Consider the following 57671-nt stretch of genomic DNA (forward strand, 5'->3'; position numbering starts at 1 on the left):
ACCGTGGAGGGTCATTGGAAACTGGGGACTTGAGTGCAGAAGAGGAAGGCGGATTCACGTGTAGCGGTGAATGTGTAGACGTGGGAGGAACACCAGTGGCGAAGGCGGCTTTCTGGTGGAGTCTACGCTCAGGCGCGAAAGCGTGGGGAGCAAACAGGATTAGATACCCTGAGTTTACGCCGTAAACGATGAGTGCTAAGTGTTAGGGGGTTTCCGCCCCTTAGTGCTGCAGCTAACGCATTAAGCACTCCGCCTGGGGAGTACGGCCGCAAGGCTGAAACTCAAAGGAATTGACGGGGGCCCGCACAAGCGGTGGAGCATGTGGTTTAATTCGAAGCAACGCGAAGAACCTTACCAGGTCTTGACATCCTCTGACACTCCTAGAGATAGGACGTTCCCCTTCGGGGGACAGAGTGACAGGTGGTGCATGGTTGTCGTCAGCTCGTGTCGTGAGATGTTGGGTTAAGTCCCGCAACGAGCGCAACCCTTGATCTTAGTTGCCAGCATTCAGTTGGGCACTCTAAGGTGACTGCCGGTGACAAACCGGAGGGAAGGTGGGGATGACGTCAAATCATCATGCCCCTTATGACCTGGGCTACACACGTGCTACAATGGATGGTACAAAGGGCTGCGAGACCGCAAGGTTTAGCCAATCCCATAAAACCATTCTCAGTTCGGATTGCAGGCTGCAACTCGCCTGCATGAAGCCGGAATCGCTAGTAATCGCGGATCAGCATGCCGCGGTGAATACGTTCCCGGGCCTATGTACACACACGCCCGTCTCACACCCACGAGAGTTTGTAACACCCGAAGTCGGTGGGGTAACCTTTATGGAGCCAGCCGCCTAAAGTGGGACAGATGATTGGGGTGAAGTCGTAACAAGGATAGCCGTATCGGAAGGTGCGGCTGGATCACCTCCTTTCTAAGGATAATGCAGTCCTCTCGGACTGATAATAAGGTTGACGTTTCTTGTTTGTTTAGTTTTGAGGGAGCAATCTTTTCTGTGAGGATCATGACCGTTAGGTGATGATTCGAAACAATTCTCTCAAAGCTTTTTTAATCGTTCCTTGAAAACTAGATAATCGTAAGAAGAAGCAAAGTAAACATCGAGTAATCGCCATTTTAGTTTTTCTCTCTGTTACCGAATAAGCGATAAACCTTTTAGGTTAAGTTAGAAAGGGCGCACGGTGAATGCCTTGGCACTAGGAGCCGATGAAGGACGGGACTAACACCGATATGCTTCGGGGAGCTGTAAGTAAGCTTTGATCCGGAGATTTCCGAATGGGGAAACCCACTTTCGTAATGGAACAAGTATCTTTACCTGAATACATAGGGTATAGAAGGCATACCCGGGGAACTGAAACATCTAAGTACCCGGAGGAAAAGAAAGCAAACGCGATTCCCTGAGTAGCGGCGAGCGAAACGGGACATAGCCCAAACCAAGAGGCTTGCCTCTTGGGGTTGTAGGACACTCAACATGGAGTTACAAAGGAACGGGGTAAATGAAGCGACCTGGAAAGGTCAGCCAGAGAAGGTAAAAGCCCTGTAGTTGAAACTTCGTTCCCTCCTGAGTGGATCCTGAGTACGGCCGGACACGTGAAATCCGGTCGGAAGCAGGGAGGACCATCTCCCAAGGCTAAATACTACCTAGTGACCGATAGTGAACCAGTACCGTGAGGGAAAGGTGAAAAGCACCCGGAAGGGAAGTGAAATAGTTCCTGAAACCGTGTGCCTACAAGTAGTCAGAGCCCGTTTATGGGTGATGGCGTGCCTTTTGTAGAATGAACCGGCGAGTTACGATCCCATGCAAGGTTAAGTTGAAGAGACGGAGCCGCAGCGAAAGCGAGTCTGAATAGGGCGTTTGAGTATGTGGTCGTAGACCCGAAACCAGGTGATCTACCCATGTCCAGGGTGAAGTCCAGGTAACACTGGATGGAGGCCCGAACCCACGCACGTTGAAAAGTGCGGGGATGAGGTGTGGGTAGCGGAGAAATTCCAATCGAACTTGGAGATAGCTGGTTCTCTCCGAAATAGCTTTAGGGCTAGCCTCACGTTGTTAGAGTCTTGGAGGTAGAGCACTGTTTGGACTAGGGGCCCTCATCGGGTTACCGAATTCAGACAAACTCCGAATGCCAAAGACTTATCCGTGGGAGTCAGACTGCGAGTGATAAGATCCGTAGTCGAAAGGGAAACAGCCCAGACCACCAGCTAAGGTCCCAAAGTATACGTTAAGTGGAAAAGGATGTGGAGTTGCTTAGACAACCAGGATGTTGGCTTAGAAGCAGCCACCATTTAAAGAGTGCGTAATAGCTCACTGGTCGAGTGACTCTGCGCCGAAAATGTACGGGGCTAAACGTATCACCGAAGCTGTGGATTGACACCGTTGGTGTCAGTGGTAGGAGAGCGTTCTAAGGGCGTTGAAGCTAGACCGTAAGGACTGGTGGAGCGCTTAGAAGTGAGAATGCCGGTATGAGTAGCGAAAGATGAGTGAGAATCTCATCCACCGTATGCCTAAGGTTTCCTGAGGAAGGCTCGTCCGCTCAGGGTTAGTCGGGACCTAAGCCGAGGCCGAAAGGCGTAGGCGATGGACAACAGGTTGATATTCCTGTACCACCTATGAATCGTTTGAGTGATGGGGGGACGCAGGAGGATAGGGTAAGCGCGCTGTTGGATATGCGCGTCTAAGCAGTTAGGCTGGTGAATAGGAAAATCCGTTCACCGTAAAGGCTGAGCTGTGACAGCGAGGGAAATTTAGTACCGAAGTTCCTGATTCCACACTGCCAAGAAAAGCCTCTAGCGAGATTCAAGGTGCCCGTACCGCAAACCGACACAGGTAGGCGAGGAGAGAATCCTAAGGTGAGCGAGAGAACTCTCGTTAAGGAACTCGGCAAAATGACCCCGTAACTTCGGGAGAAGGGGTGCTCTTTAGGGTTCATAGCCCTGAAGAGCCGCAGTGAATAGGCCCAGGCGACTGTTTAGCAAAAACACAGGTCTCTGCGAAGCCGCAAGGCGAAGTATAGGGGCTGACGCCTGCCCGGTGCTGGAAGGTTAAGAGGAGGGGTTAGCGCAAGCGAAGCTCTGAATCGAAGCCCCAGTAAACGGCGGCCGTAACTATAACGGTCCTAAGGTAGCGAAATTCCTTGTCGGGTAAGTTCCGACCCGCACGAAAGGCGTAACGATCTGGGCACTGTCTCAACGAGAGACTCGGTGAAATTATAGTACCTGTGAAGATGCAGGTTACCCGCGACAGGACGGAAAGACCCCGTGGAGCTTTACTGTAGCCTGATATTGAATTTTGGTACAGCTTGTACAGGATAGGTAGGAGCCTGAGAAGCCGGAGCGCTAGCTTCGGTGGAGGCGTCGGTGGGATACTACCCTGGCTGTATTGAAATTCTAACCCGCACCCCTGATCGGGGTGGGAGACAGTGTCAGGTGGGCAGTTTGACTGGGGCGGTCGCCTCCTAAAGAGTAACGGAGGCGCCCAAAGGTTCCCTCAGAATGGTTGGAAATCATTCGTAGAGTGTAAAGGCACAAGGGAGCTTGACTGCGAGACCTACAAGTCGAGCAGGGACGAAAGTCGGGCTTAGTGATCCGGTGGTTCCGCATGGAAGGGCCATCGCTCAACGGATAAAAGCTACCCCGGGGATAACAGGCTTATCTCCCCCAAGAGTCCACATCGACGGGGAGGTTTGGCACCTCGATGTCGGCTCATCGCATCCTGGGGCTGTAGTCGGTCCCAAGGGTTGGGCTGTTCGCCCATTAAAGCGGTACGCGAGCTGGGTTCAGAACGTCGTGAGACAGTTCGGTCCCTATCCGTCGTGGGCGCAGGAAATTTGAGAGGAGCTGTCCTTAGTACGAGAGGACCGGGATGGACGCACCGCTGGTGTACCAGTTGTCTTGCCAAAGGCATCGCTGGGTAGCTATGTGCGGACGGGATAAGTGCTGAAAGCATCTAAGCATGAAGCCCCCCTCAAGATGAGATTTCCCATAGCGTCAAGCTAGTAAGATCCCTGAAAGATGATCAGGTTGATAGGTCAGAGGTGGAAGCATGGCGACATGTGGAGCTGACTGATACTAATCGATCGAGGACTTAACCATTTCAAATTGGTTGAACTCGTTTTTACAAAAACTTCTTCTGCATTATCTAGTTTTGAGGGAATGAAACCTCAAATAAATAGTCTGGTAACTATGGCGAGAAGGTCACACCCGTTCCCATACCGAACACGGAAGTTAAGCTTCTCAGCGCCGATGGTAGTTGGGGCATGCGCCCCTGTGAGAGTAGGACGTTGCCAGGCACAAAAAAGAGATAACCTTTGTAGGTTGTCTCTTTTTTGTGCCAATAAATAAGAGCGGAAAGTAAAAGTGTAAAAGTGGAAAGTAAATTGATAGAACCGGACAGTAAAATAAGAAAAGCGGAAAGTAAATGATCAAAAGTGGAAAGTAAACCAATTAAAGCAGGGAGAAAAATTGAGAGAAAACACTAAAAAGGGTCTCCAGCATAGCTTTTAGCTTTGTTCCATCCGAATTACTCCTAAATATTCAATCGCCCTGCCGATTTTTTCAATCTGTTTATCAAGGTAAAAACAGTCCCTTTGTCCCATCAGTAAAGGAAAATAGCCCTATAAAAAAAATGGTATGATAAGGAAGTGAAAAATTAACATCAACTGGAAATTCTAATTTCCGGAAAAAGATAATGCTTATGACACGATTTTGGCATAGGAAAGACTCTTAATCTGCTTCATTAAACCTATATACATTGTGAAAATGATACATTATTACTTTATCAAAAAAATGAATGAAAATTAGCAGTCTGCTGGGGAGAGATTTTACGTGATTTTAACGTTGTTTGACCGTAAAAAGGCGTTTACCTTTGTTCTGCCTGAACGGGTAACCGGCCGTTATGTACTGACTACGGAGAGCCGAAATGGCAGTAAACGAGAGATGATGGCAATAGAGGCAGAAGAGGGACAATGGTTTATCAAGTCCAATAAGTATGCTTTCTTAAGCAATGCTGACGGGCAAAAGGTCAGCAAGCAGCCGGTTGAAGAATTTAGAACCTACACGATTAACAGGGAAGATGAAGCGCCATCACTTTTATATGCGGAACCGTTTCAATTTGATCAAAATATTTACACAAAGCACTACGTTACCACGGATTCCTTAAAAATCGGCAGATCGAAGGACAGTCAGATTTGTTTCGCCAATAAATTAGTGTCCAATTCACATTGCGTAATTGAATACGACAAGAATGGATCGGCAGTAATCCGTGACCTGCAAAGTTCAAATGGCACCTATGTGAATGGGGAAAGAGTAACGGAGCACACGCTTAAAATTGGCGATTGTATTTACATAATGGGTTTAAAAATCATTTATAATGGGAAGCTGCTTTCGTTAAATAATCCGCATCGGCTAGTACTCCTTGATCGGAATGCGTTTCAGCCATTTACCGATGAACCGCCCATTGTAGCGGATGAGGAGGAGCTTGATGAATTTCAGGTAGAGGAGACGACTTCTGACCTTTTTTTCCGTTCGCCTCGTTTTAAAAGAGAAATCACAACGCCAGAGATTAAGATTGATCCCCCGCCATCACCAGTGAACCAAGAAGAAACTCCATTAATGCTGCTATTAGGACCCTCGCTTACGATGGGAATGGCCTCCTTGTTCATGGGGCTGTTTACCCTGCAAAATGTGATGTCGACGAATGGGAATATCATGATGGCAATGCCGACTTTGGTAATGTCCTTTAGTATGCTGGTAGGGACAATTCTTTGGCCGATTTTAACCAAGAGACATGAGAAAAAGACCCGGATTAAGCAGGAAAAAATCAGGCAGGAAAAATATCATGCCTACTTAGAGGAAATGGCAGAGGTTATTGAAGATGAACGGAAACGGCAAAGTGAGATTTTACATGAGAATCATGTGCCGATTGGACATTGTGTTGCCCGGATTCAGGCGCGGCAGCGAAATCTGTGGGAAAGAACCCTTGGCCAGGATGACTTTTTGAAGCTCCGTTTAGGTCTTGGAAATCTACCGCTCAATGCAGATATAAAATTCCCGGAAAAACGTTTTAGTGTGGAAGATGACGGATTGCAAGAGGAACTGTATAAACTTGCGGATTCACCAAAGGTTTTAACAGATGTCCCGGTCACTTTCTCACTTATGGAAGAAAAGGTCAGCGGGATTATTGGCAGCAGGGAGAAGGTAAAGGCAATAGTCGAGGGGCTGATTTTTCAACTAACCGCCTTGCACAGCTATGATGAATTAAAACTGGTGTTTGTTTACGACCAGCAAGAGCAGGACAGGTGGAACTTTGTTAGATGGCTTCCGCATGTTTGGGACGATACGAAAACTATCCGCTACATGGCCACTGATGCAAATGAATTAAAAGAGCTGTCGGCCGTGATTGAAAGGGAAATTTCCCATCGGCAGAAGTTAGCAGATGATGAACTAGCCAATGTAACGCAGCATTATGTTATTTTTTCAATGGATAAGAAATTAGCGGCAAAAGCGGAAATGTTCACGATGATTTTACAAGCGAAAAAGAATATTGGCTTTAGCTTGATTACTCTATACGATGAATTGAAAAACCTGCCGAAGGAATGTTCAGCAGTCATTGAACTGGACGGCTCCTCAGCAAAGATCTTTGACAAGGACGATATAACTGGTCAGTTTACGGCATTTCGCCCGGATATTTATTTGCAAGAAGACCCGGAGAATCTGGCAATTCAGCTTGGCAACATCAATCTGGCTTCATTAAATAAGGCTTATACCCTTCCGGAGATGCTCACGTTTTTAGAAATGTTTGGAGTTAGTAAAATTGAACACTTGAATGTGCTGACAAAATGGAAGGAAAATGATCCGGTGAAGACATTGGAGACGCCCATCGGGGTTGATCAGTCTGGTGAGTTGTTCAAGCTCGACCTTCACGAAAAATTCCATGGCCCCCATGGTCTGATTGCCGGAATGACCGGCTCTGGGAAAAGTGAATTTATCATGACGTTTATATTGTCTCTTGCGGTGAATTATCACCCGGATGAAGTGGCGTTTATTTTAATCGATTATAAGGGCGGGGGCATGGCGAACGCGTTTGTGGACCTGCCGCATCTTGCCGGAACGATTACCAACCTCGACGGAGCAGCCGTTAAACGATCGCTAATTTCGATTCAAAGTGAGTTGAAGCGGCGCCAGGCGATTTTTAGCGAAACAAGCAAACGGGTGGATGAAAGCAATATCGATATTTATAAATACCAGAAGCTGTATCGTGAAGGCCGGGTGACCGAGCCGCTGCAGCATTTGTTTATCATTTCGGATGAGTTCGCGGAGTTAAAGACACAGCAGCCGGAATTCATGGATCAGCTTGTCAGTGCGGCGCGTATTGGACGAAGCCTGGGGATTCACTTGATCCTTGCGACGCAAAAGCCCTCAGGGGTTGTTGATGATCAAATTTGGAGTAACAGTAAATTTAGAATCAGCCTGAAGGTGCAGGAGAAGGCGGACAGTATGGAGGTAATCAAACGGCCGGATGCTGCCGAACTGTCGACAACAGGGCGATTCTACCTGCAGGTCGGGTTTAATGAAGTGTTCATGCTTGGTCAGTCTGCCTGGGGCGGTGCCCCGTATTATCCTGCGGAAAAATTGGAGAAACACCAGGATGACAGCATCGTCGTGATTGATCATCTTGGCCGTGTCCTAAAAAGCGCACGAATCGACAAACGGAATACACAAGTGAATAAACCGCCAAAGCAATTGGATGAAATAACGGACTATCTGGCCCAATTAGCTTCACAAGAACAGATAAAGGTGAAGCAGCTGTGGCTTGAGCCGATTCCAAGCAAAATCTTTTTAGAAAAATTGCAGCAAAAATATCGCATCACAACGGAGCAGAGCTTTGCGTTAAATCCAGTAATCGGAGAGTATGACGATCCGGCTAATCAAAGCCAGCACATCCTTAGACTGCCGCTCACAACCGAAGGCAACACTGTCATTTATGGTGTCGCCGGCAGCGGAAAAACGACGTTCTTGGCAACATTGATTTATTCACTCATGGAGGAGCATACACCGGATGAGGTCAATCTATACTTAATGGACTTTAGCAGTGAAACATTAAGCTGGTTCCGAGAAGCACCACATGTGGGTGATGTGGTTCTTTCCCATGAAAGCGAGAAGGTCACGAACCTTTTTAGAATGTTAACGAATGAGATTGTGCGCAGAAAGAAATTATTGGCCAACTATGGCGGCGATTTCAGCACGTACAACCGTTCGGCAGAGCAGGGGCTGCCTTCGATTGTTGTCGCAATTCACAATTATGCGGCCTTTTCAGAGATGTATGAGGACTATGAAGAAGCGATTTCCTTCTTAACTCGGGAAGGTCTTAAATACGGCATTTACTTCGTCGTTACTGCAGCGAATACCGGAGCCATCCGCTACCGTTTGCTGCAAAACTTTAAGCAGCTGTTTGTTTTGCAATTAAACGATACGACGGAATATTCAGGTGTGTTGGGAAGTGTTGATGGAGTGTATCCATCGAAATACAAAGGCCGGGGTATTTTTAAAGCGGGCAGTGTGTACGAATTCCAGACCGCCCTTATTACGGATGGAACAACGGATATGTACCGTTTTATGACGGAATATTGTGCAGAACAAAGCAAGAAGTGGAATAAAGCAAGGGCAAGAAGAATCCCGGTTCTTCCGGAAAAGGTCAACCTGGATTATTTTGCAGCCGGTGAACTGAAAACCAATCATCCGGGGGAAATACCGGTAGCCATCGAGAAAAGTACGCTTGCTGTTTTCTATTTTGACTTTAGCGATTCCTTTGTCAATCTTGTTCTGACAAGCAATAGCGATCAGGAATGTACTGGATTTATCCAGGGAGCTGCTGAGATGCTGGCGGCAAACGGGGGCAGTGAAGTGATCGCCGTTGATCCGCAAAACAATTTCATTAAAGATACGAACCGGGGCTATCGCTACGTGACCGGTGCCCAGCCAATTGAAGAAACGATTGTTTATTTGTTCAATACACTTGTTTACCGCAATAATACAACGAAAGACGCAGTGGCGGAAGGCATGACGCCGCCAGTGTTTGAACCAATATTTTGTGTGATTGATTCGTTCAGCGATTTGAACAATAGCTTATCAGCAGATGGAAAGGATAAGCTTGCAGTGTTTTTAGATAAGGGAGCGTCGCTGGCTGTCCATCTGATTATTGGCGATCAGGCCGACCGAATCAACGCGATTTCATACGAAAGCTGGTTTAAAAATCACGTATCGCAAAGTGACGGCATTTGGGTCGGCAGTGGGATTACTGATCAATATGTATTGAAAACGAATAAGACGACTAGCGAAATGTATCAGGACATTCCAACCGGCTTTGGCTATTGTCTGAAGAAAGGAAAGCCTGTATTGGTGAAGCTGTTGTCATCTGCCGCTGTGAGTGAGGAGGAATTGGTCTATGGATAAGGTGTTAGTAGAGGTATTTATCCCTGCTGCCAATCAGACATTTGACATCTTCCTTCCGCTTAAAAGCAAACTTCATGAGGTCGTTCTGTTAGTAGCCAATACTTTGACGGAGCTGTCACAAGGATATTATACCGGCACAGAACAAACGGTTCTTTGCGACCGGCACACCGGGGAGATCTTCAATATCAATAATACGGTTGAAGAGCTCGGTTTAAAAAATGGATCGAAGCTGATGCTGCTATAAATCTCTTATTTTTAAAAAGTAACCGGTAAGGAAGGGACCTAATGAAAATCACAAAAAGGATTATGCTGATATTCTTCCTAATGCTTGTACTGATAGGGGGCACGGGTTGTATGGATTCAGAAAGCAAAATGGTCCATTATTTAGAAGATAAATATGGTGAAAAATTTGTCGTGGAACATAAAAAAGAAGGAAGCGTCCTATTCCCGGAGATGTATGGGAAAGATAAGATTTATGCCTATCCGGAAGGGAAGCCGGAATTAATCTTTGAAGCGGGAGAAAGTTCGTCAAAGGAAAAACAATACTACGATGATTATATCCCTGCCATTTGGGGCGATGAATTGACGAAAAGTTTACAAGGCAGCCTTAAAGAGAGCCTTCCCAGACGAGCATTTATAAAATCTATGTTAACGTTGCAGGAAGTAAATATAATCTGGAAATGAAGGATTTGCCTATTTTAAAGTATATCAATGAAGAAAACAAAGATATTAGGATTGTCTTAAAAGTCGCAATAAAGACCGCGGGTAATCCCAATACTTCTGATTATAGCGACGGACTGTACAAGGCTTTTGATCAATTAAAAGGTCTGAATACGACTTTTTATTCCTTCTCTGTGGGATTCGTAGACCAATCAGAGAAGATTGATGAATATATCAGAACCTCTAATGTGAATAACTTACCATGGTCGAATATAGAGGGAAAGGTATATGGACACCTGCAGGTCAATCAAGATATTACTGATATAAATAGTCCCGCTGATTTAATGAAATATTATACACCGGCTGAGGAGTGATAATATGACATTATCTAATTTAACAGAAGAAGAAAAATATTTACTCCTGCAGTTTTCGTATGTAGATTTGCCGGAGGATTATAAGGTTGACCCTAATCAGCCGGCGAATTTTAAAAAGTTAGTAAATGAAATGATGCTAACCTCTTCTGATTATGAGGAAAATGAGAGTTTTAAAAAGTTATATGAATATGTAAACGGCCCAAAAGGCGAGAATTTAGCCAATATCCAAATAACCAAATATGAAAACAACAATCCGACTTGGGAAGAAATCAAGCATGGGAAATTAAATTCCGGCTTTGTCGGCTTTGCCTTGAAGGATGAAGAAGGCAATGCCACTGCCTTATTTAGGGGCAGTGAAAGTATGGGGGATCCGCTGCATCTCATAACCGACTGGAAATCAAATGTCGAAGCAGGGATCGGACAGGAGATCAAACAGCAGAAAGAAGCAGCAGCTTTTTATGAAAAATATATTTCCGGTGCCGAGGGTAACATCTATGTCATGGGCCACTCAAAAGGTGGAAATTTAGCCAATTATGTGTTAGTTCATTATTTCAATCAAGATAAAAACCTGAAATCTTATGTTGTCAATGGCGCTCCCATCAACTGGTGGGTTCTTTCGAAGGAACAGCAGGAGGTCTTGAAAGGTGAGCGGAATACGTTTATCGTTCACCAAGATGATGCCGTCTCACAGCTGGGCCATGTTCCGTATGTCGACAAAACCATTAAAACAAAGAATAAGATGGGTGCCTTGGCATTAATTTCCGCAGTGATTGCCTATGGTGCTCTTTCACTTGATGCCCATAGCTTAGATGCTGTCGAGTTTGATGAAAATGGTAATTTTATTGGGGCATCTGACGGAGCCTCAACAGGACGGATGGTGGGGAACTTTATATTCTCTGGGATTATGTTTCCCTTATCCTTCGATGCTCTTGTCGATAAGGCGATGGCCTCCATCAAACAGGCCGTGTTTCAAATGGTCGTTTCGACCGTGGTAAAAGCAGTGGAACTAAAGCAACAACTTGACCAGAAACTCATGCAAATCAAGTTCGAATGCATTCGTTATATTTTAACTGTTATGAAGGTTTCACAGAAAGTAAAGCAGGAATTACACCAGTTTTTTGACCAATTTATTGAAAAAGCGAAATCGTTCGCTGCCCATTTATGGGGGAAACTTACCGGAGGATTGGGCTTTGCAGTAGAGCCCATCCTAAAAGTGGATCTGTCCAGACTCGCTTACTATTCTACAAGATTGCAAGGGGTAAAGCGGAAAACGCAGCATGTGAACAGTTTGATTGATAGTTTATATCGTGAGGCTGACCTGTTGGATTTGGGGCATGTGTTAAAAGCGGATATGCTGACGAATTTTCATTTTAGAATCAATGAAAATATCAATTATCTTAATAGGACCATGGAAATATTGGAAAAAGGCGAGGCCGTTTTACTGAGAAAAGCTGAGGCCATTCGCTAGCATGCAGGAGGGACACTGATGGATGCGCATGTGAAAAATAAGATTCATACCATTATCGCCGAGCTCAATGCACTTGCCCGGGAGCTGGATGACATCTCCCAGGGAATAAATCGTGAATTCAAAGGGATTGGCGCTGTGAAATGTGCTTCCAGCCTGCAAAGCACGGCGGGCAAGTACCGGTCTGTCATTAATGAATTGAGGAAAATTTGAAAGGAGGTGATAAGGATGGCTAGATCAATTATGGTAGATCCTGCAAAGCTTGAAAAAGCGGCAACAAGCATTGATCAACAGGCAGCTGATTATGAGAGACTCTATAAATCTTTGTTTACAGAGGTTGAGGCGATGGGTGCTGCATGGCAAGGGGCCGATAATCTTGCCTACGTAAACCAAATTAAAGGCTTCACGGATGATTTCATGAAGATGAAGACAAAGATGGATGAGTTTTCTCATTTCCTAAAAACATCGGCAAAAACATATCGCGACACGCAAAATGAGGTTATTAGCGGTGCAAAGCGATTATCGAACTAATTTATCCTTTTCTGCAACGGTGTTGGGAAATGAATAGTGAAAACAGGGGGTGTATACAATGACGATCGAAGGAGTTAAAATTTCGCTTGGTGAAGTCAGTAAAACGGCCAGCCAAATCAGAAATTTAAACAATAACTTGTATGTGAGATTACAAGATATTAAAAAAGAAATGAATGCACTGTCGCAAACATGGAATAGTGATGCGTCCAACACAATTCGTGCGAATTTCAATACGTTTTCTGCCAGATTTGATACCTATCGTGATGTAGTGGAAAGCTACTCCAAATTTTTGGATGTGACGGTCACTAATTACGATGCAACAGAAGCAGCGATTAACAATAATGCAAGTCAATTTAAGTAATCGCTAAACCCTCGGAAGGGCAGCCGCAGATTCGCGAACTGTCCTTCCAAGACATTGTAATCCAACAGAAGGGATCGGACAGCCTTGATCAAACAAATTGATTTAAATTTGGAGAATTGCCGTGAATATTTATTTTTTAAGGTGAACAGCGATGTAGAAGTGGCAAGGAATGAAATTGGCTTGCTGGAAAATAGTCAAGTCTTCGGTTTGTTGTCTATGGTTGTCATCGAAAAAGAGAAAGATATTTTTTTTAGATATGATTTATCTTCATGGGAAAATATTAAGCCATTGTTTTTTAAAGGATTTTCAAAGGAACGATTATACAAATTTCTTATACATATAGCCGAAACCATGATTCATTCAAAAAAAATCGGTTTGCAGCTTAACAATATCATTTCTGATAAAAGACATATCTATATTGATCCATTATCAGGAAGACCGTTATTTTTCTACTTGCCGATTAAAGATAATCGCTATGAGACCTGCACGGTAAAGGAGTTTTTATTGAGTTTGCTGTGGATGGCACCGTATGACGAGGATGATGATTTACACTTCTTTATGGCCATTCATAATTATCTTGTTCGTGCGGAAGAAATTGATCTGCAGGATTTTAAGGGAAAATTAGAGATGTTTGCCCATATCAATGAATCGGTGGGGTTGATCCCGCAGCAAAATAACGTACCTAAACAGGTACTTGAAAAAGCTGCTTCTAAAAAGCCGGCTAAAAAAAGTCTGAGTTTTTACAGCCCTGGGAATGCTGAAGTTCTTCTTGAAGATCAAAATGAGGTCATGTCAACCAATCATAAAAGTGTGAAGATGGATAAACAAACAGGCCAGAAGCTTGAAATTGAGGAAGAAATTCAGTACAAGAGGGTGACAAGAACAGAGTTCGGGGAAAATGATGCATCATTTGAAGCGGCTGCCACGATTGCGGGAACACAAATTAATATTGTTCCAGGCAATAATGGAAAGGGGATTGCCGTCGAAATTGATTATCAGGATGAAGGAACAACGGTTTTAGGTGTGGCCGATTTAGGAACCACCACCTTGGGGCCTTCCAATCCGATGCCTTTCTTACTTGCCCTCGCCAATAATGAGAAAATCGTGATTTCCAAAGAGATATTTAAACTTGGCCGCGATGCAAAAAATGTCGATTATACATCCTCCAATAAAGCGGTTGGCCGTGTTCATGCCCAGATTCTAACGGAGGACGGCGAATACTTTTTAAAGGATAACCGCTCGACAAACGGAAGCTTTGTGAACGATATTAAGCTTGCCAAGAATGAAAAGGTCAAAATCAGACACGACGACAGAATCACACTGGCGAACGAAGAATTTGTATTCAAGATGTTTTAAAAATTAGCTGTATTAAAAGCTTTAGTGATTGGAGTGGAAAGCGAAGCGCATGGAGCTCCAATCAACCAGTAATACTTCGTAAGAAAGGCGGTGAGTGCATGTCTTTTCAAGTTGCTTACCATACTGACGCAGGAATTAAAAAGAAAACCAATCAAGATGCTTTGCTGCTTAAAACAGCCAAGACACCAAAGGGCCGTATCGGCCTGTTCATCGTATGTGACGGAATGGGCGGGCTTACGCAAGGAGAATTGGCAAGTGCAACCGTGATTAGAGGGATGTCTGACTGGTTTGAAACGGAACTGCCAAAAATCATTCTTTACGGCCATGAGCAGATCGAGACAGAAATCAGACAGCAATTAGCAGCCTATGTAAAGGGGCTTAATCGAAAAATCTTGGAGTATGGGGAAACGGCAAGCCTGAAGCTGGGGACAACCATCACCGCTTTATTGATTGTGAATACCAAGTATTTTCTTTTGCATGTGGGCGATAGCAGAGCCTACCAGATTCACGAGGATCTTCTTCAACTAACGAAAGATCAAACGCTGGTGGCCAGGGAGCTTGAACGCGGCAATATTACTGAGGAACAGGCAAAAGTCGACCCGCGCCGCAATGTCCTGCTGCAATGTGTCGGTGCATCCCCGGGCTTGGACCCTGTCATAACCGACGGTGAGGTGAAAGACGGGGATTTGTTCATGCTGTGCACGGATGGCTTTTACCATGAAATCAGTGAGGACGAAATATTTACCCGCTTAAATCCGGACCATCTATCCGGTGAGGAGCAGATGAAGGAGACGGTCACAGGCCTTGTTGAGCTGGTGAAGAAACGCAAGGAAACCGATAATATCACTGTTTTAATAACGAAAGTAACAGCAGGTGATGCGCCTTGATTAAAATCGGCACGATTATTGATGAACGCTATGAAATTTTGAAAGAAATCGGCCGCGGCGGAATGAGTATTGTCTACCTCGCCATGGATAACAGGCTCAAGAAATCGCTTGTCGTCAAGGATATCCGCAAGCGGGCAAACAAGGACGACGATTTGCTTGTCAACAGTCTTGTCGTTGAGGCGAATATGCTCAAAAGATTAGACCATGGCGCCTTACCTCGGATTTATGATGTCATTGACCGCCAAGGCGAGATTTATGTAGTAATGGATTATATTGAAGGTGAATCGCTGAAGGAGAAGCTGAAGCGTGAAAATACAGCTTCCGCGCTTGAGGTGATTGATTGGGCGAGGCAGTTAAGTGATGTGCTTGGCTACTTACATACACGAAAGCCAAATCCGATTATTTATCGCGATATGAAGCCAGATAATATCATGCTGACTCCCGAGGGGAAAATTAAGCTGATTGACTTCGGAATCGCCAGGGAGTTTAAAACAGAGAATTCTACCGATACCACAAATCTGGGGACAAAAGGGTATGCAGCCCCAGAACAGATATCCGGCAAGCAAACAGATGCGAGAACAGATATTTATAGTTTAGGTGTGACCCTTTACCATTTGGTGACGGGAAAAACCTTGAATGACCCGCCATATGAATTAAGGCCGATTCGCACCTGGAATTCGGCGCTGCCAGAAGGTCTTGAGCATATCATTGCAAAATGTACCGCGGCTGAACCGGATGATCGATATCAAAGCTGTGAAGAGCTGAGCTACGATCTTCTGAATATCAACAAATTAACACAGGGATATAAACGAAAGCTCTGGAAAAAATTAGCGGTATTCTTGATCCCGGCCGTACTGTTCCTTGGATTTGCAACGACTTCTGTCATGGGCTATAAAGGAATGAAAAATGAACAGCTTCAAGATTATATGAGTTTAATCAACGAGGCTAACGGCTATATCCAAAATGGCCAGGATCGGGATGCCATTAAACTTTTAGAACAGGCGATTAAGCTCGATAAAGGCAGGGCAATGGCCTTTAATAACTTACTAGATTTGTATATTCAAAGCGGCGAAGCGGATAAGGGCCTATCGAATATTGAACGATATATCGATGAGGGGTATGGCAATATTGATAAAAATAGTGAGGTTCTGTTTAAAGTTGGGATGACCTATTTTGATGTGGAAAAGGACTATTTCCGGGCGCAAGAATTTTTTAATAAGGTTGATCAAAAAGTTAAACCTGAAGTGGAGTACTACAAGTCATTAGCGCTGACGATGGGAAGTTTAAACATCGACTATAAAAAGTTTGCTAAAGTACTGGATGAATTTGAAAAATACAATGATAAAACCCGCAATGATGCGAAAAAAATTGATAATTACAATTCTTTAGCGAATATTTACCTGTCGTATAAAGCGCAAATCCCTGATGCCAATACGAAGGCGATTCAATTAATTACCAAGGCAAAAGATGTTCTCATCAAATTGGATGATGACTTTTTAGCCGATAAATATGTGAAGGACTTTGAACTGAAATTAGCACAAGCTTATTACAGTAAGGGAATCAATTCCAAAGATAAAACAGCTGCAATTTATGATTATGAGGAAGCAATCCGCCATTATACCAATCTCCTTGGAGGCAGCGAAGAAATCAAGCAAGAAGAGTACATGCTGAAAATCGGGACAATCTATGAGGAAATGGACAAGCGCGGGCAGGCTGCCGAACAATTCGAGCTGACCATCAAGCAGTTTCCCTCCAGTCTCAATGCTTATTCAAAACTAGGAAACTTACTGCTTGATATGGAGCAAGCGAAGGAAGAGTCACTTCGAAATTATGCAGCAGCGTTAAGGGTGTACGAGAAGGCATCACAATTAAAAGGTGCGGCTAAGGATGAGAGTTTTATCAAACTGACAAGAAGGTACATTAATTTGAATTTGGTAGGGCAGGGGGGATAATGTGGAATATCAAACAATCTTTTATGGCGGCTTAGCCGGAGCCATCCTCTCGCTAATTTTCTCTATTATTCTGTATATTAAATTAAATATTTCAGAGGTAATAGAAGATTTAACAGGATTTAGTTTCCACAAATGGGCCAAAAAGCTGCAAGGTCATTCCCGCTCTAAACAAGTTCAGCACAATAAGCCCATCACAAGGGAAATCCAGCCGCGCCGCGATGTCGAATTAGAAGTGGCAGTCTCGGGCAGCGTTGCGGCGACAGAGCTTTTGACGGCAGAAGAGGCATCTGCCGCTTCTGTTGACGCTACGGAGCTGCTAGGAGTAGAATCCGGTACCAGCGATTCTACTGAATTATTAGGGGTGGAGCCAACCACCGGCGATTCTACTGAACTATTAGGAGTGGAATCCGGCGCCGGCGAACAAGACGAAACGGAGCTATTAGCGGAACATGCAGCAGCAACAGAGTTATTATCTGCGGAGACTGGCGACGAGACGGTGTTGTTAAATGATGTGTTGGAGGAGACAACTGTGTTAACGGAGCCTGCTTCTGACAGTAAATTTATGAAAGAACTAGACGTGGTCATCGTACAAACGAATGACACCATATAGAAGGAGATAATGAGGATGGGAGAACTAATCAATAAAAGCTATAAACATAATAAATGGCTAGTATGGACTAGCTTTACCATCATCCTGCTTCTCTTTGTCCTGTTGTTTACTCAGCATGTATTATCGCAAAACGAGACGAGCAGATATATCAAGTTTAATGATAAAACTTGGGATATGGATAAAGATCCGAAGCCGGAATGGTATACGAACCAAAAGGACAACGTGACGTTTACAGTTGATCTGAAAGAAGATTATCAAAACTATCTTAGCTCCATTGAAAAGCCTGATGAAGCAGGAAAAGAAGATCCGGCATCAGATCCGGCATCAGATCCGGCCGCCGAACCGGCCCCAGAACCGGCTCCAGAACCGGCACCGGCCGATGTGGAGCAGCCCTTTAGCATAAACGCATCTTACGATGGAAAAGGCGCAAATGCCATAAAGGTGAGCAAAATTCTTGATGCAGCGGCACAGTTTCATGGCGAGTATAAAGTAGAGATTACGTTCCCTTCCAAAGGTGACAGTCAGTTAGACGTGGCCATGGATTTTGCTGAAAATTCATGGGGGTTTACTGCAAAGCCGGCCGCGTTCAGCATTAAAAGAGATACGGTTAACCCTAAGATTACCCTTTCTGGGATCAATAAATCAGTCTACACCGATAAAGACGGCCTTGTCGTCTTGAATCTCGAAGTAGAGGGAAGAGAATTTTTCTCAAGATGCTGTATCCGTCCTCGTTGTTCTCGATGAGGAGGGGGAAGGGGAACAAGCGGAAATTACTTGGGATAAAACAAATAACCGCTTGGGCCGTGTGATTTTCCCTCATTCCGGTAAATATGATGTAACAGCATTCCTCCACGATCAAGCCGGTAATGAAAGTGAGAAGAAAAAGGTTTCCTTTACTATTAATAAAGGCGAGCCAAAAATGTCAGGCTTCGACCATGATGGTTTCTATCATCAAGATGTGACCGTTAAGTTTGAGGATGACGGAGCGATTACCAAGGCAACAGCAAACCTGGTCAGAACACATAATGGGGAGAGCTTTGATCATGTCGTTGATTTTACCCCAAAACGATTTGGTTTCTTTAAACGCTTTGCCAACTTGACACTGACCGAGGAAGGGCATTACGAAGGAACGGCAACCATTACCGATAACCAAGGGGTGGAGTTTACCTATCCAGTGTCCTTTACAATTGATAAAAGCGCACCGGCCATTGCGGTGACAGGTGTCGAACATAATCAGAAATATAAAGAAAAGAAAACAGTTGATATCAGCCTGACGGATGACAGGCAATTAAATGTTGAGACCACTGTCATGACGCTGGCTAAAAAGTCGATTGGCGGCAATACAGAAGCCATCTCCTTGACGCCAAGTTTTGCCGCTGACAACAAAACGGCATCATTTAAGCAAGAGATTGAGGATGGCATCTATGAATTGACGATTGTAACCAGCGATATAGCCGGCAATAAGACCGCTCAAAAGGTCCAATTCACCATCGACAGCCAAAAGCCAGTACTGGAAGTCTCAGCAGGCGGAAAAACGATAAAGGATCAGCTGTACGTTGATAACGGAAGTTTTTCTGTTAAGGCTGCCGATTTAACATTGGATATGAGCAAAACACTGCTTATGTTAAATCAAAAGGCTATGGCACTGAAAACGGATGAATCGCGAACGATTGCCACATTGAAGAATAATGTCACCCTGGAGGACGGAGATTATGAGCTTTCCTTCAATTCGGCTGATGGGTTGGAAAATAGTGATTCCATTGGACCGCTCACCTTTGTGGTTGACTCAAAGGCTCCGGAAGTATCGCTAACAGGGATTGAGCCCGCTGCGTTTGTAAAAAACGGAACAGTAACAATTCAGGTTAAGGAAAAGAATTACCAAACCAACAAGGTTACCTATAAAGTTGAAAAACGAGCTGCGGATGGCCAGTTTACTGACTTCCAAGATGACCGATATCCAAAATGGGAAAATACAGGGGAAACTTCAACAGCCGCACTTCCATTTGGTACTAGTGAGAAGGCAGACAGCAGCTATGACGGGGAATACCGTGTGACGGTAACAGTGAAGGATGCGGCAGGACATGAAGTGGCGAAAACAGTAGACTTTACGATTGATGCTACAGCACCGGTAGTGGATACTAGCCTGAGTGCCGACTTTAATGGCAGCCGTTATGGGCAAAAGGGAACCGTGTCCATTCTTGTCAATGAACTTCAGACAAATTTTGAGATAAACGATGTTAACATTGATGTTAGAAGAAAATCTGGTGGAGACTATATGCCAATCGGCAATGTAACGGGAACATGGACCCAGAGTCCGGCAAGTTCTGTCTATACCATTAATTTTGCCCAGGAAGATGAGCAAAACGAAGGCGATTATCAAATTATCATCGATGCCAAGGATAAGGCGGGAAATATCGCGGAACAAAAGTCTATCCTATTTACGATTGACCATACGCTTCCAGTCGTAAGCATTGACCCCGTTTTCACGGATAAGCGCTATTTTAATAAAAATACGGATTTTCAGTTTAAAATCAGCGACACCAACCTGCAGTTGACGGGCAATGAATTATCCGTCCTGAAGGATGGAGTTCATTTTTCAAAAGCCGGACAGCTGAAATGGCTGGCGGGAACAACCGATACCGGTGTTGGTGCATATACATTCACCGAGGATGGAGATTATTCCGTTACCCTCGCATCTACTGATAAAGCAGGCAATGCGGGCTTACAAGAAAAACGGGAGTTCATCATCGACCAAACTCCTCCGCAATTAACGATAACGGGCGTAGACACAAAAGCGGCTAATCACAATTATTACCCAGAAGTGAAAACTGTTTATGCTGCTGTTGAAGACCGAAATTTTGCGGCAGAGGATATTGAGCTTACGGTAACAAAGGATGGCAAGGCTATTTCGTTTGGCGGTTGGAAGAAGATCTATCAAACAACGAAGGTAACCAAGGTACTTTTAGTAAAATCGCATGTAACGAAAACGTTAGCCGAAGATGGAAACTATACGATTTCACTAGGCTTGACGGATAAAGCCGGGAACCGTTCGATGATTCCGCCATTTGGCTTTACGATTGACCAGACAAAACCAACCATTGATATTCAAGGCGTTGACCAAAATGCATTTTATAATATCGATAAAAAAGTGGATGTAACCATCAAGGATAAAAATCTGAAGCTGAACACGATTAAGGTGACAAGAGATGGCAGCAGCTACAACGCTGGAGGCTTCCGTGTCAGCGGTGAAACAGCAGCGCTAAGTCATACGTTTAGCAACGAAGGAAAGTACGAAATCGTGGTCGAAGCGGTTGACCAGGCGGGCAATAGTTTTAGCCGTTCGGTCGTATTTACGATTGATAAAACGAAGCCAGTGATTACACCTAAGTTCAAGGGTGAGAATCGCGTCATCCAAAACGGGCAGTACATTAACAAAATTTTCACGCCGCAATTTGTGCTCGACCAGTCCGAGGATTCGATTGTCTCTGTTACCCTAAACGGTGGTGCGGACATTAAAAATCAGATCCCGACAGCGGCGACAGAAATGGAGTACCGTTACCATGTTGCTGCCAAGGATAAAGCAGGCAACGAAGCAACATTGGATATCAGCTTTATATTGGATACGACAAGACCTATATTAAATATTAAAGGGGTCGTGGATGGCTTCTTTAATAAAAATATAACACCGGTTGTTACGTTTTCCGATCTGCATCTAGATGATAACAGGACATCTGTTACCCTTAATAACCAGCCTTTTAAAAAGGGACAAAAGCTTGATGATGAAAGGGATTATGTATTAAAAGCGGCCATTTACGATAAGGCGGACAATGTTCATGCAAGAACGGTTGTCTTTACGATTGATAAATCGGCGCCTGTGATTAGTTTTAAAGAGCCAATCACTGATCAATATTTTAATAAGAATCTTATTCCTGATTTGCTGATTAAAGATATGAGCGACTATGATATTATTTCCCTGACTTTAGATGGAGAGCCGTACACGATTGGGACTCCAATCGAAACGGAAGGGAAGCATGTTCTTTACTTTGAAGTCAAGGATAAGGCAGGAAATATTAAACAGTTGAGTGTCGAATTTATTATTGATAAGACGAAGCCAAAGGTCGTGTACGAGGGTGTTAAGAAAAACAAGAAGTACTACGAAGCGGTAACAGTCGGAATCCGTCTGGAACATCCAGAAGATACGATAACATCTATCACAGTGAATGGCGAATCATTTTCTGGTGATGCGATGACAAAAGATGGCGCCCAAGTGATAAAAACGACGCTAAAAGAAATCAAACCGTATGAAATTAAGGTAGTCGCATCAGATAAGGCAGGAAACGAAAGTACCTCGACGATTCCATTCGAAATTGTCGAAAAGAGTGCGCTCGTTAAAGTTTACGAAAACAAACCACTCTTTGCCGGAAGCATCGCAGCAGGAGTGCTTCTCTTAACAGCGGCCGGGGCCTTCATTTTCAGACGCAGGAAAGTTGTAAAAGACGAATAGAGTAAGAAAAAGCAGCTAAAAAGCGATGGATGTCTATTTTGATTAATAGAGTCCATCGCTTTTATTTTTGAACATTTCTTTTAACTGACATTTGCAATATAAATGGATTTGTTTACATCAGCTAATCTAATCCGCATCTTGTCATTGCGTCTTAACCTGTGACCGGATTCAGCATCAATCGTGACATCGCCCATTTCTATTTGGACCTTTGTTTTATTAATAAACAGTAAGGTATTATCCGTGATCGGAACAAAGGTGATGTGATCCGTCGCTTTGAATTCCGGTTCAAGCAAGAACAGCTGATTGAGACAGAATTCTCCTTTAAATGCTTTTAACTTCTTAATCTGTGGATTTGTCCATTCCCCTGTCGACTCATCCTTAATTTCAATAATCAGCTGACCGCTAAACCCGAACCTGCTTTTCTTGCGTTTTGCTATAATTGAGATGATCACTGCTAGTAGAAAGACTCCTGCCAAAGCGATGGCAAGATACAGCCATGGGAAAGGCTGCCATTCTTCCGCTGGGTTTTTATCTGCCGCTAATGGTGCAGGATCTGCCGGGTCACCTGCTTTAGCTTCTTGCACGAGCGGGGTATTTTTTATTGGTAAATCATTGTTAAAGACGAGTTTGATTTCTACTTTATCTTCTGGGTATCCCTTGACCTTAAGTATCCAATCACCTTGGGCAGGGGCCATTAATTTTAACACGGAGTAGTTCTTGGATGTGGTCAGTGGAAACTTTTCGGAAGGAATGGCCTGTTCCTGTCCTTCCGGATCAACTAATTTCAATTCCACTGGCTTGCTTGACACAAGCGAGATGTTTGCTTCTAATACGTTTTCGTTCGGAATGGTGATTTTTATATCTTGAAATTCTTCCTTTGCGACAACATCATGGATTGGGACGACTTTTAATTTCAAATGATCGGCAAAGATCTCACTTAAAATTCCCGGAAGATCATTGGCATTGCTTGTCTCAAAAAATTTCCCGGTTGTGCTCGCGGCAATCGTTCGGAGTAAATCCTTGTTCAGCTTGCCATCCGCATTTAACCCAATTACATAAATCGGGTAACCCTTAGATTTGGCATCAGCCACTGCTTTTTCGGCTTGCTCGTCGGCTTCCTTGGCTGTTTTACCCTTGGATTTGTCGGGGTCATTGTTGCCATCTGCAAGCAAGACAATTAATGGAGAATATTCCTTTTCGTGGCTGGCATCTAAAGATTTCACTGCCTCCGTCAGTCCAACAGACATATCGGTATAAGGATCATATCCTAATCCATCAATAAACGCTTTTATCCCTTGTTTATCCTGTTCTGATTGGATTTTGACGATGTCCTTTTTGGCAAGAACATCATTCCCGTAGGCAATGACACCAATTTTATCCCCCTTAACGGATGACATATCCACAAACATTTTCATCGCTTCATTGCTGATTTTATTTGGGTCACTGAAAAGCATAGATTTACTGATATCAACGACCATTACCGCCTCAATTCTCGAAGAAACATATTCAGGCTCTACCGCATGAACATGAACAGTCCCGATGATCCAGAAAAGAAAGGCAGCTCCTGCTAAACTATTAATCCATTTTTTTACCATCTATCTACACCCCCACTGGCACACAGCTTCTAAATGTTACTTTCTATTTATAACGATATTTCGTTCGTTATATAATACTATTTTACCACCTAAAGCAAATATAAACGAACAATATTATCGACATAATTTTTGGTAGAAAAATGAGCATCCCATAAGGAATGCTCGAATTACATGTAAGAGAACATAATCCTGCTTCGATTCCCGTTAAAGGGAAGCTTTAATTTTTTTAAAGAATTTAACCACAGGGCTGGCCGTTTCCGCTTCTACTTCCTTTAGCAGTCGGTTAAGGCCGGTAAGGCTGATGGATTGTAATTCTTTTCGGAGCGTTTTATCTTGCCATATCGACTGTGGATGACAAATGAGATAATTTCTTAATGGCCCCCTGTATCCGAGTTCCATGTCGACGAGCATAGCGTTTTCAATAATAAAGGACAGCAGCGTTTTGTCATTGTGATGTTTGATTACGAAATCTAATACAGCTTGATAATCAACAGTGTCATCCTCCGTTCCAAAAGCGACTAGTAAAAGTGGAAATTGATCTGGGGATAGATTGTTTCGCAGTCCCTTTTGAAGGAACTCCCTAACCTGATATCGTGCTGCTAACGTTAACGGTTTTAGGTCGATGAAACCGGCTTGTGAGGGAGAGGTGAGCAGCTGGTATAGGGCATGGAGGCAGGCATGGGTATCCCGAGCCTTCCCCTCTGGCAGGTAAGGTTCATGTCGAAAAACTTCACCATACAGCATGATGTCCTGAAAAGTCAATTCCTTCAAATCGATCGAACGCAATAAGGCCGCCTTAGAATGTTCAAGCAAACCTGGGATGGAGCGAAGTTCCTGAAGAAGTTCCTCTGCCCGGACGGCTAGTTTCAACCGTTCTTTCATATATAACTCGAGCAGGGCATTATCCTTTAATAGATTCAAAAAAAGCTCAGCCAAAGCCGATTTCTTATGATAATCAGTCTGCAAAAATATCCGTAAGCTTTGCAAAAGTTCTAGTTTATTTTCTTTATATAAGGAGAAATCATTATTGTGTATGATCAGGTACATGGCCGTCAGCTGATCATAGCTTGCCGGTTCTAGCTTTTGCACTTCTGCAAGTCCGGACAACGCCATTTCCGCAAACGCAAAAAAATCATTGGCGTGCCTGGATTCAGAAAAATGGCGAAAGGCATGATTGACAAACGTATGGTGCTCAGCAATTACATCTGCTCCGGAAATTCGGTCCATGGCAAATTCAAAAATGTATTGGTTCTTCAAGAAGCGATTCTCCACGGGCAGCGTTCCCGGTTCATAAAACACCACATGGATGCCATTTTTCGCCTCAGGCTTACTGGTAAACGTAAGTGAACCTAATTTCCGCCGGTACTCATAGGGGAGATAGTGAAAAAGCAGCTCCAGCAACCTTAGGGCGGATTTCGAATACTCTTCAATCGGCACATCCAACGAGATAAACACCTTTTTCTTCCCGCTAATCGAAGCCATGACGGCATATAGCACCTGTTTGAAATGTTCCTCCGAAATCTTTAAGGAGGTCAGAATTTCATTTTGGTTAAAAGAAATATCTCTGACAGCATAATCTACGGCATCCAGTTGTGGGAGGACCTTGCCGCGTCCAGAATTATAGGAAGTTTGAAAGCCGTTCATATGAAACAGCTTCTCCGGCTCCTTCAGCCATTCATCTTTAAGCGAATGTGGAATAATAAAATGGTGGATGAAATATGTACTGCGCTGACCAGTAAAATCAGCCGGGACAAACACAGCCTGGCCGATGACCAGTTCACCGCTTTCCGGCTGAAAGAATGTCACGGCCCTGGGGTACCGGTCTGCATCTTTTTCTCCGCGTTCCGTTAATGTTTTGGGTGGATGATACAGACAGAACGGATGCAATATTTTTTTCACAAAGCCATGATCAAGACCTTTGGAAACGGCAATGGTGTCATATCCGTCAGTGGCATGAAAGATTCCGCCGCGTTCGCGTGTATAAAGCTGCTGCTCGATTTTTTCACTCACTGACTCGTTCTCCCTTCAATATAACCCAGTTTATAAAGCAGCCATATAAACGGCTCATCGACACGGACCGGACTAATAATGCCGTTGACCTGCTGGTCGACAGGGTTACTGCCGAGGGCTGACACAGCAAAATAGGAGGTATTCTTAAAATACACTTCGAGGGCATTCACAAACGGCGTATCGACCTTTACTAAAAACCTCCTTATTTCTTCGTTGATATTTTGATATTCAGCCAAATCGAGACAGCCGCGATGGGAGACATGGCGGAAAATGTTACTATTCGTGCGAACGTATTCCCCGTCATCGTGTTTTAAGGCATGCAGGAGATCGCTTTTTGTTAATACCACTGCAGTAGGGATCTCTGTTTTGCTGTTTTCAAGATGGGCAATAAAATCACCGAACAGGGAAACGACGACCTCACGCGGCTCATCCCCTTGGCTAACGATTTTTCCGGGTTTTTCGCCCAATTGGTGAATCAGTTTTTCGCGAATCATCCGGATTTGCATCGGGTCCACCAGGAACAGAATGGCTGCGGAATTTTTAATATGGGCCGCATGAAGCTTAAGGTAATCCGGGTCTGTCATTCCTTCGCCGGCCACATCGAAAAAGACGAGCGTAAGCGGCGCTTTGTCTTCATTTCTAAAGATAAATTGAAAAATAAACGGCTCCTGCCGATTGGTTTTATCTGTTGATTGTAAGAGAGTTCCATGTTCAAATAAAGGAATTTCATAGCTGCTTCGGAAGCGTCTGCTAATCTCAGTATCGAGCGGAATACATGCAGCATCAAAATTGTTGGCTGTTACGTGCTGCAACGTATGAATCAAGGAGGTCATATATACCGATTTCCCGACAGATGTAGCGCCGACAATGGACAAAATATTACTTGGGTGCCTTCCGGCTGTGACGGGAAGGTCGTTATGACAGAAGGGGCAGAGTCGATTTCGGGTCACTATCGCATATTTATCGGAAACCCCCATTAAAATACCATCCGTGTATAGCTTATTTTCATCAAGAACACGTGAAGGATCGATTACAGCCTCAATATCATAGATCGGTGCCAGCCCAAATTTTCCACGATAGTGATTTAATAATTCATCCTCCTGAAGCGCAAAATCCTCATCATCATCAATGTGGTGGGCTGCACGAAAAACGACATCCCCATGGTGAAATTTTGCAAAACAGTACGGACAGACAATATCATAAAAGCGTAACCGTTCCTTTGCCGGCTGCTTTTTATCAAAGATCCGTTTTAATAATGCGAACATATCACTGCCCCCTATTGCGGTATCAGCTCATACTTTTGTGCTAAATTTTTTCCATTATTAAAAAAGATGGCAAGAAACTCATTTTTTTCAATTTCGATTTCTGGCAATACTGTTTTTCCGGCAGAGAAGCCGCGAACAAATGGATAGACGGTGCCATCCTCAGGGGAACCTGGCAAGCCGCCGCTTTTTTTCACATAGACGAGCAGCTCTTTATCGATCGGTAATTCGGTGTCAATGGTCATCCTTACCTTTTTCCGTATCTGAAAGAGTTTCTGCTTATAGGCGATGGAGAAATAAATCTTTGCTCTTAAGCCGTTGATATACACGAGATTGTTTTCATTTTGCTGAGAGAAAACAATCAGCCCGCCTTCCCGTTTTTGGCAGGGGAAGATCTGACAGGCAGTCCGGCCAATGGTATCTAATTTGCTGACATAACCCAGATTGCCTTTATATTCGTCACGGGTGTACAGCTTTACGTCATTCTCCCGGAGTTCGCTGATCGGCTTTACTTCATCAGCAGAAGTTTGATAAATATAGACAAAGTCAATCTCCTTAGGCCAGTGCCAACTTAAATGGACTTCTGAATCCTGAATGGTCTTTTTTATATTCCTTATTTCAAAATGAGGGGAAGTAATTGGTACCCAATTCACAGGCTATCACTCTCACTCTCTAATAAAATACGCTGGGGGAGAGACCAAGAAATCCTTAAACAGATGTTCTCACCAGATCGACGTGAAATTCAAAGTCATTGCTGCAATAGGCATCGTAGTATTTTTCACCATTCCGGTAGTATATAAGATCTCTGAGCCGGAAACCTCCCATTAGGCTAAGTTTTTCAATACCGCTCGATTTCTTTTCGTGGACACAACCGACCTTCCATTGCCTTGTTTCAAGTTCTTTCTCTAACGCAAACCGGATGAACTTGCTGTAGAAATCACCGAAGAAGTATTTTTCCTCGTAGCGGTGTTCTTGGGTGTAATTAAACACCTTGATCTGAATGGCGGCGTGATCCTGTAAGCGAAGATATAATTGCTTAAACAAATCTTCTTTCGAGAGAATTTCACGGTTTTCATACCCCGTCATCACATTGGCCCGTTCTAACAGTTCATCCTCAAAGCTCCGATGAAACTCCTCTTGCGTCAGCATTTCAAGATGGCATACCTGGAGGAGCCTTTTCATAACGGTCTCCGGGTTTCCGCTATCGAGCAGTGAAGGAAGGCTCCCGAAAAATCGCTGATCCGAAAAAAAGAAAGGTCCCCGTTTTTCCTTTAGCTTTGCTGTAATTTTCCTAATCACGGCGGCATAATATTCGGCAATATTTTGATCTAAATAATCATCAGAATGATCTAGACTTCCGGCGGCCGATTGTTTCAACCATGCTTCAACCTGGCCAATAATCTCTATTTTCATCTGTAACTTGTGGTGATGCTCCTGAAGCACCTTCCTGTATTGCTGTAAAATCTTCTTTTTAACCTTCAGCGTCAGTATTTCGTACTTTGCTCCATAAACGGTCTCGAAGAAGCAGCGCACAAAGCTGTTAAAATTTTTCTTGTCCGAAAAAGGCAGATAGCTTTTTTTATAGGCTAACTGTTGGACGGGCTGCTGATAGTATTGCGTAAGCAGTGCTTCTTTTTCCAGTAAGTCCTGTTTTGCCGCCCGCTCGAGCCGATCAATCTCAAGCAGGACATTTATTTCGCTTCCAGGTTGGCCAGCAGTCCATAAATAGGCGCAAAATATGCCGTATTGTTCATGATGAATAATATTTTCGTAGAGACAGCGTTCAATATGGCTTCTCATGTCCAGTACTTGTAAATGCTCAAGGGTCGGCAATTCAAAGTTGTGATAAAAGAAGGATTGGGCACCGCCTTCAAATAGAAATGCTTCCGCTTCCTGTACTGTCATGTTTTTGATGGTTTGATAGGAAGGGGAGCTGCCCATCAAGGCATTCATATCCTCCAGCTTTTCGGCAGGGGGAAGGAATTGGCGAAAATAGGATTGAAAATGGGTTTGTGACAGTTCAACTAAATCGAGCACTGTTTCCCGCTTTTCCGCCGCCCGCCGCCTCAATGAATTGACCAGCTCAGTAAACACACATTGGGCAGTATGGAGGGCAATGGCTTTATTTGGACGTGTTACTTTCGCCAATCCTGCTGAAGCATAAACCGGCTCCTGTGAATTCCCTTTGATTCCCCGTTTAAAATCCTGGTGATGATAGCTGTCCATTTTTTCATGATAATCGCTGATCATTTTACGATTTTTTAACAGATTGAGATTGCTGATAATTTCCATGTTTTGTTTCATAGCAGTGCTGGAAATCAAGCCATCCTCATTTTTATCACTTAATAAATAAACCAAATCAAAGAGTGGGGAGGGCGGGTGCTTTACTGGCAGCCGAAGGTGATCCTCTGTCAGTTGGAGATCCTTTACAAAGCTGTATTGATCCTGCTGATAGATATCGAGTTCTTTTAAAAAACTAATCCCTAGTGCGGTGGAGTAAGCGAAATGGATGCCATCCTGTTTTTCCTTTAACAAGCCATATAAATCGACCTCCACAATATGAAACGATTCTTGAAGAATGCTTTTTAACAGCAATGTGAATTCTTGGATCAGAATCGTTGCGGGATCTTCAATTGCCGTCACCACACAAAGATTTACTTTTTTAAGAGAAGAATATTCCTTCCCGTACTGAGCCAGTTTCGCTGCAAGCGTTCGAAACGTCTTATTTAATTCAATCAGGAGGCTTTCATCACGAAAAAAGGCTTCGTACATGGCTCTCCGCCTTGTCTTTCGGTCAAACTCCTCTTTTGGCAGCTGGAAGGACAGCACATTATTATTTTTGATGGTGTCGGTTTGATAGGCGTGAAGGTATACCAGACCCGAACTGTTTTGCCATTTTTCATGATTGATGGCGATCATTGTTTGCAAGGCATCCGTCACCCGATCGCCCAAGAATAAAAAGACAATCGGGTGGTTGATACTGCGCTGTTCTTTTTCCGAAAGGCTGATTTTTTCCACTTGGGACGAAAAGGTGCTGGCATATGATTGTAAAAGCTCATTCAAAACCGATTCCCCCTATTGAACCGCTGATTGTCGCCAGTTATGCGCTGATTGTCGCCGATTATGCGCTAATTGTCGCTGGTTATGCGCTGATTGTCGCCGGTTATGCGCTGATTGTCGCCAGTTATGCGCTAATTGTCGCTGGTTATGCGCTGATTGTCGCCAGTTATGCGCTGATTGTCGCCGGTTAACCGCTGATTAGCACCAATTATCCGCTAATTAGCGCCAATCCTCTTATGATTTTAATTGCCGCAGCATCTCCATAACCTTGATCAAAATCTCTTTATAAAAATCGTACACTTCCTCGCCGTTTGCCAGCTCTTTATAGTCATAATCGAGGGCTTCTTTTTCCTTTTGATAGAGAGAGGCCATTTCTTCTAAGGCGAAAATGAGCTGCGCGGCACTTTCTTGCTGGATGAGTTCATTGCTGCGCTGCTCTGATTTCTTGTCGAGCTGCGCCTTCTGCTTTGGAGGAAGCTCCCTATATACTTGATAGATTTCGTAATCAATAAACCGCGTCGTTTTCGTCAGGTTTACGAACGGCTCCCACGCATCTTCCTCCAGCTCCTTATCATAGACATAAAGGGCGCCGCGCTTTTTAATCGTTCTTGTATAAATAGCCTGAATGAACTGATTTATCACCGATTCCTTGTCTTTCCGTAAGGCAATAGCCTGTTCAATTTCCGCCGCTTTTCCGTGAATGAATCGATATTTCCGCACCTCTGCTTTGATCTTTTCAATCAGTTTAGGGGAACGGATGAAGTTTTCCTTTGCCATATCAGCGTTTGTACTGCCAAAAATATTGCTTGAACCGGCAGTAGTCATCCCGCCGGCAAGCAGGTCCTGCAGTTGCCGCAGCACAAGCTTTAAGTTCCCAAGACTCGCTTTCTCTATTCTTTTCGGATCAACATCATGCCGGGAAAAGAGTGCTGCTATATTCACGTCCTTTGTAAAATGGCACTGAAACCGTGCGCTTGTATTGCGTTCGTCATTCTTCATGGTGATACAGCCAAGCTTTCTGCCCTGGTCAAACAGAGCGCGGATCCCGGCATTGTATTGTTTCACACGTTCGTTTTTGTACGTATCCCCCCATGATTTTTCCGGAATCGGTGTAGGGAGGTAGACCCAATTCTCCTTCTCTGTTTGCACGAGATGGCGCCCGACCCCTTCTTTTTCGAATATCGTTTTTTCATAGGCAGCCTCATAGAGGGAAAGTGGCGAGTAGGCAAATAATGGAATACCGTTTTTTGTATTTAACCAGAAGATGCGGTTTTTCAGCTCACTTTCTTTAATCGTAAAGCGTGAATGGCTAAGTGAGTGGCGCTCGAAATTTTTGATCCCGTTGAAAATATTCGGTGCCTTTACAGGAACAGAGACAAAGCCCCATTGCGGGAAGTGCAGCGATCCCGTGCTGTTGGCAAGGTGGAAGACCGGTAAGGCATCGCGGTCAAGGCGAGCGGCAATCTTATCTTCAATAATTTTATCGATGGGCAGATCCTCGCCATATTTTAGCCGTAAAAAGTCCTCCATTGACTTGGTAATCAATTCTCCAAATTGATCGCTTAGAAACTCAGAAACTGTGCCAACGACATCAAGGTCCGTTTCCTTTACCCAATTGGAGGATTTTTCAAGCAGCATTTCTGCCCATTGCTGTACCAATAATTCGCCATCCTTTGACTCAAATAAGTGCTGGATTTCGCGGCCAATATCTGAGACGCTGACAAGATGCCAATAATAAGCGGTATCATGGTCATGACTCATGTCCTCACCATCAACAAGGAGACGGGCATTCTTTTCAAAAATCCCCTTCAACGTTTCAAGAATTTCTTTATAAACCTCATATACTTTGTTGTTCTGTTGAGAAATAAGCTGGTAAACATCTTCATAGAGTTCAATCATTTCTTCGCTGCGGTCCTTTTCCGCCCGCAAATCAAATTCGGCTAGCTTCGCCTCGATATAGGCATTTTTCTTGCGGTCCTTTCCCATAAAGGCGGTGCGTGCTTCCTCCTGCTTGCTTATGGCATGCTCCTGTTCGGAGAGAATGGCTTTTGGCAGGCGCTCTAAGCGGTCGCGAAGTCCTTCTATATAGGCCTGTAATGTTTTTAACAGGCAGAAGCCATCGGTGGAGTAAAGCAAACGTGAGGCAAAAATGGGCCCCTTTTTCGGCAGAAGGAAATAGCGCTCCAGCTGGCGGTTGATTTCCACAATGATTTCCCCTGGCAGCTGTTTCCTGCATTTGCGGTATTGTTCCTTTGCTTTTAGCAAAAAATCACGCTCTAACTCCTCATTAAGATGGATGACGGGTGTCTTAATCACATGATTGTAGGAGTACCGGTCGCTGTTTTCATAACCTGACAGAGGGTCAGGCACACGTTCGTTAAAGCGCTGGTGGATCGAGTCCGGGTCAAGCCGCAGTTTTTCTAAAAATTGCTCTACTTCCGATTGATTTGGCTCTGCATCAAACATCTTGTTCATTTTTGTAAACAGCTTATAGCCGATGTAAGTGGTCATTTCCTCCAGCGGAATTTCTGCCATTGAGGCCCCGATAATGTTGTATTGGTAGTTAGCGGCGTAGGGCTTTGGCATTTGCGCGATATTGGTGCGGATGTTGCTTATATAGTCGTGGATGGCAAATTCTTCGCCGGATTTCTTTTCTTCACTGGCCATAAAGTTGCTGATATTTTCAGCGGTCACATTCATGCAGTAATCATAGGCATTTTCAAGCCATTTCCCTTCAAGGTTTGTCCCGGAGATCAAATGGCAGAGGTTAAACGGCGGCATGGGGGAGTTGACATCTAAGAGGCTGCCGTACTTCATTTTGTAGCGTTCGTTCCGTTCATCACAATTCATCCAGTAGTCAAGTTCTTTTAAGGCAGCAAAGCCATTTTTCTCAATATATTCGACAGTATGTGAACTCAAGCCGCGTTTGGACAAATTCACGTCAGGAGTAAATAAGTATCCAAGGAGGCTGACTTTATCGACACCGGTCGGACCGAATTTCCGCTCCATGATGCCGCGGGTAATGTAGGCGATATCGAGAAAGCAGCCACTCCCTGTTCCGCCGGAAAGGCCGGTTAAGATAAAGACATATAATCGTTTGCCTGTGCCCTCGAGCACGGCTTCAATTTTTCTTTCAATCGTTTGTACGACTTGGTTGATTTTTGTAAACAAGAGCAGCCTGCCGGCCTGGCGGACGCCGGATGCGCCGCTGATTCCGTCTGCAATTAACAGCTCCGGTGACAGCCACTCCTTGATGTATGGCTCAAGCGTGCTGCGATTTTGCAGAAGGCCGCCGATTTCCGGGTTGGAAAGCAGGACAAATTCCTTGTTCGGATCAAGGCCAATGCCCTTGTAATTCTTATTGCGGTCATATTCATTCGTTTCAAACGCCAGAAATTCAATATTATTCGGCTTTTCCTTCTTCTTCTTCGATAAGGGATCCTGCGGCAGCTTAAAGCGCCTGTTCACCTGAAACTTAAGCCTTAACAGAGCATCAATTCCCGTACCTCCAAGGCCGATCACCAGCATCGGATTATCAATCGTATCCACACGGATCTTCTCCGAAATAATCCCCCCGCCAAGCGACACATCCAACTGCTGAATATGCTCTCTCACACTAGCTTTCACACAAAATACCTCCCCGACAAATTAAAGTAAAAAAATACCAATTGGTGCCTGACACCCGATCTAGCTCCGGCGCCCTAGCGGCTAGTGTCCTTCGCTCTCCGCCCTACGATAAGTCAACATCGAATCGCCTCCGGCTCTTCGTGTTTCCTTTATCTCAGTTGGAGAGCTCCAGGCCATACGCCGCTGACCAGGGCGCCTACACTTTTCTAGCTTTTAAATATACTCAACGTAGATAGATTTATTTGTTTTTTTCGGGATGATGCGCAGGCGGTCGTTCTTTTTTATGATTAGGCCTTTTTTGGCGTCGATGGCACGGCTGCTTTTTTCGATGATGCAGTTGGAGTGGTTGATAAGGAGCAGCGAATCTCCGGCTGCTGGTTTGAACACAATGCCCGCGGTTTCTGTGAATTCCGGGGAAAGGGCGAGCAGTTGATGGAGATGGAACTTTCTCTTAAAGAGCTTTAATTTCTTGAATTGCGGGCTTAAACGTTCCCCTGTATCCTCATCCTTTATTTCTACAACCATTTGGCCGCTAAACCCGCGGCGCGCCCGTTTCAACCGTGAGAACAGGATAGAAGCCAGCCCTATAAGCAGGATCATGCCAGCTGCACCGCCAGTTGCATACAGCCATGTTAATGATGATTCTTCCTTGTTTTCCCTTACCTTTTCCTTAACCTTTGCCGAATCAGGCACGGATGCCATCTGTTTAACTGCAATCCTTTGCGGCGCAGTCTCACGGAAAAAGCTTTGATCCTCCGCTTTCACGATGATTTCATAGTCCGTAGAATCTCCAAGCTTGAGCTGGCCGCTAAACCCGCCCCCGCCCCCGCCCCGTTTAGGGCAAATTCTTCTGTTTTTCCCTTTTCGAGATCTTTCAGATACACCGTTGCATTCATGGATTGATAGATTTCTTGATCGGTAACTTTTGAGCCGGAATCCTCAAAAAAGGCGCTAACATTAACGATTTCCCCCGCATTAAAGCTCTGCTTAGAGGGCAAACCCAGTTTTAGCTTTAAGTCATAGTTAAAAACGAGGCTGATATCAATCTGATCCTGCGGCACGCCCTTGACCTTTAGTGTCCATTCACCTTCAGCCGGCTTTACCAGCTTGATCATCGAGTAGGTCCTTGACCGTGAAAGCAGAACCTGATTAGAGGGAATCGCTCGTTCCTTTCCGGAAGGGTCAAATAGCTTGAGCTCTATGGGCTGACTCGATATGAACGAAATGTTTGCCTCGACAACATTTTCATTTGGCACTGTGATGTTTATAGCTTCAAAATCACTATTGCCGACTATTTGCTTCACAGGGACAATTTTCAACTTTAAATGGTTCGCAAAAATTTCACTGAGAATCTGTGGAAGCTGATCGGCATTGCTTGCCTCAAAAAATGTGCCCTTGGTGTTCTCTGCCACATTCCGGAGCACCTCCTTATTCAGCGAGCCATCAGCGTTAAGGCCGATGGTGTAGATCGGATATCCCTTCGCTTTCGCATCCGCAACGGCCTTCTTCAGATCACCCTGGGCTTCGGCAAGCGTTTTTGCCTTTTTCGGATCCAAATCATCGTTCCCATCAGCCAACAGCACAATCAGCGGAACATAATCCTGTTCATTGCTCGCATCGAGTACCTTAACTGCTTCCTTTACGCCTGTGGATAAATCGGTATAAGTGTATGTTCCAATAGAGTCAATAAACTCCTTCAAATCCACTTTGTCCTCTTCAGTGAGGATTTTAACGAGCGCCTTTTCACGCATCACAGCATCGGAGTAGGCAATGGCGCCAATTTTATCACCGTTTAGTGAGGCCATATCAATAAACATCTTCATCGCCTCATGGCTAATGTTATTCGGGTCACTGCTCTTCATGGAATTACTGACATCCAAAACAAGCATTCCTTCTATCCGGGAAGTGGAATGCAACGGAGCTGCAGCGCGTACACTTATATTACTAAAGCCGTAAAGCAAGAACCCAATCGCTATCAAACTACTAAGCCATTTTCTTGACAACTGTGTGCACCTCCACTGACAGTTTCCTTTGGCAAAAGACTTGGCTTACCGTTGCTGATAGTATATTCCCAAGCAGTACTCCCTAGAATGACAAAAATAGCCCTATTAAAGGATGTAAATAAAATTTACTTCACCAGGAGGGTGTCCATGTACGTTATCATCTTTACTAGTATTCTCGTTTTGGCACTAATTACGAAGATCTATAAACTTTTGAAAAATAAACGCTGTGTCGGCGATTACAAGGATTTGGATGACGAATTAGTCATCCTGCTGAGTGAGAGTGATTCGATTGACTAAACAGGCTGGCCGGAAGCTTGAGAAATTACAAACGAAGTATCAATTTCAGAAGCTCAAACTGTGCAAGAAATGCAGCTGTTATTCTGTTTTAAACATCGGGAAGTGTCCCACATGCGGCAAGGGTCTCATTGGAATTGAGCGCCTTTGCAAATCCATTTTACGAAAACGGATCTCGACAGGTACTATTCGAGTGCTACTCGTTGTCTGCCTTGGCATCCTATACGCCCCGACTATTAATGTCATGCATTATACGGTTACTGCGGGAATCATCTATTGGATCGCCGATCTTGGCCTGACCGCCTTCTTCCAAAAAAGTGAGTATTACCATCAAATGAAAAAACTGCTTCGTACTGACTTCCGGTCGATCCAAGCCGGAATTGTGTCCGACAGTAAACTTGCCAAAACAGATTTCCAAGAGGGGAGGCTTGCCGCCGCCTACGAGAAACTCCTGGAAATAAGCAAGTTGGATTATAGCGACAGGGTCAAGATTCGCTGTGTAAAGGTGTTAAACGAAATGGTGTTAAGAAGTGAGATGGAGCTTGAATTGGAAGGGTTTATTCCTTCTTCATATGATAAGAATTTTACGAAATATGCACTGGAGGTGGCGAAAATCAATCGCGCACTGGTGACGAAAAAGTGTATTGCCTACTTTATTCACTACCGTGATGCGATTGTCATTGATTTTGGGATGGACTCATTCTTAACTATTGCAAGCTCGACACTGCGAATGAAGCTCTACATTCTCGAGTTTTCGGCATTTATCGAGGAATTTCTTGACTATTTTCCAAAGGAGAGAATCTTACGATTGTGCCATATCATCCATGCCAATCCAAATGTGAAATGGGGAAGCCTTAAGGAGGCAACGCTGCAATTGGTTACGCAGAAATATCGCTGCGATCCGGATTTCAGCCGTTTTGTCACCAGTAGGGAAAGGGTTCTTGGTCATGTATAAAGAAGTAAATCGATCATGGACGATTTCCCTGCTGCTGTTTGTCATCCTTCTTGGTCTTGTCGTCGGAAAAGTTATCCTCGCCCATGAAAAAACCGCCGCCTATAAGGAGGCGATGATGTTGTTTCAGTCGGGTGATGGAATCGCCGCAGAAAAAAAGCTGTTGGCCGCAAAACGAAATCCAGCTGTTTCAGATCATGATCAAGAAATCGACAGGATACTGGCGGATCTTGCCAACATTCAGGAGAAGGACCAAGAAGTGAATAGAAAAACCACTGGGGATCAGGGAGAAGACATTCTTGATCAACTGGTTGATACCTACAGCAGCTGGCACGCGAACGTAAAAAAAAGGCTAACAGACATTATCAGTACCGCCCTTACCAGATAATGATTAATCAAGGAATGAATAGGCACTTGGCATTAGAGGATCTAAGCGACCGAACCCGCGAAAAAAAGAGAAAGCGGTCGTTTATAGAGGTGCTAAGCGACCAAACCTGCGAAAAAAAAGAGAAAGCGGTCGTTTATAGAGGCTCTAAGCGACCAAACCTTCGGAAAAACAGAGAAAATGGTCGCTAATAAAACTTCTAAGCGACCGAACCCATGAAAAAAAAGAGAAAGCAGTCGTTTATAGAGGTTCTAAGCGACCAAACCTTCGAAAAAAATGAAGAAATTCATCAATAGAAGTTAATGGCGAGTTATACGAATAATACATCAATCCAAACTTATTTCCCAAAACTAGACAACGGTATAAATCGATTAAATACTCCAATGGTCGTTACTTTGCCCATCCCGATATCGGTAAAGTCCGTTTTGTAGATGGAGAAGACAACATAATCGGACTTGGTGGTGCCCGCATCAAAGATTGATTTCCCGGCAACGGAGAGAATCCCCTTCTTTAACAGATTTGACGATTGGTCCATTGTTTTGTGATTAATCCAATCGATATATTCTGCGCGTTCGGGATTGGTAGCTGATAAGACAAAAATAATAAAAATGGACAGAACGATAGATCCTAGACGTTTCATGTTTCAAACTCCTATCATAATGATGGCTAGTACATTCATATGCCAGTCACAGTTTAAAAATCACCAGGATGATTGGAAGAAAAAAAGTAAAAACATTTTGGTGATACTTTCCTTTTAATATGTTAAATTATTTCTATTATTATCACTTGCTAGTTTCACTAAACATAGCTTTACAAATAAATATAAAGGAGACAAAATCTGTGAAGAGAAAATGGAAGTGGGTGCTCTGCTGTTTCCTTTTCCTGCTTTTTTTAAATGGGTTTGGAATCCTGGCAGTTACTTTGTTTAGGTAGGGAGGCAGGGAAGACGCGAATGACAACAAATTTAACAAAACCGATCTCGATAAAGTTACTTTTTGCCATGCTCGTCGTGACTATTGGGGCAGAGATTCTCCTCTATTTTACACGGTATACCTATATGGCAAGTACCCTTTATGATGCCATAATGGTGTCATCCTTTTTTATCGGCTGGAAACTGCACCGACGGCTCCAAAGTCCCGCGGATCAACCGAAAACAAAACGGCAGATTACCCTTCAATTCACGGGTGCCTTTCTGATTTTCTTTCTTGGCAGCACGGTCAATAATCTATTTTCAACCTATGCATTTCAAGACTTTAGCACGAATTATGACCACTATGTTCAAAACTATACGGAAATGCAAATGGCAGTGGAGGAAGATACGGGGGATCCCGCGGCGCAAGATGCCATTTGGACCTTTTTCGAAAAAGTAGATATGATTGGCTATGACCTATATTCGGATACACTTGCAGGATTGGAAGAGGTATGGCGGCTTGCTTACATGATTCTTCTGCTTGTCCTCTTTAAAAAAGTTTTTCCGAGGAGGTGGGAGAGCGGGCGCAGAGATCTTTTCCTCATGAGCGCGCTGTTCCTCACATCAATTCTTTTTGGGATTGATCACACATTGGATTCGGAGCAGTCATGGTCGATTCGAATTGGAGCGATCGTAACCTTTGCTAACATGGGATTGCTATTGGGAGTCATCCTCTTATGGACACGAAACCTTTGGGTGACTGTCCTCGTTCATTCACTTTACGATATCACCGCGACATTCTCATGGTACTATATCGATTATGCCGTTGAACTCTTTGTACTCACTGTCTTGATTGCCCACTTGATCCTTTTAACCCTGGAAAAAATAAATCAAAGACGCTTGAAACAGCAGCTGGAAGCTGTAGAGCTGGTGCAAGCGGCCGAATAATAAAAAGAGGATCCGCAGCTTGCGGATCCTCTTTTAGTATGTATACTTTTTATCATCTACCCAATAGTTTATTGTGCCATCATTTTTCATTACATACTTAATCTTCTCTTGGGCTAATACCTCTAGTAAACTATCCATGGCGAGTTCTTCCTTAATATGCAATTCCATTAATTTTTTGTTTAGCATAAGGGAGTCCTTATTTTTGACTGAGGTGAGATAGGTCAGAATGTCCAGCCGTTGTTCCATGGCATCCCGCAATTCCTTTTTATGAGCTTTCAAACTGGAAGGCGTCTCAAGGGCGTTTAATCTCTTTAACAGTAAGGTATGATTTGCCTTCGCTTTTTCCATGTCAGTAGAACTTTGTTCGATCGAAACGTTAAGTAGTTTCTCACTTTGTCTATAATAATTTTGTTCAATAGATAAATAAGAAGTAAGCCTCTCATGATTAGATGTCAATAACTCAATCGTGAGGAAGAAGGAGATGAACATGAATCCAATGAACCCAATAGTAAGATAGACCCACTTTTTCAGAGAGTGTCCTTCAGCGGGTGGAACGGCTTCAGAATCACTGTGAAATAAGGCGTTTGTCTGCAATTCTTCCAGTTCGCGTTTCACTTTTTGTTGGGCGGCAGTCAGCATTCTATAGCCCTCCGGTTTGTGTAAAATGAATTAAAACTATTACTATCCTACTATAAAAGGCGATAGAAAATCCATTTATTCCCCAATTTTTCTAAAAAAAACAATCACCCCATTCATAACATAAAACATCCTGAAATACTTTTTCACTATAAGACTAATATTCTAGAAAAATGAATTATTTTTGCAAATATATCCATTAGGGAGATGATTTTATCCTAAAGAAACAATTTTCCGATCAAAAGTATGTCAAGATCTGTTCTTTTTCTAGCAAAATTGCAGGAAAGGAAAACTGAATTTAAGACTTTAACGAAAGAAAGTACTCGAAATTTGCAACGGATGTATTGGAAAAAATACCGATGAAAAAGTAGTTTGTGGCACTTAAGCAATGATCTCGATAAATTATGTCGAATATTGCGAAAACTTTTTCTTCGCTTTCCGAATATTTTATTGACCCTCGCTATGAAAAAGGGATAATATTATATTTGTATATTCCAATTTTTCGCACTAATGCATAAATTTGAGTGTACAAGAACATCTTTCTATTATTTTTACTAATAAAAAAGGGGGAAATTAGTAAATGAGCAAAAAGAACCGCAATCAGAAGCGCAAAATTGCTACATACGCATTGGCTTCAGCTCTAGTTATGTCAAACTTTAGTATTGTGTCTCAAGCATCTGCTGCCTATAAACCTGGTGACTTAGATTCAAAGCTTCAGCAATTAAAAGAGTACCAGCAATCGTCTAAACAATCTTTAAAAGCACTAGATTCAAAGTCTAATAGTGCAAAAGCATCCCTTAAGGCGACAGATAAGGTCCGTGTCATTGTTGAAGTAGACGGCCAAACGCCGGTTGAATATGCAACAAAAGAGGGGAAATTGTACAAAGAGTTATCAGAAGATAAGAAATCTTCACTCGCCTCAAAGGTGGAAGGTCAGCAAAAGTCTGTGAAAGATAAAATTCGCTCTAAGGGCGTTAAGATTGAGTACAAGCAGCAATATGCAACCGCTTTCAATGGTTTTAGCGGTGAGGTCGCATTTGGGGATGTGGCTAAGATTGAAGCAATTGCAGGGGTAAAAAAGGTTTATATTGCGAACGAGTATAATCGTCCAGTCATTGAACCAAATATGAAAACAAGCCATAACTTCATCCAATCCCGTGATACATGGTCCGATTCCGGATTCAAGGGTGAAGGCATGGTTGTCTCCGTTATTGATACTGGTGTTGATCCATCACACCGTGATTTCAAATTAACGGACAATGCCTCTGAAGAACTATCGAAAGAAGAAGTTGGAAAGCTTGTTTCAGAAAATGGCTTAAAAGGACAGTTCTATACCGATAAGGTTCCTTACGGCTATAACTATTATGACCAAAACAACACCATCCTTGACTTAGGTCCTGGAGCAAGTATGCACGGAATGCACGTAGCTGGTACAGTTGCTGCAAACGGTGATGAAGCAAATGGCGGAATTAAAGGGGTTGCACCAGAAGCACAAGTACTGGCTATGAAGGTATTCAGTAATGACCCGTTATTCCCATCCACAACATCTGACATATACCTTGCTGCGATTGATGACTCAATCAAACTTGGTGCAGATGTATTAAACATGAGCCTTGGTTCTACCGCATCCTTCTATGATGAAGAAAGTGCTGAGGATCTTGCAATCCAACGAGCAACAGCTAACGGAATCGTTTGTGCGGTGTCTGCAGGAAACTCACAGCATCTTGGTTACGGCTGGGATGACCCGTATTTGAAAAATCCTGATATCGGTGTAGTCGGTGCTCCTGGTCTAAATCCAGACACCATTTCTGTTGCAGCTGCCGGTAACGAAGGGTTCTTATATGAGAATGCTATTTCGGTAGCAGGTAATGAAGGATTTTCAGCTATTGGTTACGGAATGGATGAATGGACGAAGCTTGTAGCTGACAATGGCGGCAAACTTGAGCTTGTCAGCCTCGGAGCTAAACTTGGAGCAGCTGCCGATTATGCAGGGGTAGATGTAAAAGGCAAAGTCGTTGTCGTTCCCCGTGGCTCCTTAACCTTTGTTGATAAAACGAAAAATGCAGCCGCAGCAGGTGCAGCTGGTATTATTGTTTGGAATGCTACAAACGGATTCTTCTACAAGGATCAAGGCGGCTGGGATATTCCATTTATGCATATTTCAAAGGCAGAGGGTGAAGCCCTTAATGCAGCGATTGCCGCCGGCCAAACAACGCTTCAAGTTACACAAAAGAATAAATCCGAGAGTCCTGAAATGGGCCGGATGACAGACTTTACTTCATGGGGAACAACACCATCCCTTGAAATGAAGCCTGAAATTACCGCACCTGGCGGAAATATTTATTCTACTGTAAACAATGATAAGTACGAATTGATGAGTGGTACTTCAATGGCCGCGCCGCATGTGGCCGGGGGTTCTGCACTCGTACAAGAATACTTGCAAACAGATAAGCGTTTTAAAGGTTTATCTGTCTCTGAAAGAACGGAATTGGCAAAAGTATTGTTAATGAATACTGCTAAGGTAATCGACGACCTTGAAGGGCAGCCTTTCTCTCCACGCCGTCAAGGCGCTGGTATGATGCAGACGCATTCCGCTGTTTCTACACCTGTATATGTGGTGAATAAGTCTAATGGTGAAGCAAAGGTGGAATTGAAGGATTTCCAATCGAAACAATTCGAAATGACCTTCACAGCTAAAAACATTTCTGACAAGGATGCAACATATGCGGTTGATACAAGCGTATTAACAGATACTTTCTATCAATGGGAAGAAACAACACCTGATTATAATGCATTGATTGCCGGTGATATGGAAGGTGCAGTGGTTAATGGTCCTAAAACGGTGACCGTTCCAGCTGGAAAATCTTTAGATTTCACTGTTAAAGTGGATTTAACCAATGCAAAAATTCCTGGGTATGATACAGAAGGAAACAAAGTTCTTCGTGATTTAACAAAAGACATCTTCGTTGAAGGCTCAGTAAATCTTAAAGCAGTCGACGAAAAAACGCCTAACTTAACCGTTCCGTATGTCGGTTTCTATGGAAATTGGGACAACCCATCTATCCTTGATGGCTTTAAAGATTTAGGTGAAGACCGTTATTTCGATGCAACGGGTATGTTTGGAGCAAATCAGCCTGTTACAGACATGCTAATCGATGACTGGTTCCAGGCTCCGGTTCCTGAAAAGAATGTTTGGACTATTTCACCAAATGGTGACACATACAATGATGATATCAATGCATTCCCAGCATTCTTACGGAACGCATCTGAGGTTCAATTTAACATCTTGGATAAAGATGAAAAATTACTTCGCCGCGTGAAAACAGAAACATCAGTTAGGAAGAACTTCTACAATAATGGCAGTGGTTCTGTTTATAACTATGAAACAGACAGGGCATGGGATGGCAAAATCGGCGGAAAAACAGTAGCAGACGGATTATACTACTATGAAATTAAATCCGTAATCGATTATGCCGGTGCCAAGTGGCAATCGAAGAAAGTTCCAGTATTAGTCGATACTACAGCTCCAAAAGTAGAGGCGAAATACGATCCGAAAACAGGGGCAGTTAATTGGACTACGACAGAAGATGGTTCGGGAGTTGAACTTTACGGAATTTTCGTAAATGGCAAAATTGTTGATGTAATTGAAGATGGGAAGGCTACTTCTTCTGTCATTAAAAATGCACCAGAAAAAGCAGTTATAGAAGTCCTTGCTATTGACTATGCACAAAATGCTGCGTCCGATACCGCTGCAATCGGTGATGTGGACCTGCCATTAATCTACCTCACTGACGGAACAAAAGATGCAAGTGGCGAATATGTCTCAAATACGCCATATGCCTATGGTGCCTATAATACCCGGACAATTCCAGTTAAAGGGATTGTGACTGATGACACAGGCTTCAAATATGTAAAAGTTGCAGGAAAAGAAGTTCCATTGAAAAAAGATAAAGATGGAAACATAACGTTCTCAACCGAAGTGACATTTGAAAAAGACGGTCTGCAAAGTGTCTTCATTGAAGCTGTTGACCATGCTAATAAATCATTCTCCATTTCTCGTTATGTTTATATTGATACAACAAAAGGTGAAATCAATGTAAATGTACCGGAAAGAGTGGATGCGAACGTTGAGAAAGTTACATTAGATGTAAACCTTAAGGATAACTTGCACCACCTTGACTTCTTTGTCGGTGATAACAATGTCTTCAAAAAATCCACTGACAGCGAAGTAGAAATGCAAAACCCAATCAGTGCAAATGTGAAAGTGGAACTTCCATTAGCACTTGGTGAAAATAAATTCACGTTGAAACTAAAAGACCTTGCGGGCAATGAAACAGTGAAGGAAATTGTCATCAACCGTAAAGATGCAGAGTCTAAGCCGGATCCAAAACCAGTAGTGAAAAACGGCTGGAGCTTTGAAAATGGTGCTTGGTTCTACTATGTGAAGGATGCTAAAGCAACAGGCTGGCTCAATGACGGCGGCAAGTGGTACTTCTTAAATAAAGACGGCAAAATGGCAACGGGCTGGCTAAACACTGGCGGTAAGTGGTACTACCTAAATAAATCCGGCGCAATGGCCACAGGCTGGCTGAAAGACGGCAATACCTGGTACTACCTGAATAAATCCGGTGCAATGGCGACTGGCTGGTTATTTGATGGCGGCAAATGGTATTACCTTGAAAACAGCGGTGCAATGGCAACGGGCTGGAAATATGTAAATGGCAAATGGTATTACCTATATAGCTCAGGTGCAATGGCTGCCAATACAACAATTGATGGCTATAAGCTTGGCAAGGACGGAGCATGGATTAAGTAATATTCTTTTCTTTAATATGAAGGCGGACAGATTTCATCCTGTCCGTCTTTCTATAAAATTTGGATTCTTACACTAGCAATCCAAATAGATAATATTCTATCTTTCTATGTATTTATTAAAGGGGGCAATTCAGTAGTGGGGAAAAAGAATTATTCAAAAAAGCGTAAAATGGCAACATACGCATTAGCGTCAGCATTGGTGTTTTCAAACCTTGGTTTTATTTTGCAAGCATCGGCTGCAGCCTATAAACCAGGCGATCTCGAATCAAAGATTAAACAGATTAAGCAGTTAGAAACGGCGAGTGCTTTTACAGCAGCAGATTCCAAAAAGATTAAATCGAAAGCCGACCTAAAGGCAACCGATAAGGTCCGGGTTATTGTTGAGGTAGAAGGACAAACACCACTTGAGTACGCCACAAAACAAGGTACACTGTACAAAGAATTATCCGCAGACAAAAAGCTATCACTTACCTCTAAAGTAGAAAGCCAGCAAAAGTCTGTAAAAGACAAACTAAAGGCTAAGGGAATTAACATTACCTATAAAATGCAGTTTTCAACAGCATTCAATGGATTCAGCGGTGAGATTGCCTATGGTGATGTGGCGAAAATCGAATCCATTGCCGGCGTAAAAAATGTCTATTTAGCTAATGAATATTTACGTCCTGAAGCCGTACCGGAAATGAAGACAAGCCATAACTTTATCCAATCACGCGAAACGTGGGCAGATACTGGATTCAAAGGTGAGGGAATGATTGTTTCCGTCATTGATACAGGGATCGATCCAAGCCATAAAGACTTTAAATTAACAGACAGCTCTAAAGAAGACTTAACCAAAGATAAAGTTGCCAAAATTGCCAAGGATAATGGCCTAAAAGGAAAATTCTATACAGATAAAGTTCCTTACGGCTATAACTACTATGATTTAAATGATACCGTGAAGGACTTAACATCAAGTATGCATGGAATGCACGTAGCAGGAACGGTTACTGCTAACGGTGATGAAGCAACGGGCGGTATTAAAGGGGTTGCTCCGGAATCTCAAGTGCTTGCAATGAAGGTATTTAGTAATGACCCGGTATATCCTGCTACATGGTCTGACGTTTATCTTGTTGCTATGGATGATTCAATCAAACTTGGGGCTGATGTCATCAATATGAGCCTTGGGGATGTTGCCTCTTTCTATACGGCAAACTCAGCTGAAGACGTAGCGGTTCAACGTGCTGTGGCAAATGGAATCGTATGCGCTGTTGCCGCTGGGAATTCAGGCCATATTGGTTATGGATTGACAGGTGCAACACCCCTTGCACAAAACCCTGATCTTGGAACAGTGGGAGCGCCTTCTATTTATCCAGAGGCTTTATCCGTAGCTGCTGCTAACAATGGTGCTCAGTTGTATAAACATGCGCTAGCATTAGATGGACTTGCTTCCTTCAAAAGTGATGGTTTTGGTTCAGACGACTGGACGAAGCTCGCGGAAAATAATGGCGGCAAGCTTGAGCTAGTCAGCTTGGGCGGGCAGCTTGGTGCCCCAGAACATTATGCCGGTTTGGATGTAAAAGGAAAAGTGGTCGTGGTTCCACGCGGGGACTTAACCTTTGCCGATAAAGCGAAAAATGCTTATCTAGCAGGTGCGGCAGGTATTATCGTTTACAATAATGGCGGTGCCTTCCAAAATAGCCAAGGCGGTTTTGAAATCCCATTCATGATGATTGAAACAGCAGATGGCGCTGCACTTGAAGCAGCCATTAAAGAAGGTCATACCACCCTAAAAGTAAATACGGCGAAAGTAGAATCACCTACTGCAGGAAAGATGACCGGCTTTACTTCATGGGGAACAACACCTTCCTTAGAATTGAAACCTGAAATTACCGCTCCGGGCGGAAGCATCTACTCAACGTTGAACGATGATAAATATGGCACAAAGAGCGGTACGTCAATGGCAACACCACATGTTGCCGGTGGTTCAGCATTAGTGCAGCAATATCTGCAAGGGGACAAGCGTTTTACGCAGCTTTCTGTTGAAGAACGCACGAAACTTGCAAAAGTCTTGTTAATGAACACAGCCAAAGTCATCAATGATGCGAATGGACGTCCATACTCTCCTCGTATTGAAGGAGCAGGGATGATGCAGACACATTCCGCTGTCACAACACCAGCCTATGTCGTCAATAAAGCATCTGGTGAAGCGAAGGTAGAATTAAAGGACTTCCAAACGAAAACGTTTGACATGACATTCACGGCGAAAAACATTTCTGACAAAGACGTAACATATAAAGTGAAAACAACTGTTTTAACCGATGCCATTAAACAACAAGCCAAGGAAGGGGCGCCAGACCTCAACGCACTTGCTACCGGTGATTTGGAAGGCGCGAAAGTCGAAGCACCAGAAACAGTTACGGTTCCAGCCGGGAAATCAACCGAGTTTACAGTGAAAGTAGATTTCACGGGTGCTAAAATCCCAGGGTTTGATAAGGATGGAAAGAAAATCTCCTTAGATTTGAAGGAAGATATTTTTGTAGAAGGATCTGTAAGCCTGGAAGGCCCTGATGAAAAAACACCAAATCTGACAGTTCCATATGTGGGCTTCTATGGTAAATGGGATCGCCCGCAAATGATCGACGGCTTTAAAGCACTTGGCGAAACGACATACTATGATTTATCTACAATTAGAAAATATGGTAAAGATGTACAAAACATGCTTACCAATAATGATAAAACCCCACTTGCCCCTGTACCTGGCAAGAATGTTTATCCACTTTCACCAAATGGGGACGGTGCACTCGATAATATCAATGTTTTTCCAACCTTCCTTCGCAATGCCGAAGAAGTTCAATTTAATATTTTGGACAAGGATGGTAATTTCCTTCGCCGCATGAAAGCAGAAGCGCAAGTAATTAAAAGTGCTTATGATGGAGGAAGTGGTGATGCCGCATCACTAAAAGCAGATCGTGTTTGGGACGGAAAAGTGAAAGGCCAGGTTGTGAAGGACGGTTTGTATTATTATGAAATCAAATCCGTTATCAGCTATAAAGGTGCTGAATGGCAGTCGAAGAAGATTCCAGTCTATGTTGACACGACGGCTCCAAAGGTAACAGCAACATATGATCCTGAGAAATCAACTGTTTCTTGGAGTGCAGTAGAGGAAGGAACAGGCGTTAAGCAATATGGTATTTTCGTAGATGGCGTCCTGACGGCTACTGTTGATGGGAATACAACTTCCTATCAGATCGAAAATGCCCCTAAAAAGGCTGTAATCGAGGTAGTGGCACAAGACTATGCTTCCAACTACGGAGCAGATACTGCGGCCATCGGTGATGTGAACTTGCCGAAAATTTATCTCGATGATTTTGGTCCTGAACCATATGCTGGGTATAACACATATGTAATTCCTGTTAAAGGTTACGTAGCAGAGGATGTTGGTTTAAAATCATTGAAAGTAAATGGTAAAGTTGTAGCTACTACGAAGGATGCAAAAGGAAATCTCGCTTTCGACACAACTGTTACATTTGAACAGGATGGCCTAGCTGACGTAATTATTGAAGCAACTGACCACTCGAATAAGACATTCTCGATTGCACGTAAAGTCTTTTTGGATAAATCAAAACCGGTCATTAATGTTACGGCACCGGAGAGAGTGGACAAGAATGTTGACAAAGTTACCTTTAATGTCAATTTACAAGATAACTTCAACTATTTAAAATTCTATATTGATGAAAACCAAGAGTTTGAAACTCCTTTCATCAGTCCGGTAGATTACTTGGCACCACTCAACAAGAATCACCAAGTAACGGTTTCACTAGCTGAAGGCGAAAATAAAGTGGTTCTTAGGGCAGTGGACTTTGCCGGCAATGAAACAACGAAAGAAGTGATCATCCAACGTAAAGATGCAGAGTCTAAGCCGGATCCAAAACCAGTAGTGAAAAACGGCTGGAGCTTTGAAAATGGTGCTTGGTTCTTCTATGTGAAGGATGCTAAAGCAACAGGCTGGCTCAATGACGGCGGCAAGTGGTACTTCTTAAATAAAGACGGCAAAATGGCAACGGGCTGGCTAAACACTGGCGGTAAGTGGTACTACCTAAATAAATCCGGTGCAATGGCCACAGGCTGGCTGAAAGACGGCAATACCTGGTACTACCTAAATAAATCCGGTGCAATGGCTACTGGCTGGTTATTTGATGGCGGCAAATGGTATTACCTTGAAAACAGCGGTGCAATGGCAACGGGCTGGAAATATGTAAATGGCAAATGGTATTACCTATATAGCTCAGGTGCAATGGCTGCCAATACAACAATTGATGGCTATAAGCTTGGCAAGGACGGAGCATGGATTAAATAGGATCCTTTACGAGTAAAGAAGGCGGACAGAATTATTCTGTCCGTCTTTTGTTGGTAAAAAAACCGTGACTTTATACCTGTTAATATCTTGAAAAATGAATCTACTTATTTTTGTGAAAAAACATTGACCCGATGATAGAGTACTACTAAAATTAAAATAGCATTTAGATTTTTCTAACAATTATGGAAAGCCTCTTACTAGATTGAAATAATTTAAGTGTGCCAGATATTTAGAGGGGGAAACAGAGGAATGAGTCTTAAGTCATGGAAGAAGAAAAAGAAAAAGCAGATGACTACATACGCACTTGTCTCGGCGATGATGCTGGCAAACCTTGGTTACACAGCATCGGCTTCGGCAGCGTCTCAAACACCACAGGCAAAAAAAGATTATTCGTCGATGGTGAACCAATTTAAACAGCATTTAAAAGTAAACGAGCGAAAAAAATTAAGTGAGACATTAAAAGCCAAATTCAAAGCGACTGACAATGTCCGCGTCATCGTCGAGGTAGACGGACAGACGCCTGTAGAACTGGCAACGGAGCAGGGAAAACTGTACAAGGAATTGGCAGAGAGTACAAAGACCTCAATGGCGGCGAAACTCGGAAAACAGCAGGAAGCTGTGAAGGAGAAAATTAAAGCTAAAGGAGTCAAACTCAAATTTAAAAACCACTTTTCAACAGCCTTTAATGGTTTCAGCGGTGAAATCGCATTTGGTGATATGGCAAAGCTTGAAGCAGTTGAAGGGGTAAAAAATGTTTATTTAGCTAATGAATATAAGCGCCCGGTAAAACCTGATCTAAAAACGAGTAAATCTCTTGTGCAAGTACCTGAAACTTGGGCAGATGCAGGTTTAAAGGGTGAGGGTATGGTCGTCGCAGTCATTGACACTGGAGTGGATCCAACCCACAAGGATTTTGTCTTGTCAGATGACAGTGCGGCAGAACTCTCAGAAGAAGATGTGGAAGAAATTGTTAGTAAAGATGGCTTGAAAGGGAAGTTCTTCACCGAGAAGGTGCCGTATGGCTATAACTATTTTGACCAAAATGACACCATCCTTGATAAAGGATTTGATACCGCCATGCACGGAATGCATGTGGCTGGAATCGTGGCAGCGAACGGGGACGAAGCAGATGGCGGTGTGAAGGGCGTAGCTCCAGAAGCCCAGGTCTTGGCAATGAAGGTATTCAGTAATGACATCCTTTTCCCGTCAACATGGTCAGATGTCTATCTTGCTGCCATTGATGATTCCATTAAGCTTGGTGCGGATGTATTAAATATGAGTCTTGGGGAAGTTGCTTCTTTTTATTCGAAAGACAGCGCCGAAGATGTAGCGATTACTAGAGCAACGAATAATGGTATCGTCTGTTCGTTGTCGGCCGGCAACTCAGGTAACATTGGTTTTGGATGGGACAACCCTTTTTATAAAAATCCGGATATTGGAGTCGTTGAAGCACCAGGATTAAATCCGGCCGGTATCTCGGTTGCGGCAGCAAATAATCTTTCCATTCAGTACCAGCATTCTGTCACAGTAGGCAGCTTTACAGGTGTGGGATATGGAACAGATGACTGGAGCGCTCTGACGGCAGAGAACGAGGATCTGCAGATTGTCAGCCTAAATGGTGCACTAGGTTTTCCGGAAGACTATGAGAATATCGATGTTGTCGGCAAGATTGTCCTTGTAAAGCGGGGAGACCTATCATTTGCTGATAAAGCATTATTGGCTGCAGAAGCGGGTGCAGCTGGAATAATGGTCTATGATGATGGAAAATCAACTTTCTATAAAAATCAAGGCGGCTTCGACATTCCGTTTATGCTTCTTTCCCAAAAAGAAGGCGAGTCACTTGAGGCGGCTTTGACAGAAGGATCTCAGTCCGTATCGATAAACCAGATTGAGCAACAAGAAGACCCGGATTCAGGCAAAATGACCGAGTTTAGCTCATGGGGAACGACACCGGGTCTCGAGTTGAAACCGGAAATTACAGCACCTGGCGGAAATATCCTCTCCACTTTAAATGGTGACCAATATGGCACTTACAGCGGGACATCAATGGCAGCACCGCATGTGGCAGGCGGATCAGCTCTTGTTCAGCAATATTTGCAAGGCGACAAGCGTTTCAAAGGCCTTACTGTCAATGAACGCACCCGATTGGCAAAAACATTGTTGATGAATACCGCAAAGGTGATTGATGATGCGAACGGACAGCCATACTCACCACGACTTCAAGGTGCAGGAATGATGCAGACATTCAATGCGGTGAAAACACCTGTATATGTGGTAAATAAGAGCAATGGTCAAGCAAAGGTAGAATTAAAAGATTTTACATCGAAGAAATTTGAAATGACGCTTACAGCGAAAAACGTTTCAACAAAGGATGTTACCTATACTGTAAATACAAAGGTTTTAGCAGACACGCTTAAGCAAAATGGTGAAGGTGAAAACTACAATGCCTTGATTGCCGGTAATCTCGAAGGCGTGATCATCGACGGACCGGCAACGGTCACCGTTCCGGCCGGAAAAACACAAGATATTACCATAAAGGTCGATTTAAGTAAGGCGAAGGTTCCGGCCATTGATGCGGAGGGGCATAAAACAACGGTTGCACTTAAAGAAGATATGTTTGTGGAAGGCTTTGTCAGATTAGTGGATGCTGATAAGAATGTTGCCGGTAAAAAGGAACTTAGCCCCGATCTAACCATTCCATACGTCGGCTTCTACGGCAAGTGGGATCGTCCTTCCATTCTTGATGGCTTTAAAGATTTAGGAGAATCCCGTTTCTATGATCTTCAAGGGCTGTTTGACTGGGAAGATGAAGAGGGAAATACAGAAGAGGTTCCTGTCCATGATATGTTGTCAGATGACTGGTTCACAGCGCCTGTCCCTGAAAAAGGTTTTTATGCAATCTCACCAAACGGAGACTGGATGAATGATGATATCAACACCCTTCCGTCATTTTTACGGAACGCTGCAGAGGCGCAATTTAATATTTTAGATGAAAATAAACAATTACTCCGACGTGTAAAATTAGAGAAAAACGTCTTTAAGAGCTATTTTGATGACGGGTATGGAATTCCGTTCTCTTATAATTATGATCGTACTTGGGATGGAACCGTAAAAGGCAAGCCGGTGAAGGATGGTTTGTATTACTACCAAGTAAAATCAGTGATTGATTATAAAGGGGCAGGGTATCAAACAAAAGATATACCGATAATGGTCGATACGACTTCTCCAGAAGTAACTGCAAGCTTTGATCAGGAAACATCTATTGTCAGCTGGGAAACAGTTGAAGAAGGGTCGGGCGTACAAGCCTATGGTATTTTCGTCAATGGCGAGTTAGTCGGGGAAACAACCGGTGAAGAAAACAGCTATGAATTAACCGATGTACCTGAAGGGTCAGTGATTGATGTCATTGCAGTCGATTATGCCTACAACTTTGGCGGTGACACGGCTGCTGCGGGTGAGGCGGAAGACGGAGAACCAGTGATTATCATAAATCCGTTTTCAACGATGCCATATGGAGCTTACAATTCAAAAGAAGTGCCCGTTTCCGGAGCGGTGATTGAGGACTTAGGAGTAAGTTCATTAACCGTGAATGGAAAAGAAACAAGCTTTAAACATACCGGCCCTAGTTTATATGAGTTTTCAACAACAGCTACATTTGCAAAAGATGGTTTCTACGATGTAATCGTTAAGGCGGTGGACAAATCAGGAAATGAGTCATCGATTTCCCGCAAAGTGTTTGTAGATTCCACGGGGCCGCAAATCAATGTCCAGGCCCCGAAGCTTGTTCCTGACAACAAAGAAGAAGTAACCTTGAAGCTTAATCTAAAGGATAACTTCAATTACCTATCATTATTTGTTGATGATAATCATGAATATGAAAAGGCCATTGTCGGTCCGGTAGATGTTATTAAACCTGCAAATGACAATGTGGAGGTAAAGGTTGCTCTAAACCGCGGTGATAACAAAATTTCCTTAAAGCTGCGCGATCTTGCCGGCAACGAAACCGTGAAGGAAGTCGTGATATACCGTGGAAACGTTTCAGGCTGGAAGCTGGAAGACGGTTCATGGTATTACTATCAAAATAGTGTTAAAGCAACTAGCTGGGTAAAGGCTGGCTCATACTGGTATTACTTAGCGCAAGATGGAAAAATGAAAACAGGCTGGTTACAAGACAAGAATAAATGGTATTACTTAACTAAGAGTGGGGCAATGGCAGAAAATCAATGGGTCCTTGACCAAAATAAATGGTATTACCTTGGTAAAGGCGGCGTGATGCAGACCGGGTGGGTCCAATTGGGCGGCAAATGGTATTATCTAAAAGCCAATGGTGAAATGGCTAAAGGCTGGATTTCTTTGAAGGGCCAATGGTACTATTTACATGCAAACGGCGACATGGCAACAGGCTGGAAGCAGATTGGCGGCAAGTGGTATTATCTATACAGCTCTGGTCAACTCGCAGTGAATACCACAATTGACGGCTATAAAGTGAACAACGATGGTGCATGGATTAAATAACAATAAAAGCATGTGAAGGCGGTCAGCTCAATCTGGCCGTCTTCTTTTTTCGCTGCTAATAACTATGTAAATATTACTAAATTCGACATAGTTTCAAAATTTTTGTTGAAAATTTGCCTCAAAATGAGAGAATAAGAGAGATACAATTTTGTTTAATAGGAAGTTTAATAGATAGAGAGAAGAATTATATTCATGGGGGGAAATAGATTGAAGAAAAAACGTGTCACTGCTCTCGCCTTGGCAACCATGCTGTTCTCTTCTACGGCTTCAGGCGCTGTTGCAGCTGGAACCTACACATGGAAGTATCAGAACAATCAGTGGTACTATGTCACATCAGCAGGAAAGCCTGTTACGGGCTGGGCCCAATATGGTGGTAAATGGTACTTTTTAGATAGCAATGGTGTCATGAAGACAGGCTGGCTTTTTAACAATAATCATTGGTATTACCTAGATTCGAGCGGAGTAATGAAAACCGGCTGGGTACTAGTGGGAAAAAGCTGGTATTACCTCGACTCAAGCGGAGCCATGAAAACTGGCTGGCAATATATCGGCAACAAATGGTATTTTCTTGATTCCAGTGGGGCCATGAAAACGGGCTGGTATATGGAGAATAATACTCGGTATTTCCTTGATTCAAGTGGAGCGATGAAAACCGGCTGGCTGTTAACTGGGGACAGCTGGTATTACCTTGATCGAAGCGGAGCGATGAAAACCGGCTGGATTGAGCTCAGTAATGGAAAATACTATCTTAGTTCAAGCGGAGCAATGGTCACCGGGCAAAAATTTATAGATGGGGTGCCCTATGTTTTTACTTCATCAGGTGCCTTAAGTACGGCTCCATTAGCCGGCCTATTCCGGGATGGCCAAACCATCATGTATTTTAATGCCAATGGCGAAAAGCACACGGGCTGGCTGATCGATGGGGCTAATAAGTATTATTTTTCCCAAGAGGGTTTGGCTTTAATCGGCTGGTACACCGAAAAGGATAAAAAGTATTACTTTGCCCAAGATGGCAAGATGAAGACCGGCTGGGTTTACGATGCGAATAAATGGTTTTTTCTGAACACCGATGGGACAATGGCCGCTGGCTGGGTATATGTGAATGGAAAATGGTATTTCATGAACGAAAGCGGAGTAATGCAAACGGGTTGGTTAACCGATAATGGCAGTACGTATTACTTAAACAATAGCGGGGACATGGTGATCGGCTGGTTATTGGTCGATGGCAATTGGTACTTCTTTGCAGGGAATGGAAAAATGCTTACCGGTGAACAAATCATCGGCGGCAAGACCTATAACTTTTTCGATAACGGTATCTTGAATGAAGGTCCTGTAATGAAAACGACCAATTACGATCTAACCTTCCAGCAAATGCTTGATATTCAAATGACAAGATCTCCACAAACGGATAAGTATCGAAATGCAAAGGCCTATGTGAGCAGTGAGTATATCGCTATAGATGCTGCCGACCCTTCAAAGGGAGTCGTTACGTCCACAACTCCGCTTAATGTTCGTGAGGATATGAATACAAATTCGTTTATTTATGGGAAATTGAATCCAGGGGTAAAGGTGCAAATAAATGCTGCTGTAGGGACCTGGTATGAAATTGAATACGTGACATGGCGGAATGCGAAATCATCAGATGTATCTTATTATTTGAATCCGAAATCGTTTAGCGAAAAAAGCACGGAGTATTTTCAATTTCTCCTTTTAAACAAAGGCGCCGGAACGACAGCGCAGGATCTGAATGCGAAAACATTGGCTGGAAAAGGAATTCTGGAAGGAAAGGCAGACGCCTTCCTACAGGCAAGCAAAAAATATAGTATTAATGAAATTTATTTAATCTCGCATGCCTTACTTGAGACTGGCAATGGCAAATCGAAGCTGGCCCAAGGGATTATCGTTGATACGGTGGATGGTAAGAAGTTAGATAAGCCGGTAAAGGTGTATAATATGTATGGGATTGGTGCGTTTGACAGTTGTCCAGATACATGCGGAGCCGAAACGGCGTATAAAAAAGGCTGGTTTACACCTGAAGCAGCGATCATCGGCGGTGCAGAGTTTATTGGCGCCGGCTATATAAACGCTGGAACACCGCAAAATACTCTTTATAAAATGAGATGGAACCCAAGTGCTCCTTGGCACCAATATGCAACCGATATTGGCTGGGCGGTTAAGCAGACAAGTAATATCAAAAAAATCTATGATTCGTTAAGTTCCTATACCATATATTTTGACGTTTCTGTGTATAAATAATAACCAAATCGAGGACTGTGCATGCTTGTGCACAGTCTTTTTATCTTTTCCTTTACATAGGAAATACTATTCAATATCAATAGTTTTTTGTTTACAGATATTCTGGGCTGCGTTACAATGAAAATACATTCAAATATTGAACATATAGAAGGGGGCACCCTAAATGGAACAACAATTATTACAATTATTAGAAGCAATTAATAAACATGCCCATTTGAATCAGAAGAAAATGGCTGAAATATGTGGAATTTCAATTGGAAAAGTGAATTATCTCATTCATGACTTAACATTTGGAAACTATATTTACAGTGAGAAAAAAGGCAGGAATATTAGCTATTACCTTACACAAAAAGGCCTTGATACTTTACAAAGCGGTATTGAAGCCTATCAGGGAAAAAAGGTAAATATTCATCAAGAACCATTAACTGAAATAAAGCAGGCGATTATTTTAGCTGGGGGTTCACGAACCGATTTTAATAAACCGGCAGGGCTGATGGACATTGACGGCACTACGCTGCTAAAAAGAAACATTGATATTTTGCAAGAAAATGGCATCAACCAAATTGTGATCGTCACTGGCTACAAGCCGGAAGCATTTCAAGAGCATCCAGAATTCAGTCATTTGACATTTGTGAACAATCCCAAATACAAATGGACGGGTTCGATGGCATCATTGGCATCCGCCTTTGAAGTGATCACCGAGGATTTCCTATTGATTGAGGATGATATATTAATTGAAGAACGTGCAATTAGAGAAATTCTCTCACATCCACAGCGAGATTGTGTCCTCATCAGTAATGAGAGCGGCTCCGGGGATGAGGCCTTTGTTGAAATTAAAAATGGCTATCTTCATAAAATCTCTAAGGATATTCACCAATTTAACCGAATAGACGGGGAGATGATTGGGGTCAGCAAGCTATCCTATGAGGTCTATTCAAAAATGGTCAGTGAGTATCAGCAAAATAATAAAAATCCATTGATTCATTATGAGTACATGCTGCTGGACATTTCCCGGCATTATAACATTGGCTATTTAAAAATGCATAATCTTGTTTGGGGAGAAATTGATAGCTGGCAGCACTATCATACCGTCAAGGAAAAGACCTTTCCGATGCTAAAACGGAAGGAAGCCGAATTCCGCGAAATTTTTATTAAGAGCCACTTAATCGAAGCCCTAGACCTTGCCTATGAAGATATCAGCGAAATTCAGCCTTTTGGCGGGATGACGAATAAGAATTTTAAAGTAGTGATAAAAGGCAAGGAATATGTACTGAGGATACCTGGTAACGGAACAGAATCAATGATTAATCGAAAAGAGGAAAAGTTTAATGCGGCGCTTGCGAGTCATTTGGGTATTGATACGGAGCTGGTTTATTTTAATGAAGAAACAGGTGTGAAGATTGCCGAATTAATCCAAGAGGCCGAAACATTAACGCCTAAAATGACGAAACGGCAGGACATCATGGAGCTGACGACAGAAATTTTTAAAACTCTGCACTTCTCCAAGCTGCAAATGGCCAACCGCTTTGATGTATTTGAAAGAATTGACGAATACGAACGGCTGATGGAGGAAGCAAATGGCCATCCTTATGAGCATTATGAAGAAACGAAAAGACAGGTTATGGTGTTGAAGGAAATATACCAAGGAATGAATATTGAACTGACTCCATGCCATAATGATGCCCTGCCGCAAAATATGGTCAAGAGCGGCGAAAACAAACTGTACTTAATTGATTGGGAATATAGCGGCATGAACGATCCAATGTGGGATCTAGCTTGGCATGCGATGGAAAGTGAATTTACACCGGAAGAAGAAGAACTATTTTTAACGCTATATTTTGAGGAAGATGTGATCCCGCTTGAGATCCAGCAGCGAATGATTATGAATAAAATCTTCCAAGACTTTTTATG

34 protein-coding genes and 3 rRNA genes (1 of these 37 running past the window's edge) are annotated in these 57671 nt (G+C 43.4%); 27 read left to right on the forward strand and 10 right to left on the reverse strand.

The features are described from left to right. From ACO1D1_RS09070 to ACO1D1_RS09150, 17 genes are all read left to right on the forward strand, one after another. A 16S ribosomal RNA gene (locus tag ACO1D1_RS09070) occupies positions 1-922 on the forward strand; the annotation flags it as partial. Between the two features lie 242 nt (positions 923-1164). Next, a 23S ribosomal RNA gene (locus tag ACO1D1_RS09075) occupies positions 1165-4098 on the forward strand. An 80-nt stretch (positions 4099-4178) separates the two neighbouring features. Next, positions 4179-4295 (forward strand): 5S ribosomal RNA (gene rrf, locus ACO1D1_RS09080). A 535-nt stretch (positions 4296-4830) separates the two neighbouring features. Beyond that, on the forward strand, positions 4831-9456 hold the full coding sequence (gene essC / locus ACO1D1_RS09085) for a type VII secretion protein EssC (protein WP_423335661.1): 4626 nt from the start codon (positions 4831-4833) through the stop codon (positions 9454-9456). Next, positions 9449-9700, forward strand: a complete 252-nt coding sequence (locus tag ACO1D1_RS09090; RefSeq protein ID WP_423335662.1) for a methyltransferase — start codon at positions 9449-9451, stop codon at positions 9698-9700. The genes essC and ACO1D1_RS09090 overlap by 8 nt, the downstream gene beginning before the upstream one ends. 110 nt (positions 9701-9810) lie before the next feature. Then, entirely contained in the window at positions 9811-10140 is a 330-nt protein-coding gene (locus ACO1D1_RS09095) for a hypothetical protein (RefSeq protein WP_423335663.1), read from the forward strand. Continuing rightward, the gene (locus ACO1D1_RS09100) at positions 10137-10490 is read left to right on the forward strand and encodes a hypothetical protein (RefSeq protein ID WP_423335664.1); all 354 of its coding nucleotides are present in this window, start codon (positions 10137-10139) and stop codon (positions 10488-10490) included. The genes ACO1D1_RS09095 and ACO1D1_RS09100 overlap by 4 nt, the downstream gene beginning before the upstream one ends. Before the next feature lie 4 nt (positions 10491-10494). Next, positions 10495-11958: an Mbeg1-like protein gene (locus ACO1D1_RS09105; protein ID WP_423335665.1), complete on the forward strand. Its 1464-nt coding sequence runs from the start codon at positions 10495-10497 to the stop codon at positions 11956-11958. Positions 11959-11976: 18 nt separating this feature from the next. Further along, positions 11977-12168 (forward strand): hypothetical protein, encoded by a 192-nt coding sequence (locus tag ACO1D1_RS09110; RefSeq protein ID WP_423335666.1) that lies wholly within the window; start codon positions 11977-11979, stop codon positions 12166-12168. Positions 12169-12183: 15 nt separating this feature from the next. Then, positions 12184-12486 carry a WXG100 family type VII secretion target gene (locus ACO1D1_RS09115; protein ID WP_149871680.1) on the forward strand — a complete coding sequence of 101 codons (303 nt, stop codon included), beginning with the start codon at positions 12184-12186 and terminating at the stop codon, positions 12484-12486. 58 nt (positions 12487-12544) lie between these two features. Further along, on the forward strand, positions 12545-12847 hold the full coding sequence (locus ACO1D1_RS09120; RefSeq protein WP_149871679.1) for a pore-forming ESAT-6 family protein: 303 nt from the start codon (positions 12545-12547) through the stop codon (positions 12845-12847). 84 nt (positions 12848-12931) lie between these two features. Further along, positions 12932-14203 carry an FHA domain-containing protein gene (locus tag ACO1D1_RS09125; RefSeq protein WP_423335667.1) on the forward strand — a complete coding sequence of 424 codons (1272 nt, stop codon included), beginning with the start codon at positions 12932-12934 and terminating at the stop codon, positions 14201-14203. Between the two features lie 98 nt (positions 14204-14301). Beyond that, the gene (locus tag ACO1D1_RS09130; RefSeq protein WP_423335668.1) at positions 14302-15090 is read left to right on the forward strand and encodes a PP2C family protein-serine/threonine phosphatase; all 789 of its coding nucleotides are present in this window, start codon (positions 14302-14304) and stop codon (positions 15088-15090) included. Beyond that, entirely contained in the window at positions 15087-17042 is a 1956-nt protein-coding gene (locus ACO1D1_RS09135; protein WP_423335669.1) for a protein kinase domain-containing protein, read from the forward strand. Before ACO1D1_RS09130 ends, ACO1D1_RS09135 begins: the two co-directional genes overlap by 4 nt. Position 17043: 1 nt before the next feature. Further along, positions 17044-17652: a hypothetical protein gene (locus tag ACO1D1_RS09140; RefSeq protein WP_423335670.1), complete on the forward strand. Its 609-nt coding sequence runs from the start codon at positions 17044-17046 to the stop codon at positions 17650-17652. 15 nt (positions 17653-17667) lie between these two features. Continuing rightward, positions 17668-18396 carry a hypothetical protein gene (locus ACO1D1_RS09145; protein WP_423335671.1) on the forward strand — a complete coding sequence of 243 codons (729 nt, stop codon included), beginning with the start codon at positions 17668-17670 and terminating at the stop codon, positions 18394-18396. Between the two features lie 52 nt (positions 18397-18448). Then, on the forward strand, positions 18449-22156 hold the full coding sequence (locus tag ACO1D1_RS09150; RefSeq protein ID WP_423335672.1) for an Ig-like domain-containing protein: 3708 nt from the start codon (positions 18449-18451) through the stop codon (positions 22154-22156). An 80-nt stretch (positions 22157-22236) separates the two neighbouring features. On the opposite strand, the gene ACO1D1_RS09155 is transcribed toward ACO1D1_RS09150, so the two are convergent. The 5 genes from ACO1D1_RS09155 to ACO1D1_RS09175 all read right to left on the reverse strand — a co-directional run bounded on the left by ACO1D1_RS09155 (position 22237) and on the right by ACO1D1_RS09175 (position 30086). Next, complete coding sequence (locus ACO1D1_RS09155; RefSeq protein WP_423335673.1) at positions 22237-23751, reverse strand: vWA domain-containing protein; 1515 nt, start codon at positions 23749-23751, stop codon at positions 22237-22239. A gap of 204 nt (positions 23752-23955) precedes the next feature. Beyond that, positions 23956-25761 (reverse strand): hypothetical protein, encoded by a 1806-nt coding sequence (locus ACO1D1_RS09160; RefSeq protein WP_423335674.1) that lies wholly within the window; start codon positions 25759-25761, stop codon positions 23956-23958. Beyond that, a complete protein-coding gene (locus tag ACO1D1_RS09165; RefSeq protein ID WP_423335675.1) occupies positions 25758-27026 on the reverse strand; it encodes a TRAFAC clade GTPase domain-containing protein in 1269 nt (422 codons plus the stop codon). The genes ACO1D1_RS09160 and ACO1D1_RS09165 overlap by 4 nt, the downstream gene beginning before the upstream one ends. Positions 27027-27037: 11 nt before the next feature. Continuing rightward, on the reverse strand, positions 27038-27676 hold the full coding sequence (locus tag ACO1D1_RS09170; protein WP_423335676.1) for a hypothetical protein: 639 nt from the start codon (positions 27674-27676) through the stop codon (positions 27038-27040). Positions 27677-27731: 55 nt separating this feature from the next. Then, a complete protein-coding gene (locus tag ACO1D1_RS09175; RefSeq protein WP_423335677.1) occupies positions 27732-30086 on the reverse strand; it encodes a hypothetical protein in 2355 nt (784 codons plus the stop codon). Between ACO1D1_RS09175 and ACO1D1_RS09180 the strand changes: the two genes are divergently transcribed. Then, a complete protein-coding gene (locus tag ACO1D1_RS09180; RefSeq protein WP_423335678.1) occupies positions 30065-30274 on the forward strand; it encodes a hypothetical protein in 210 nt (69 codons plus the stop codon). The genes ACO1D1_RS09175 and ACO1D1_RS09180 overlap by 22 nt on opposite strands. Positions 30275-30317: 43 nt before the next feature. Here ACO1D1_RS09180 and ACO1D1_RS09185 read toward each other — a convergent pair whose 3' ends face one another. The 3 genes from ACO1D1_RS09185 to ACO1D1_RS09195 all read right to left on the reverse strand — a co-directional run bounded on the left by ACO1D1_RS09185 (position 30318) and on the right by ACO1D1_RS09195 (position 35713). After that, complete coding sequence (locus tag ACO1D1_RS09185) at positions 30318-33710, reverse strand: tubulin-like doman-containing protein (RefSeq protein ID WP_423335679.1); 3393 nt, start codon at positions 33708-33710, stop codon at positions 30318-30320. 213 nt (positions 33711-33923) lie between these two features. Next, positions 33924-34475, reverse strand: a complete 552-nt coding sequence (locus ACO1D1_RS09190; RefSeq protein ID WP_423335680.1) for a hypothetical protein — start codon at positions 34473-34475, stop codon at positions 33924-33926. Continuing rightward, positions 34472-35713, reverse strand: coding sequence for a vWA domain-containing protein (locus ACO1D1_RS09195; protein ID WP_423335681.1), 1242 nt, complete (start codon positions 35711-35713; stop codon positions 34472-34474). The genes ACO1D1_RS09190 and ACO1D1_RS09195 overlap by 4 nt, the downstream gene beginning before the upstream one ends. Before the next feature lie 147 nt (positions 35714-35860). On the opposite strand from ACO1D1_RS09195, the gene ACO1D1_RS09200 reads away from it, so the two are divergent. From ACO1D1_RS09200 to ACO1D1_RS09210, 3 genes are read left to right on the forward strand one after another with little or no spacing between them, the layout of a single operon-like run. Then, positions 35861-36010, forward strand: a complete 150-nt coding sequence (locus ACO1D1_RS09200; RefSeq protein ID WP_423335682.1) for a hypothetical protein — start codon at positions 35861-35863, stop codon at positions 36008-36010. After that, positions 35994-36962 (forward strand): hypothetical protein, encoded by a 969-nt coding sequence (locus tag ACO1D1_RS09205; protein WP_423335683.1) that lies wholly within the window; start codon positions 35994-35996, stop codon positions 36960-36962. The genes ACO1D1_RS09200 and ACO1D1_RS09205 overlap by 17 nt, the downstream gene beginning before the upstream one ends. Continuing rightward, positions 36955-37347 (forward strand): hypothetical protein, encoded by a 393-nt coding sequence (locus ACO1D1_RS09210; protein WP_423335684.1) that lies wholly within the window; start codon positions 36955-36957, stop codon positions 37345-37347. The genes ACO1D1_RS09205 and ACO1D1_RS09210 overlap by 8 nt, the downstream gene beginning before the upstream one ends. Before the next feature lie 334 nt (positions 37348-37681). Here ACO1D1_RS09210 and ACO1D1_RS09215 read toward each other — a convergent pair whose 3' ends face one another. Next, on the reverse strand, positions 37682-37984 hold the full coding sequence (locus ACO1D1_RS09215) for a DUF4359 domain-containing protein (RefSeq protein WP_149871664.1): 303 nt from the start codon (positions 37982-37984) through the stop codon (positions 37682-37684). A gap of 312 nt (positions 37985-38296) precedes the next feature. Here ACO1D1_RS09215 and ACO1D1_RS09220 point away from each other — a divergent pair, with 312 nt between their 5' ends. Further along, a complete protein-coding gene (locus tag ACO1D1_RS09220; protein ID WP_423335685.1) occupies positions 38297-39202 on the forward strand; it encodes a type II CAAX prenyl endopeptidase Rce1 family protein in 906 nt (301 codons plus the stop codon). A gap of 33 nt (positions 39203-39235) precedes the next feature. Here the strand turns inward: ACO1D1_RS09220 and ACO1D1_RS09225 are convergent, their stop codons facing one another. Further along, positions 39236-39841 carry a hypothetical protein gene (locus ACO1D1_RS09225; protein ID WP_423335686.1) on the reverse strand — a complete coding sequence of 202 codons (606 nt, stop codon included), beginning with the start codon at positions 39839-39841 and terminating at the stop codon, positions 39236-39238. A gap of 577 nt (positions 39842-40418) precedes the next feature. Between ACO1D1_RS09225 and ACO1D1_RS09230 the strand changes: the two genes are divergently transcribed. From ACO1D1_RS09230 to ACO1D1_RS09250, 5 genes are all read left to right on the forward strand, one after another. After that, positions 40419-44654, forward strand: coding sequence for a S8 family serine peptidase (locus tag ACO1D1_RS09230; protein WP_423335687.1), 4236 nt, complete (start codon positions 40419-40421; stop codon positions 44652-44654). 135 nt (positions 44655-44789) lie between these two features. Then, a complete protein-coding gene (locus ACO1D1_RS09235; protein ID WP_423335688.1) occupies positions 44790-48989 on the forward strand; it encodes a S8 family serine peptidase in 4200 nt (1399 codons plus the stop codon). Between the two features lie 249 nt (positions 48990-49238). Further along, positions 49239-53504 carry a S8 family serine peptidase gene (locus tag ACO1D1_RS09240; RefSeq protein WP_423335689.1) on the forward strand — a complete coding sequence of 1422 codons (4266 nt, stop codon included), beginning with the start codon at positions 49239-49241 and terminating at the stop codon, positions 53502-53504. A 207-nt stretch (positions 53505-53711) separates the two neighbouring features. Then, on the forward strand, positions 53712-55760 hold the full coding sequence (locus ACO1D1_RS09245; RefSeq protein ID WP_423335690.1) for a glucosaminidase domain-containing protein: 2049 nt from the start codon (positions 53712-53714) through the stop codon (positions 55758-55760). Between the two features lie 163 nt (positions 55761-55923). Continuing rightward, positions 55924-57671, forward strand: partial view of an NTP transferase domain-containing protein gene (locus ACO1D1_RS09250; RefSeq protein WP_423335691.1) — the 5' portion only. 133 nt of this gene lie beyond the right edge of the window; 1748 of the gene's 1881 nt are visible here — the first part of the coding sequence; its start codon is at positions 55924-55926; its stop codon lies off the right edge, out of view.

Source organism: Neobacillus sp. 19 (genome assembly GCF_049463095.1).
GTDB lineage: Bacteria > Bacillota > Bacilli > Bacillales > Cytobacillaceae > Neobacillus.

Coding starts and splice junctions, on each gene's coding strand:
- ACO1D1_RS09090 (WP_423335662.1), top strand. CDS start 9,449: ATGGATAAGGTGTTAGTAGAGGTATTTATCCCTGCTGCCAATCAGACA.
- ACO1D1_RS09095 (WP_423335663.1), top strand. CDS start 9,811: ATGGATTCAGAAAGCAAAATGGTCCATTATTTAGAAGATAAATATGGT.
- ACO1D1_RS09100 (WP_423335664.1), top strand. CDS start 10,137: ATGAAGGATTTGCCTATTTTAAAGTATATCAATGAAGAAAACAAAGAT.
- ACO1D1_RS09105 (WP_423335665.1), top strand. CDS start 10,495: ATGACATTATCTAATTTAACAGAAGAAGAAAAATATTTACTCCTGCAG.
- ACO1D1_RS09110 (WP_423335666.1), top strand. CDS start 11,977: ATGGATGCGCATGTGAAAAATAAGATTCATACCATTATCGCCGAGCTC.
- ACO1D1_RS09115 (WP_149871680.1), top strand. CDS start 12,184: ATGGCTAGATCAATTATGGTAGATCCTGCAAAGCTTGAAAAAGCGGCA.
- ACO1D1_RS09120 (WP_149871679.1), top strand. CDS start 12,545: ATGACGATCGAAGGAGTTAAAATTTCGCTTGGTGAAGTCAGTAAAACG.
- ACO1D1_RS09130 (WP_423335668.1), top strand. CDS start 14,302: ATGTCTTTTCAAGTTGCTTACCATACTGACGCAGGAATTAAAAAGAAA.
- ACO1D1_RS09145 (WP_423335671.1), top strand. CDS start 17,668: ATGGGAGAACTAATCAATAAAAGCTATAAACATAATAAATGGCTAGTA.
- ACO1D1_RS09155 (WP_423335673.1), bottom strand. CDS start 23,751: ATGGTAAAAAAATGGATTAATAGTTTAGCAGGAGCTGCCTTTCTTTTC.
- ACO1D1_RS09165 (WP_423335675.1), bottom strand. CDS start 27,026: ATGTTCGCATTATTAAAACGGATCTTTGATAAAAAGCAGCCGGCAAAG.
- ACO1D1_RS09180 (WP_423335678.1), top strand. CDS start 30,065: ATGATTGTAAAAGCTCATTCAAAACCGATTCCCCCTATTGAACCGCTG.
- ACO1D1_RS09200 (WP_423335682.1), top strand. CDS start 35,861: ATGTACGTTATCATCTTTACTAGTATTCTCGTTTTGGCACTAATTACG.
- ACO1D1_RS09210 (WP_423335684.1), top strand. CDS start 36,955: ATGTATAAAGAAGTAAATCGATCATGGACGATTTCCCTGCTGCTGTTT.
- ACO1D1_RS09215 (WP_149871664.1), bottom strand. CDS start 37,984: ATGAAACGTCTAGGATCTATCGTTCTGTCCATTTTTATTATTTTTGTC.
- ACO1D1_RS09220 (WP_423335685.1), top strand. CDS start 38,297: ATGACAACAAATTTAACAAAACCGATCTCGATAAAGTTACTTTTTGCC.
- ACO1D1_RS09225 (WP_423335686.1), bottom strand. CDS start 39,841: ATGCTGACTGCCGCCCAACAAAAAGTGAAACGCGAACTGGAAGAATTG.
- ACO1D1_RS09230 (WP_423335687.1), top strand. CDS start 40,419: ATGAGCAAAAAGAACCGCAATCAGAAGCGCAAAATTGCTACATACGCA.
- ACO1D1_RS09240 (WP_423335689.1), top strand. CDS start 49,239: ATGAGTCTTAAGTCATGGAAGAAGAAAAAGAAAAAGCAGATGACTACA.